This is a genomic window from Shinella sp. R2-11 (assembly GCF_055330205.1).
In genome coordinates this window covers 1-54,422 of sequence record NZ_JBVAPC010000004.1, presented here as the reverse complement: position 1 = coordinate 54,422, position 54,422 = coordinate 1, and the positions used below count along the sequence as shown (strand labels likewise).

Here is a 54,422-nt window from a genome sequence, read left to right as displayed (position 1 = left end):
GACCGGCCGCAGACCGGGCGCAAGGCAAGGGCGGGTGGCTCGCCCGCCGCCCGCGAGCGCGACAACCTTTCGGGTTCCGACCGGGAGCTTTTCGAGCTGTTGCGGGCCGAGCGCCTTGCCATCGCCAAGGACCTCGACGTGCCGCCCTATGTCGTCTTCCCGGATACGACGCTGATCGCGCTCGCGCGGGAACGGCCGGCCGATCTCGAGGAGCTTCTCGACATTCCCGGCATCGGCGTTTCCAAGCGCGACCGCTTCGGCGAGGCGTTCCTCGCCGTCATCGAGGAATTCGCGGGCTAGTTTTTGCGGGCCTCGCCGGAACGTTCGGTCCCCCGTCGTCCTTGTTGACGGATCAGGAGGACGTTCCGATGAAAGTCACGCAGTATCTCTGGTTCGAGAAGGACATGGAGGCGGCCATCGGCTTCTATGCCTCGCTCATTCCCGGCTCTTCCGTCCACTGGGTCACGCCTATCATGGCCGATACGCCGAGCGGGCCGGCCGGCAGCGTGAAGAGCGCGAGCTTCACGCTCGGCGACCAGCGCTACATGGCCATCGAGGCCGGGCCGCTCGATCCCTTCAACCACAGCTTCTCCATCGTGGTGGAGTGCGAGACGCAGGGCGACCTCGACCGGCTATGGAACGCGCTGCGGGAGGGCGGAGCGGTGGAGCAGTGCGGCTGGCTGAAGGACCGCTGGGGCCTTTCCTGGCAAATCGCGCCGACGCGGCTCGGCGAGCTGATGAGCGATCCCGATCCGGACAAGGTGCGCCGCGTCACTGCGGCGATGCTGAAGATGGTCAAGCTGGATATCGCGCCGCTGGAGGCGGCTGCGGCGGGGTAGGCGGGCGCTTGCCCCTCATCCCGCTGCCGCGACCTTCTCCCCGCAGGCGGGGAGAAGGGAGGGATGCCGAGGTTTCCCGGGTCCGCCGGCGTGAGAGGATCGGGAGGGCGTGGCTGCCTGATCCTTTCGGCATCGACCAGCGCACATCCATGCCCGCGGCAGGGCTGTCGCATATGGAATTCGGCATTGCCGCTTTTCCTTTCTCCCCAGCGGGGAGAAGGTGGCCCGAAGGGTCGGATGAGGGGGGCATTTCGAATAAAGCCGTTGATTTTTCCTGCCTTCGGCGTCCCCCTCATCCGCCTGCCGGCACCTTCTCCCCGCCGGGGAGAAGGGGGATGAAGAGACGGCTTCCCTTCAAAAATCGACAGCCCTTCCGCTTGCGGGGAGAATGAACTTGCTCCCAACCGGCAATGATTGAGGAAACCGGCGCGGCAAATCCCCTTCGCCCCGTTTACGGGGAGAAGGTGGCCGGCAGGCCGGATGAGGGGCTTTCGCCTACATCCGCACCGTCATCCCGCCATCCACCACCAGCACATGGCCGTTGACGAAGGAGGCGGCGTCGCTGGCGAGGAAGAGGGCGGCGCCGGCGATCTCGTCGGGGCGCGCCCAGCGCTGGACGGGGATGCGCTGGCGCACGAAGGGCGTCAGCTCGTCGTCGGCGGCCATCGCGGCATTGGTTTCCGTGGCGAACCAGCCGGGGGCGATGGCGTTGCTCGTGATGCCGAAGGGGCCGTATTCCACCGCCATGCCGCGCATCAGGCCGGTGAGGCCGTGCTTGGCGGCGGGATAGATGCCGTCGTTCGGCAGCGCGACATGGCCGTTGATCGAGGTGACCGAGATAAGGCGGCCATGGCCGTGCCGCTTCATGACCGCGGCCGCGTCGCGCGAAAGGCTGGCGGCGGCGGCAAGGTCGGTGAGGAGGAGCGCGTCGATGGCCGCATCCTCCATTTCGGAGAGCGGCCGGCGGTCGCGCGCGCCGACATTGTTGACCAGCACGTCCAGCCGCCCGTGCCGGCGCTCGATTTCGGCGAGCGTTTCGCGCTGGGCAGCGCGGTCGGCGATGTCGAAGGCGGCGGCGGAGGCGCTGCCGCCGGCGGCAACGATTGCTTCCGCAGCCTCGTCGAGCGTCGCGGCCGTCCGGCCCGTCAGCACGACATGCGCGCCGGCCTCGGCGAGGCCCCTGGCGATTTCGAAGCCGAGGCCGCGCCCGGCGCCGGTGACGAGGGCCACGCGGCCTTTCTGGGAAAACCTGTCCAATATCGTCATCGTCGCTTCCTTTCGTGGCGCCACCGGACAGAGGTGGGGCCTTCCTGTCAACCCCGGCAGGCGCGATGGCGGGGTTTGTCCTTTGCCGAAAAGGCGCTATGTCCGCGGCGGAAAGGATTTCGCCATGGCCCAGAACATCTACGACCAGCCCGCCTTCTTCGAGGGCTATTCCAGCCTTCCCCGCTCGGTCCACGGGCTTGCGGGCGCGGCGGAATGGGAATCGGTGCGCGCGCTGCTGCCCGATCTTGCGGGCCGGCGCGTCGTCGATCTCGGCTGCGGCTTCGGCTGGTTCGCGCGCCATGCCGCCGCGGAGGGGGCGAAAAGCGTGCTCGCCCTCGATCTTTCGGAAAACATGCTGGCGCGCGCGAAGGCGGAAACGCAATCGCCGGCCGTGCGCTACGAGATCGCCGATCTCGACCGGCTCGAATTGCCGGAGGGCGCCTTCGACTTCGCCTATTCCTCGCTCGCCTTCCATTATATCGCGGGTTTCGACCAGCTGGTGCGCACGATCCATGCGGCGCTGGTGCCGGGGTCGTCCTTCGTCTTCACCATCGAGCACCCGATCTATATGGCTCCTTCGCGGCCCGATTGGGCCGAGGTCGACGGCCGCACGGTCTGGCCGGTGGATTTCTATCTCGTCGAAGGTCCGCGCACGACGGACTGGCTCGCCAAGGGCGTCGTCAAGCATCACCGCACCCTCGGCACGACGCTGAATGCGCTCATCGCCGCGGGCTTCGTCATCCGCCATGTCGAGGAGTGGAAGCCGAGCGAGGCGCAGCTTGCCGCGCATCCCGAATGGCAGGTGGAGCTCAACCGCCCGATGTTCCTGCTGATTGCCTGCGAGCGGCCCTGAAAACAGGGCCGCGGCCCTTTACGCCGGCTGCGGCTGCGCTAGAACTATGCCGTGGAGCCATTCGCCGGCGCTACGATAACAAGACAAGCCGGCGCTTATCGGAAGGGAAGCCGAGCCCATGAAGCAACCGACCTTGCCGCTTGACGGAGCCTGCCGTTGCGGGCGGGTGAAGATCCGTATCAGCGCGCCGCCGCTCCTGACCATGGCCTGCCATTGCACCGGCTGCCAGCGCATGTCGGCCAGCGCCTATTCGCTGAGCGCGGCGATCCCCTTGGAGGGCTTTGCCGTCACGGCGGGCGAGCCTGTCGTCGCCGGCGCCAGCCGCGAGGCGGGGCATCACTTCTGCCCCGATTGCATGACCTGGATGTTCACGCGGCCGGCGGGGATGGATTTCTTCGTCAATGTCCGGCCGACCATGCTCGACGATACCGGCTGGTTCCGGCCCTTCATCGAGACCTATACCAGCGAGAAGCTCGCCTTCGCCGCGACCGGCGCCGTGCACAGCTACGAGAAATTCCCGCCGATGGAGGATTACGAGACGCTCGTCGCTGCCTATGCGGCGCGCGCGGCTTGAGCTGCCGCCCTTCGATCCGACCGTCCCTTCCAGCCGTGAGTGCGTGCCCATGACCTCCGCCTTCATCGCTCATCTGCAATCCGAAATCGCCGGCCTCAAGTCGGCCGGCCTCTACAAGTCCGAGCGCGTCATCACCTCCAAGCAGGCGGGCGAGATCACCGTGACCTCGGGCGAGCGCGTGCTGAACTTCTGCGCCAACAACTATCTCGGCCTTGCCGACAACGAGGAGCTGGCGGAGGCCGGCAAGAAGGCGCTCGACCGCTACGGCTACGGCATGGCCTCCGTGCGCTTCATCTGCGGCACGCAGGAGGAGCACAAGCAACTGGAGGCGCGCATCTCCGCCTTCCTCGGGCTGGAGGATACGATCCTCTATTCCTCCTGCTTCGATGCCAATGGCGGCCTCTTCGAGACGCTGCTTTCGGAGGAGGACGCCATCATCTCCGATGCGCTGAACCATGCCTCGATCATCGACGGCGTGCGGCTCTCCAAGGCGAAACGCTTCCGCTATGCCAACAACGACATGGCTGCACTGGAAGAAGAACTGAAGAAGGCGGAAGGCAGCCGCTTCAAGATGATCGCGACGGACGGCGTCTTCTCGATGGACGGCATCATCGCCAATCTTGAGGGCGTCTGCGACCTTGCGGAAAAATACGGCGCTATGGTCATGGTGGACGACAGCCATGCCGTCGGTTTCGTCGGCAGGCATGGGCGCGGCTCGGCGGAGCATTGCGGCGTGGAAGGCCGGGTCGATATCATCACCGGCACGCTCGGCAAGGCGCTCGGCGGGGCATCGGGGGGCTATACGTCGGGCAGGCGGGAAGTGGTCGAATGGCTGCGCCAGCGTTCGCGGCCCTATCTCTTCTCCAATACGCTCGCCCCGGTCATCGCGGCCGCCTCGCTGAAGGTCTTCGACCTCATCGACAATGGCGATGCGCTCAGGAAACGGCTCTATGCCAATGCCGATCTCTTCCGCGCCGAAATGACGAAGCTCGGCTTCACGCTTGCGGGCGAGGGGCATCCGATCATTCCCGTCATGCTGGGCGATGCGAGCCTTGCGCAGGAGATGGCGAGCCGCATGCTGGAAAAGGGCGTCTATGTCATCGGCTTCTCCTTCCCCGTCGTGCCGCGCGGGCAGGCGCGCATCCGCACCCAGATGTCGGCCGCGCACGGCGAGGCGGATGTTCGCAAGGCGATTGACGTCTTCGCTGAAGCCGGACGCGAACTGGGCGTCATTTGAAGAGTCTTCTGAATCCCTTGCGGAGATTTCGTCATGTCGAACATGATGCGTGCGCTGGTTAAAGCGAAACCTGAAGTCGGCCTCTGGATGGAGACCGTGCCGGTGCCGGAGGTCGGCCCGAACGACGTGCTGATCCGGGTCAGGAAGTCGGCCATCTGCGGCACGGACGTGCATATCTGGAACTGGGACCACTGGGCGCAGAAGACCATTCCGGTGCCGATGGTCGTCGGCCACGAATTCGTCGGTGAGATCGCCGAGATCGGCTCTTCCGTCACCAAGTACCATGTCGGCGAAAGGGTGTCGGGCGAGGGGCATATCGTCTGCGGCAAGTGCCGCAACTGCCGCGCCGGGCGCGGGCACCTCTGCCATTATACCAAGGGCGTCGGCGTCAACCGGCCGGGCTCCTTCGGCGAGTTCGTCTGCATCCCCGAGCACAATGTCGTCCCGATCCCGGACGACGTGCCGGACGAGGTCGCGGCGATCTTCGACCCGTTCGGCAATGCCGTGCACACGGCGCTCTCCTTCGATCTCGTCGGCGAGGACGTGCTCGTCACCGGCGCGGGGCCGATCGGCATCATGGGGGCGATGGTGGCCAAGCGCTCCGGCGCGCGCAAGGTCGTCATCACCGACATCAACCCCGTCCGTCTCGACCTTGCCCGCAAGGTCGGCATCGACCATGTGGTCGATGCCTCGAAGGAGGATCTCGCCACCGTCATGACGGAGATCGGCATGACGGAGGGCTTCGACGTCGGCCTCGAAATGTCCGGCGCGCCGCCGGCTTTCCGCTCGATGATCGACACGATGAACAATGGCGGCAAGATCGCCATCCTCGGCATCGCGCCGGACGGCTTCGGCATCGACTGGAACAAGGTGATCTTCAAGATGCTGACGCTGAAGGGCATCTACGGGCGCGAGATGTTCGAGACCTGGTACAAGATGATCGCCTTCGTGCAGGGCGGGCTCGACCTGTCGCCGATCATCACCCACCGCATCAAGATCGACGACTTCCGGGACGGCTTCGAGGCGATGCGCTCGGGCAATTCCGGAAAGGTCGTCATGGACTGGTATTGATGCATGCCGCGCAAAAGTGTGCAGCGGTTTTGCGGCAACGGCATGCGTCTGAACAAAAGGAGGACTGCGTATGAAGTACGAGGGAAGCTGCCACTGCGGCAATGTCGCCTTCGAGGTGGAGGGCGAGTTCACCTCCGCGCTCGACTGCAACTGTTCCATGTGCCGGCGGCGCGGCGGGCTGCTGGCCTTCGTGCCGCGCGAGAACCTGCGGCTGACGGTGCCGGAGGAGAACGTCTCGACCTACACGTTCAACCGTCATGTCATCCAGCATCATTTCTGCGCCAGTTGCGGCATCGCGCCCTATGGCGAGGGGAGCGATCCGAAGGGCAACAGGATGGCGGCGGTGAACCTGCGCTGCGTCCCCGCGGTCGATCTTGAAACATTGACGATCGACAAGGTGGACGGGCGCTCGTTCTGAGGCGGGTGATTCGGGTGGGAGGCGCCGGGCGCATGCCCTTGTCTTTCCGGGATTTGCCCCTACATGAGGCTCAATCGCCCGGATCCGCCGACTTTCACGTCCGCGAACCCGAATCGGAACCTTTTCCGGCTTTTTTGCCGGAAAAGCTTGACGTAACCGAAAATTCTGGGAATCACCATGGTTGGCTGAGAAGGAATGGGTACGGCGGATCGGGAAGTCATGTCAATTATGTTGCTCAGGCAACATTCCCACGATCCCGCGGGCCGGGACGTGGTTAATCGGGATTTAATTGTCAATCCGTTAGGTCAGGGACGCTGATTCGCGTTTGCGCATGCCGAAGGGTGATCGGCTGCGGAACCCCGACCGCTTGGAAACTGATGCTCAGGAAAGCGACGAAATAATATGGCGACAAAGGTCAAAGAGAACGAGGAAGTCGAAAACGAACGCGAAGGCGCATCCGACGGCCCTCTTCTCGATCTTTCCGATGATGCCGTCAAGAAGATGATCAAGGCCGCCAAGAAGCGCGGCTATGTCACGATGGATGAGCTGAACTCCGTCCTGCCGTCCGAGGAAGTCACCTCGGAGCAGATCGAGGACACGATGGCCATGCTTTCGGACATGGGCATCAACGTCATCGAGGACGAGGACGCCGAAGAGGCGGCCCAGGGCGAGGACGAAGGCGGCGACGACGAGAACGAGAGCGAAGGCGGGGAGCTTGCCTCTTCCGGCGGCACCGCGCTTGCGACCGCCAAGAAGAAGGAACCGACGGACCGCACGGACGACCCGGTGCGCATGTACCTGCGCGAGATGGGTTCCGTCGAGCTCCTGTCGCGCGAGGGCGAAATCGCCATCGCCAAGCGCATCGAAGCCGGCCGCGAGACGATGATCGCCGGCCTCTGTGAGAGCCCGCTGACGTTCCAGGCCATCATCATCTGGCGGGATGAACTCAACGAAGGCCAGACGCTGCTGCGCGAGATCATCGATCTCGAGACCACCTATTCCGGTCCCGAGGCGAAGGCTGCCCCGCAGTTCCAGAGCCCGGAAAAGATCGAGGCCGACCGCAAGGCGGCCGAGGAGAAGGAAAAGAACCGCAAGCCCCGCGCGGCCAACGACGACGACATCACCAATGTCGGCGGCGAGGGCCTGCCGCCGGAGGAAGAGGAAGAGGACGACGACGAGTCGAACCTCTCGCTCGCCGCGATGGAAGCGGAACTGCGCCCGCAGGTCATGGAGACGCTCGACACGATCGCCGAGACCTACAAGAAGCTGCGCAAGCTGCAGGACCAGCAGGTGGAAGCCCGCCTGCAGGCGACCGGCACGCTGTCGCCCGCCCAGGAGCGCCGCTACAAGGAGCTCAAGGACGAACTGATCACGGCCGTCAAGTCGCTATCGCTCAACCAGAACCGCGTCGACAGCCTCGTCGAGCAGCTTTACGACATCAACAAGCGCCTCGTGCAGAACGAGGGCCGCCTGTTGCGCCTTGCCGAGAGCTACGGCGTCAAGCGCGATTCGTTCCTGGAACAGTACAACGGCGCGGAGCTCGATCCGAACTGGATGAAGTCGATCGCCAACCTTGCGGCCCGCGGCTGGAAGGAATTCGCCAAGAGCGAGAACACGACGATCCGCGACATCCGCCAGGAGATCCAGAATCTGGCCACCGAGACCGGCATCTCCATCTCGGAATTCCGCCGCATCGTGCATATGGTGCAGAAGGGCGAGCGCGAGGCGCGCATCGCCAAGAAGGAGATGGTGGAAGCCAACCTCCGTCTCGTGATCTCGATTGCCAAGAAGTACACGAACCGCGGCCTGCAGTTCCTCGACCTCATCCAGGAAGGCAATATCGGCCTGATGAAGGCGGTCGACAAGTTCGAGTATCGCCGCGGCTACAAGTTCTCCACCTACGCGACGTGGTGGATCCGGCAGGCGATCACCCGCTCGATCGCCGACCAGGCCCGCACGATCCGCATTCCGGTGCACATGATCGAGACGATCAACAAGATCGTCCGCACCTCGCGCCAAATGCTGCACGAGATCGGCCGCGAGCCGACGCCGGAGGAACTGGCCGAAAAGCTCGCCATGCCGCTCGAGAAGGTCCGCAAGGTACTGAAGATCGCCAAGGAGCCGATCTCGCTGGAAACGCCGGTCGGTGACGAGGAAGACAGCCACCTCGGCGATTTCATCGAGGACAAGAACGCGCTGCTGCCGATCGACGCCGCCATCCAGGCGAACCTGCGCGAGACGACGACGCGCGTTCTCGCCTCGCTGACGCCGCGCGAGGAGCGCGTCCTGCGCATGCGCTTCGGCATCGGCATGAACACCGACCACACGCTGGAGGAAGTCGGCCAGCAGTTCTCGGTCACCCGCGAACGTATCCGCCAGATCGAGGCGAAGGCGCTACGCAAGCTCAAGCACCCGAGCCGCAGCCGCAAGCTGCGCTCATTCCTCGACAGCTGAGGCGGCGAAGAAACCGAAAAGCCCCGCGAAACCGAAAGGTCGCGGGGCTTTTTGTTTGTGGGGTGCGTCTGCCCCTCATCCGGCTGCCGCCACCTTCTCCCCGCAGGCGGGGAGAAGGGAAGGATGCCTGGGTTTCCTCAAACAAACATGGTCATGTGGCTGGAAAAGAGCGCCGCATATTCCTTCGCCCCGCTTGCGGGGAGAAGGTGGCGGCAGCCGGATGAGGGGCAATCGCCCCCGCCGAACTCACCACCCGCCGCAGCTCTGCAATTGCCGCGCATAATTGCCGGCCATGGTCGTCGCCCGCTTGGCGCCCGCCTTCGCCGTCGCGCTCCAGTTGCCGCGCTGGTAGCCGGTGTGGCCGTGGTAATAGGCGATGTAGAGCCGGTAGGTGTCGTTGAGGGCGATGCCGTTCCGGCGGTTGCTCTCCGTGTGATACCAGCCGATGAAGCGGATCGCGTCGCCGAAATCGGTGCGGCTTGCCGACCAGCGGCCCGTCTCGCGCTTGTAGCGCGCCCAGGTGCCGTCGAGCGCCTGCGAGAAGCCGAGCGCCGTCGACTGGCGCTTCCAGGGAATGAAGCCGAAGAGCTTGGTGCGCGGCGGGCGGGCGTTGTGCCGGAAGCCGGACTCCGCATAGACCGTCGCCATCAGCACGGGGACGGGAACGCCGTATTCGCGCTCCACGCTATAGGCGGCTTTCCGCCAGTTATCGAAGTAGCCGTCGCGCTGCTCGAAGATGGCGCAGGCATTCTGCGTCTGTCGGGGGACGGACGCACATCCGGCGAGCAGCAGGAGGACGACGATCAATACGCAACGCATCGTGGATCCTCAAAATTTCCGGATGTTTATAAATGGTAAATCTTAACAATCCGTTTTGATTCAATTGCAGCGCATCCCTCGGAAGGGTGCGTCCAAACCGCCCGGTAAAAGTGCAATTGCATTATTTTGTTGCGCTTTTTGCCCTGCCGGCCTAATCAATCCACAGCACGCCGGGCCTTCGCGCACGATTGTTCCGGAGCGTGAAAGTACCCCCGTCCTGCCATCGGACACGGCCTGCGCCGTCCGGGCGCAGGATGGCTTGCGACCGGGCCCCTGGCGGCCCCAGTTGAGGAGAGAACCATGAAGAAGCAGATTTTCGCCGGAGCCTTCCTTGCGGCCTCCGTCGCCTTTGCGCCGCTCGCCCATGCCGATATCGTCATCGGCCTCATCGCGCCGCTCACCGGCCCCGTTGCCGCCTATGGCGACCAGGTGAAGAACGGCGCGGAAGCGGCCGTCGACCAGATCAACAAGAATGGCGGCATCCTCGGCGAGAAGGTCGTGCTGAAGCTGACGGACGATGCGGGCGAGCCCAAGCAGGGCGTTTCGGCCGCCAACCAGATCGTCGGCGAAGGCATCCGTTTCGTCGTCGGCCCGGTCACCTCCGGCGTTGCCATCCCGGCTTCCGACGTGCTGGCCGAGAACGGCATCCTGATGGTCACCCCGACCGCGACCGCGCCGGACCTCACCGCCCGCGGCCTTACCAACGTTCTGCGCACCTGCGGCCGTGACGACCAGCAGGCCGAAGTCGCCGCCACCTACGTGCTGGCGAACATGAAGGACAAGAAGGTCGCCATCGTCCACGACAAGGGCGCCTACGGCAAGGGCCTGGCGGATGCCTTCAAGGCCGCGCTCAACAAGGGCGGCGTCAACGAGGTGCTCTACGATTCCATCACGCCCGGCGACAAGGACTTCAGCGCGCTGGTCACGCGCCTCAAGTCCGAGGGCGTCGAAGTCATCTACTTCGGCGGCTACCACCCGGAAGGCGGCCTGCTCGCCCGCCAGCTGAAGGACATGTCGGTCAGCGCCACGATCATCGGCGGCGAAGGCCTCTCCAACAGCGAATACTGGGCAATCGGCAACGACGCTTCGGCCGGCACGCTCTTCACCAACGCGTCCGACGCGCTGAAGAGCCCCGACTCGCAGGCGGCCGTCGCCGTGCTCAAGGAAAAGGGCGTCCCGCCGGAAGCCTTCACGCTCAATGCCTATGCCGCCGTCGAGGTTCTCAAGGCCGGCATCGAGAAGGCCGGCAGCGCGGAAGACCCGGCTGCCGTCGCCACGGCCCTGAAGTCCGGCGAAGCCATCCCGACCGCCATCGGCAAGCTGACCTATGGCGAGACCGGCGACCTGACCTCGCAGAGCTTCTCGCTCTTCAAGTGGGAAGACGGCAAGATCGTCGACGCCGAGTAAGGCTGTCGTCATTCGAATGCGGACGCCGGGGTTTTGCCCCGGCGTTTTCGTTTGTGGGGAGGGCTGCCCCTCATTCCGCTGCCGCGCCCTTCTCCCCGCAAGCGGGTAGAAGGGGAATGCCGGGCCGTTTTCCTGCAAATCGGACCGATGGGGCAAGAAGGCAACGGTCCTACATGTTCCTTCTCCCCGCTTGCGGGGAGAAGGTGCCGGCAGGCGGATGAGGGGCCGTCCCTTACCGCCCCGCCCGGAACTTCTCCTTCAGCCGCTCAATGTCCGCCGCGCTCCAGTTCGTCACGTCCGTCACCGCGATCCATGGGTCGATATAGTGCTCGCCCGCATAGACATGCCCGAGCCCCTTGGGCGTCGTCGTCGCCATCGCCATGTCGAGCGTCAGTTGCAGGAAGGTGACGACGGGATACCACTGGAAGTCCGGCGAGACGTCCGGCCCGCGCGGCACCGCCATCCAGGCGGGTTGCCGGTAGAAGGAATAGGGGTCGTAGAAGACGATCGGATCGCTGGCATATTGCAGGTAGACGATGCGCATCGGTCCCCAATGGTCGCCCGCCTCGGGCAGGGCGTTGCGCTGGCTGGTGAAGCGCACATAGGAGCCGTCGCGGAAGCGCGGCAGCCAGGCGGGCGTGCCGGGATTACGCTCGGCCGTCATCTTGCGCCAGATGCGGCTGGGGAAGGGCGGCCCGGCCCAGAGCGCGCCCTGGTAGGGATCGCCGATCACCTCGAAGAGTTCGGCCGACTGCTCGGAGGAGAGGGCGCCGAGGCTGAGGCCGTAGAGGTAGAGCTTCGGCCGATGCGCCTTCGGCAGGGCGGCCCAGTGCCCGTAGACGGCGCGGAAGAGGGCGCGCGCCGCCTCCGCCCCGTAATCGGGCTCGGCCAGCAGCGAGAGCCAGCTTGCGAGATAGGAATACTGGATGGCGACGCTGGCGATATCGCCGTGGTGCAGGTATTCGACCGTGTCGATGCCCTCGGGATCGACCCAGCCGGTGCCCGTCGGCATGACGATGAGCAGGGTAGATCGCTCGAAGCCGCCGACGCGGATCAGCTCGTCGAGCGCGATCTTCGCCCGCGCCTCCGCCGTTTCGGCGGCGTTGAGCCCAGCATAGACCCGCAGCGGCTCCATGGCCGGCTTGCCTGTGAAGGCGGCGATGTCGGCGGATGACGGCCCGCTCGCCACGAAGGCGCGGCCCATGCGGCCAAGCTCGTCCCAGCGCACCAGCGAGGCGGCGCTGCCCGATTTCATGGGATCGGTCGGCTCCGCCGTATCCGGCTCGATCACCTGGTCAAGATGCCGGAAGGAGGAATCGGCCGTGTGCAGCACGAAGCGCAGGAGAAGCCCGTCCGCCAGCGTCCAGAACAGCGTCGCGGCGAGCGCCGTGCCGATGACATAGGAAAGGCGGCGCGGGGCCGCGCGGCGCGAAGTCCTGGCAAAGAGCCGGACCAGGAAGGCGAAGAGCCGCCCGAGGCCGAACAGCACCAGGAAGACGAGGAGCGCGATGAGGCCGACATAGAAGGGATGGGCGGTCTCGATCGGCGGCAGGTGCATCAGCGTGCGGATGGAGTTCTGCCACTCCGCCGTGCGCCAGAGGAAGACGAGCACGACGATGCCGGAAAGACCGCCTGCCGCGATCATGATCCACCGCCGCAGGCGGTCCTTCGGCTCCGGCAGCTCCAGCCAGAACCAGAGCGCGGAGAAGAGCGCGCCGAGGCCATAGCCGCAGGCCATGGCGACGCCCGAAAGCATGCCCTGGGTGATGTAGGTGCGCGGCAGGAGGCTCGGCGTCAGCGAGGCGGCGAAAAAAAGCGTGCCCAGCACAAGGCCGGTGGCGGAGAGGGAAAGGACGACCCGCCAGAACCAATCCCGCACGACAATCTCCCTTCCGCTTCAAGGCCTTCGGGGTGCAAACCTCGCATGGCGGCCGGAGCGGCGCAAGCTGCCGCCGGCCGCCGGTGAAATATCCTGCCCCTTGTCGGATCGTGGAACTGACACACGTCCTTGTCATGTCCCAACAAGGAGGAAGCGGGCATGACCTATGTCGACGGGTTTCTGCTGGCGGTGCCGAAGGCCAATCTGGAGGCCTACAAGGCGATGGCGCGCACGGCAGGCGCGGTGTGGAAGGAGTATGGCGCGATAGACTATGTGGAATGCGTCGGGGACGACGTTCCCTATGGCGAGCTCACCTCGTTTCCCCGCGCCGTGCTGGCGAGTGACGACGAGGTCGTGATCTTTTCCTGGATCACCTATGAATCGCGCGCGCGCCGCGACGAGATCCTCGCCAAGGTCATGGCCGATGCCCGTTTGCAGGGCGACGACTGGAAGGACGTCTTCGACGGCAAGCGGATGATCTATGGTGGTTTCGAGGCTTTCATCGAGTTGTGAGCGGCGGGCGGTTGCGCTATCACGCGGGCTACCGGAAGAAAGGACTTGCCATGAAGGACCTCTATTACGCGATCGTCGGCACCACGACCGACACCAATGCCGGCCTTGTGCGCTTCATGGGCGTCATCCTCGCCTTCATCGTGATCGCCGGCACGGTGTTCTGGGCGATCGGCTGAGGCGGGCGGCGCCGTGGCGCAGGCCGTCATTTCGGTTTCGACCCGCGGGCAGGGGCTCTACGAGTTCACCCGCGAGGCCGAGGCCTTCGTGCGCAAGGCGGGCGTGGAAACGGGCCTGCTGACCGTCTTCGTTCGCCATACGTCCTGCTCGCTGCTCATCCAGGAAAATGCCGACCCGGACGTGCGGCGCGACCTCGACCGGTTCTTCCGCCGCCTCGTGCCGCCCTCCGACGATCCCGCCATGGGCTGGATCGTGCATACGCTGGAAGGGCCGGACGACATGCCCGCCCATATCAAGGCGGCGCTGACGCAGGTCTCCATCGGCATTCCGGTCATGGCCGGCCGGCTGGCGCTCGGTACCTGGCAGGGTCTCTATCTCTTCGAGCATCGCGACCGGCCGCACCGTCGGGAGATCGTGCTGCATCTCGGCTCTTGACGGAACCCGTTCGCGCGATGGAACGTTTCCCTGCGGCTGGAAAGAGGAGATATCCATGGCTGACAGGGAAAGCATCAGGGACGCGGTCGTTGAGGCGCTGAATGCCCGCGACTTCGCCGCGCTCGCCGGCAAGGTCGACGAGGACGTCGCCATTTCCGGCATCGGCGAGGGCAGCGACAACGGCCGCGAGGCGTTGCGGGCGCGGCTCGCCCGGCATTTCGAGGCCTTCGACGAGAGCTATGGCGATGCGCTGGCGATGAGCGACGCCTCCGGCAACACGATCGCCATCCGCCTGACGGCCCGCGGCAAGGCTGCCGGCGGGGCTGCCTATTCGAAGGAAAAGATCCTGCTTCTGGAAATGGAGGAGGGGCTCATCACGCGCTTCGCGCTCTTTTCCGCCGCGTGAAGTTGAACGCAGGCTGAACGACGGATTCGGTCTGCGTTCAGATCAGCCGCCATATGGTTTCCCCAATCGCCGGACAGAACAATCCGGTCGGAACGAACAGGAGATCCTTCCATGACGACCCTTCTCAAAAAGACGCTTCTTGCCGCGGTCCTTGGCCTCGGCGCCCTGACCGCCTCCGTTCCGGCCGCCTCCGCTGCGGGCCTGAGCGTCACGGTCGAGCCGGCCGGCTACCGCAACGGCTTCCTGCAGGTCCAGGACTATGACGGCGGCTGGGATCGCGAGGATTATCGCCGGGATCGCGGCGAGCGCTGGGATCGTGACCGCCGTCCTGATCGCCGCCATGGCGACATGGGCCGCCGCGGCCGTTGCTCGCCGGAACTGGCAATGGCCAAGGCGCGCGATTTCGGCCTGCGCCGCGCCCGCATCGTCGACATGTCGCCGCGCCGTGTCGTGGTCGAAGGCTTCCGCCACGGCGACTATCGCCGCATCGTCTTCGCGAACGACCGCGGTTGCCCGGCCATGTGGCGCTAAGGAGCAGTCGGGCTGCCGCCCGCAGGCTCGCGACGGAAACCGTCCATCTCGTCACCCCCGGCCGATGGACGGCCACCCTCCCGGTTCCGCCGGGAGGGTTTTTGCGTTTCGGGCGAAGGCGGAGCGGTTTCGGGCGATGTTCTGGTCCGCCTGAAAACAAAAAGGGCCGGTTTCCCGGCCCTTTCGCGTGTCTGCCTTTCGCTCGGCTTACTTGCCGAGCGCGAAGGTCACGTTGACCACGACGGAATAGCTGTTCTCTCCGGTCGCCATCGGCACGGAGCCGGCATAGTCCTTGGCGACGGCGCGCATCATGGGCATGGGCTCGGCGCGGTAGCTCGTTTCCGAGATTTCCAGCACGCGGCCGAGGTCGACGCCGGCGGCGGCCGTCAGTTCCTTCGCCTTGGCGATGGCGTTTTCGACGGCCTTCTTGCGCGCGGCGCTGACGGCGCTCTCGGGCTTGTCGTTGGTGAAGCGGATGCCGCCGCCCTGGTTGGCGCCGAGCGTCACCGCCTTGTCGAGGATCTCGCCGAGCTTGGAAAGGTCGCGCACGCGCAGCGTCAGCGTGTTGGTGACCTGGAAGCCGGTGAGGACCGGCGGCGGGTTCTCGCCCGTCGAGCTCTGCGTGTACTGGTACTGCGGGTTGATGGCAAAGCCCGAGGTCTGCAGGTCGCGCTCCTCGATGCCGGCTTCCTTCAGCGCGGCGAGGATTTCGGCCATGGCCTTGTTGTTGGCGTCGAGCGCCTCGCGGGCGGTCTTGGCATCCTTGACGACGCCAAGATCGATCAGCGCCATGTCGGGAGCCATTTCGGACGAGCCCTCGCCGGTGACGACTATGGTCGATTCGCGCGGTTTCGCGGCTTCCTCGGCCCGTGCTGCGGCCGGAACGGCGGCGGCCAGAGCGAGCGAGAGGGCGACGAGGCTGGCGCCGGTGCGGCGGCCCAAGCTTCCGTGGAACATGTGGGAATGTCTCCTGATGGTTGTGTCCCTTGCCGCGTTCTTCGCCCGTGATTGTGTGGAGAATACGGCAGCGCTTGTGAGAATGGCCGATTTCGTCTAGACGCTTTCCCACCGTCGGCTGCCATTGACCGACGGTCCCGGCCAGCCGGCCGGAACGGGCCTGTAGCTCAATGGTTAGAGCCGGCGGCTCATAACCGCTTGGTTGGGGGTTCGAGTCCCTCCGGGCCCACCATTTTCCTTCTTTATCCGTTGCTTGAATGCGGGTTTGCCCGCAAGGTTGCTTCTTGCGCAATCCGACATGCCGCGTCGCTGTTTCGATTGCTTTCTGTTGAACAATCATAATAAGGTTATTCAACAAAGTTGAAGCGGGCGTCCAGGCGGTGCCTGCCGAGGAGGAGGATGTCATGAAGCCCAGTCCGATTACGGCGGCTCCTGTGGATGCGGCGGCGCGCAAGGCGGTGAGGCCGGTGGTGTGTTATCCGGTGGAGAGCCTGCCGCGGCCGGATCTTTCGGCCTATCGCGCGCTGCGCGACGACCTGGAGCTGGTCGAGACCATCGTCGTGCCGCCGCGCGAGGCGGCGACGTGGTCGGTGCCAGCGGGGCATTTCTGCCGTATCGTCTGCAGCGAGGGGCCGCAGGTTGGCGACCTCAACCTCTTCAATGCCAACGACCTGAAGGAACGGCTCTATACCGGCAAGACGCGGGCGCTGAACGGCACTCATGTCGGGCTCGGCGACCAGCTCTTCTCCAACTTCCCCTATCTGCGCCCCATCGCCACCATCACCCACGACACGCTGGACTGGTACGGCTTCGACGAATTCGGCGGCGCGGTGCATGACGTGATCGGCACGCGCTGCGATCCCTATACGCACAACCTGCTCAGCCACGGCGGCCAGTATCATCATTGCTGCCATTCCAACCTGACGCGCGCCTTCGCGCAGAAGACCGGCATGGCGCCGCGCGAGGCGGAAGGCTACGTGCACGACGTGCTGAACGTCTTCATGTGCACCGGCTTCACGCGCGACACCGGGCAGTATTTCATGAAGGCGAGCCCGGTGCGTCCGGGCGACTATCTGGAATTCTTCGCGGAGATCGATCTTCTCGGCTGCATGTCGGCCTGCCCGGGCGGGGATTGCTCGTCGGAGCATTCCTCCGATACGGCGGCCTGCCATCCGATGGTGGTCGAGGTCTACAAGGCAAAGGGCCTGCCGAAGGGCTGGGCGCCGCCGCCGGTCAACGGCTACGACGGCACCCACGGGCTTTAACGGTTGTCCCGCGGCCGGCGGACGGTGCGGATCGTGCCGCTTCGCCCGCCGCCGCAGAAGAAGCGGTCCGCCCCGTCGGATTCAAGGCCGGAAACGCCCGTGCCGGCGGGCATGACGATCGTGTCGAGCACGGCGCCGGTTTCGGGATCGATATGGCGAAGGTCGCTTTCGTCTCCCTCCCAGGTGCCGTGCCAGAGTTCCCCGTCCATCCAGGTGACGCCCGTCACCATGCGGTTGCTCCGGATGACGCGGATGACCGCGCCGGTTTCCGGATCGATCTGGTGGATCTGCCGGCTGCGATATTCGCCGACCCACAGCGAGCCCTCCGCCCAGGTGAGGCCGGAATCGCCGCCGTTGCCGGGCGCGGGAATGGTGGCGAGCACCTTGCCGCTTTCGGGGTCGATCCTGTGGATCCGGTCCTCGGAGATCTGGAAGAGGTGGCGGCCGTCATAGGCTGTGCCGGCATGGGCGGCCATGTCGATGGTACGCAGCACCCTGCCGTCTTCGGGATCGACGGCCTTGACGCCTCCATCGGAGGCGAACCAGAGGTTCGTGCCGTCATAGGTCACGCCATGGACCTGTTCCACGCCGGAAAAGGGGCCGTATTCGCGGATGATCTCTGCTTCGCTCCTGGTCATCGTCGTCTCCTCCGGATCGTTGGTCGACCGATCCTAATCGCCCGGCAGGGGACCGGGGAGTAACAAGAGTGTCGAGAAAGCGCCCGGCGTCGGCATCAGCCAGCGCCGGGCGCGGCCGCGCCCGATCGGTTGCACCCTGCCGGCGGCGGAAAGCGCCTCTAGCGCCCGCTGCACCGTGCGGGCGCTGGCGCCGAGCGCGATGGCGAGCGCCGAACTCGACCACGCCTCGCCATCGGCGAAAAGCGCCAGCATGTCGGCATGCGGCTCGTCCAGCGGCGGAGCGAGCACGGCGACCGCGCGATTCTCATGCGGGGCGAGCACGAAGCCGGCCGATGTCGCGTTGATCGCCGCCAAAGGGGCGAGTTCGGCGCGCAGCCGGCCCATTTCCACGCGCAGGCGGGCGCGGTGGGATTCATCGGCATGCCGGGCGCGGAAGGCGTGCAGCAGCAGGGCCTCCCGGCTCGCATCCCGCGGAAAGGCTTCCGCCAGCGTGCGCAGCAGGGAAAAGAGGATGGGCCGCGTGGCGAGCGGGACGATCCTTTCGCCGCAGCGGGCCACATGCCGGCAGGCATCGACGACGAGGGTACCGGTCTTGAAGAGGGCTTCCACGTCCTCCGGCAGCAGCGGCCGCTGCACCCCTCCGGCGATGAGGCGGGCGGCGGGGCTTTGCAGCACCGCGGCCGCGTCCTCGATCTCGCGGATCAGGGCGGGGATACCGGCCTGCCGGGCGGCCTCGGCGGCGCGGGTGAACGCCTCTCGGGCCTCCCGGGTGTGCAGCCGGCGGATGGCTATGCCGGCGGCGGCCAGCTCGTGCGTGGCGCGCAGCGGCGGGGGCAGGGCGGCGGCATCCCGCTTCGCCAGCAGGGCGGCGGCTTCGTCGAGCCGGCCGATCAGCAGCAGGCGGCGGATGGCGAGGGTTTCGGCATGGGCGGCGTTGAGGCGTTCGCCATGGGCATGAAGCGTCGCGCCGGCGGCGGCAAGCGCCTTGACCGGCCAGGCGAGGTCGCGTGCAGCGAGGGCGACTTCCGCCTCGGCGACGATGCAGCGCGCCCGCGCCACCGTCTCGCGCGGGCCGAAGGCGCGGGCGGCGCTCTTCAACAGGGCCTTCGCCCGGTCGAGGTCGCCGAGCTGGGCCATGGCGATGCCGCGGAGCGCCAGCGCCGGGGCGTCGTCGCGCAGCGCCACGCGATCGAGCGCGCCGAGCGGATCGCCCCCGGCCAGTGCCCGCGCGGCGGCAATGATCATCGAGTCCATGCGATTCCCGTCACATTTGTCACTCCCGCTGCGGGGCTGCCGGCGCCTAGTCTTGCCGTGTCGATCCGGAGGAAAGGCGTTTTGCCGGCCGGGTTCAAGCCCATCCGGCGGAAAATGCCGCCGCAAGGCACCTTGCGGACGGGCGCCTTCGGCATCATCGTGGAATTCTTCGCGCGCGATGTCGGGAAGGCCCCTCGGCCGGCGTCTTTCATCCGGGTGGACGAAACGATGCGGCGCGGCCATGGCCCGCCGGTCGGTCCAGAAGGAGATGACCATGATCCATACGCATTATCGCTGGGTGATCGTCGCGGCGGGCGGCCTGCTCGGCTGCATCGCCATCGGCGCCATGTTCTCGCTGCCCGTCTTCCTGCTGCCGATCTCGAAGGATACCGGCTGGTCGGTGACGGGCATTTCCACCGCCATGACCATCGGCTTCCTCGCCATGGCCTTCGCCAGCATGTTCTGGGGCGGGCTTTCCGACCGCTGGGGGCCGCGGCCCGTGGTGCTGACGGGCTCGGTGCTGCTGGCGGCAAGCCTCGCGGCGGCGAGCGTCGCCGCCTCGCTCGTCGCCTTCCAGTTCACCTTCGGGCTGGTGGTGGGGGTGGCGGCGGCCGCCGTCTTCGCGCCGATGATGGCCTGCGTCACCGGCTGGTTCGACACGCATCGCAGCTTTGCCGTCTCGCTGGTCTCGGCGGGCATGGGCATGGCGCCCATGACCATGTCGCCCTTCGCGGCCTGGCTCGTTTCCATGCATAGCTGGCGCACCTCCATGCAGATCATCGCTCTGGTCGTCGCCGTGGTGATGATCCCCGTCTCGCTTCTGATCCGTCGGCCGCCGGCGCTGGAGGCTGGGGCCGCGACGCCTGCCGCCGACGCGCCGCAGGAGGGCATGACGACGGGCGAGGTGCTGCGCTCGCCGCAATTCATCATCCTGTGCCTGACGAATTTCTTCTGCTGCGCCACCCATTCCGGGCCGATCTTCCATACGGTGAGCTATGCCATCACCTGCGGCATCCCGATGATCGCGGCCGTCACGATCTACAGCGTCGAGGGGCTGGCCGGCATGGGCGGCCGCGTCGTCTTCGGCCTTCTCGGCGACCGGTTCGGCGCCAAGCATGTCCTCGTTGCGGGACTGTTCGCGCAGGCCTTCGGGGCGCTCGGCTATGTCTTCACCGGTGGGCTTTTCTCGTTCTACCTCGTCGCCGGCCTCTTCGGCTTCATCTATGCGGGCGTCATGCCGCTCTATGCGGTGATCGCGCGCGAGAACTTCCCGCTGCGCCTGATGGGAACGGTGATCGGCGGCACGGCCATGGCCGGCAGCCTCGGCATGGCGCTGGGGCCGGTCGCGGGCGGGATGATCTACGACACCTTCGCCAGCTACACCTGGCTCTATGTCGGCTCCTGGGGCATCGGCCTCGGCGCCTTCCTGATCGCGATGACGTTCCGGCCAGCGGTGAAGGCGCGCGAGGCGCTGGCGGCGGCGTGAGCCGGAATGCAGGAACCCGCCGCAGATGCGGCGGGTTCGATGGGGAAAGGTTTCTCACAAAGCTGCGTGCCTAGGCGGCTCCAGCCGGATCGCCGATCGGCATGAGGGCGGGGTTGGTCGCCTGCTCGCGCCGGATCCTGCTTTCCTCGTCTTCCGGCTCGTCGTCCGCGGTCTTGCCGGCATCGCGCAGCTTTTCGCGCGAGGGGTCGGCATTCGTCTCGCCGGCGGCGTCGCGGTCGCGATCCGGATCGTCCTTGGCGGGCATGTAGCCGCGGGGGCGGGTGGCTTCGGGGCCTTCCCAGCGGGGCGACTGGTCCGTCGTGCCGGGCGGGCCGGGTTGCGGTTTGTCGATCGTCATGATCGCCTCCTTCAGAAGTTCAGGAACTGCGCGGGGTTCCGGCGGGCGCGCATGAGAAGGTCGAGCTCCCTTTTTGAGGGGCCGAACTTGTCGAAGAGACGCTGGGCCTCCTCCCGCGTCAGCTCATAGGCCGCGCGGAACGATTCCACCGTATAGCGTTCCCCCGACAGCCTTCGATGGTCGGGAAAGAGCTTGGATTGGTCGGGCATCTGCAATCACGCCTAATCGTCATTGACGGTGAGGGAACCGGCAACGGCGGCGATTGTTCCGTGGCGGAAATGGAAAGGTTGGGGAGGATCGGTTCCATGGGCCGACGCCTCTTCCGGGTGCGCGCAAACAGAGACGGGGCCGGAGCATTCGCGCTTCCGACCCCGCTTCCGGGAGAAATCCGAGATGGGCATCATGGCCGCGCAACCGCATCCGGCGGGCCGTTGGCCGCAAAAGATGTCCGACGCAGATTGTATGCGTCGATACCCGATAAATCGTATTTTTCAGCAGCCTTTTTGGCCGCTGGCAAGTCGTTTGCGACCGAAATCCTAACGGAAACGGCGCTGATACGTGGTTGATGCCGATCATACATGGCTTCATGACCATTGTACATCGGCAATTTAGCCCGATTGTCGACATGGTTTGGCGTGAAGTGTTGATGATATTATTTTTACATTGTACACAATAATTGCGGTCTGAAGGATCGCGATGAGGTGGCGGCTGCTGGAGGGCGGTTCGCTACCGCATCCAACAACACCCATGGGAGGGGAAGCATGAAGCAGGCACTTCTTTCGATCTGCGCCGCCGCGCTCGGGCTCGCGATGGCCGGCCAGGCCTCGGCCGCCGGCACGCTGGAAACCGTCAAGGCGCGCGGCAAGCTCATCTGCGGCGTCTCGCTGACGGTGCCGGGTTTCGCCGCGCCCGACGACAAGGGCCGCATGCAGGGCTTCGACGTCGATATCTGCCGCTCGATCGCCGCGGCCGTCTTCGGTGACGGCGAGAAGGTCGAGTTCGTTCCGACCAACATCAACACGCGCTTCCAGGCTTTGCAGTCCGGCGAGATCGACGTGCTCTCGCGCCAGACGACGCACACCTTCTCGCGCGACGCCTCGCTCGGCCTCGATTTCGGCCCGACGGTCTTCTATGACGGCCAGGGCCTGATGGTGCCCAAGTCGCTCGGCGTCACCAGCGCCAAGGAACTGACGGAAGCGGCGATCTGCACGCTGCCGGGCACCACGACCGCGCAGAACATTTCCGACTTCTTCGCCGCCATCAAGGGCAAGTTCGAGCTCGTCGTGTTCGAAAGCCCGGACGAGAACCGCGCCGCCTTCTATTCCGGCCGCTGCGAGGCGATCACCTCGGACCGTTCGGACCTCGCCTCGATCCGCGCCGTCGCCAACAATCCGGACGACTATATCGTCCTGCCGGAAACGATCTCCAAGGAGCCGCTCGCGCCGGCCTTCCGCCAGAACGATTCCAACTGGGGCGACATCGTCTCCTGGTCCGTCTGGATGCTGATGGCCGCCGAGGAGAAGGGCATCACCCAGGCGAATGTCGACGAGAAGCTGAAGAGCGAGGACCCGGACGTGCAGCGCATGCTGGGCGCGACGGAAGAGCTCGGCAAGATGCTCGGCCTCGACGACAAGTGGGGCTACAACATCATCAAGAGTGTCGGCAATTACGGCGAGATCTTCGAGCGCAACGTGGGCGAGGGCACCAGGCTCGGCCTGACGCGCGGCCCGAACGCGCAGTGGACCGCCGGCGGCCTGATCTATTCCCCGCCGATCCGCTGATCGCTTCTCGAAGCGATCTTCCAGGGCGCACGCATGGCGGTGCGTGCGCCCCCTCTTTCCCGATATGGGCGGCGAGGTTTCATGGCTTTCCTGCATGACATGCGCTTTCGCGCCTATTTTTATCAGGTCGTCGCGATCGGCTTCGTGGCTCTTGTCGGCTGGACCCTGTTTTCCACCGCGAGCGGCAACCTCGCCAAGCAGAACATCGCGACGGGCTTCGACTTCCTGACGCGGCCGGCCGGCTTCGTCATCACCGAGGCGGCCATCGCCTTCGAGCCCACCGATACGGTCGGCCGGGCGATCCTCGTCGGCATCGCCAATACGGTGAAGGTCTCGGTGCTCGCGGCCATTTTCGGCACCATTCTCGGCCTTGCCGTCGGCATCGCGCGCATGTCGCGCAATCCGCTTCTGGCGCGCCTGGCGCTCGTCTATGTCGAGCTGCTGCGCAACGTGCCGCTGCTGCTCTACCTCTTCCTCTGGTATTCGCTGATCATCCTCATCCTGCCGCCGGTCAAGCAGGCGCTGAACCTCCTGCCGGGCGTCTATCTTTCCAATAGCGGCCTCGTCGTGCCGGCGGCCTTCGTGGAAAGCGGCGGCCTTGCGCTTCTCGCCTGCCTCGTCGGCGGCGCGGCGGCGGCGCTCGTCGTCCGCAGGGTGGCGACGAAGAAGCGGGTCGCCACCGGCCGGTCGAACCATGGCGGCCTCCTCGCGCTCGCCGCGCTTGTCGGCCCCGCGCTCCTGCTGTGGCTTGCGGGCGGCGTCGCCCTCGACTGGGATTTCCCGACCGTCGGCAAGTTCCGCCTGACGGGGGGGCTGCATGTGCGGCCGGAATTCGTGGCGCTGCTCTTCGGCCTTGCGCTCAGCGTCTCGGCCAATGTCGCCGAGATCGTGCGTGCCGGCATCCAGGCCGTCGACAAGGGGCAGTGGGAGGCGGCGGCCGCGCTCGGCCTTGTGCGCGGCAGGACCATGCGGCTCGTGGTGCTGCCGCAGGCGCTGCGCATCATCATCCCGCCGCTCACCAACACCTATCTCACCGTGTTCAAGAACAGCTCGCTGGCCATCGCCATCGGCTTTCCGGATCTCGTCACGGTCTCCAATATCGTGATGAACCAGACCGGCCAGGCGATGGAGACGATCGCGATCTTCATGGGCGTCTATCTGGCGCTGTCGATCGCCATCTCGCTTCTGATGAACTGGCACAATGCGCATGTCGCGCTGAAGGAGCGCTGAGATGGCCGACGTTGAAGCCCTTGTCCTCGCTCCGCCGCAGCCGGCGCCTGTCGCCGCGCGCCTTGGGAAATTCTCCGCCTATTTCGGCACGCCCGGCAACACGCTGGTCAGCCTTCTTTCCATCGCCGCCATCCTCTTCGTCATCAAGCTCGCCTTCGGCTGGCTGGTGCTCGACGCAGCCTTCTCCGGCGACGGGCAGACCTGCAAGGCGGTCAGCGGCGCCTGCTGGCCGTTCGTTACGCAGAAGCTGCGCTACATGCTGTTCGGCTTCTACCCTTACGAGGAGCAGTGGCGGCCGATGACGGCGCTGCTGCTGCTCTTTGCGGCCTTCGGCTTTTCCATGATGCCGCGCTTCTGGAGCCGGGGATTGCTCCTCGCCTGGATCGTCGTCGTCCTGCCGGTGCTCTATTTCCTGATGGCCGGCGGCGTCTTCGGCCTGACGCCGGTGCCGACGACGAGCTGGGGCGGCCTGCCGCTCTCCTTCACGCTCTCCTTCGTCGGGCTGACGCTCGCCATGCCGCTCGGCATCGTGCTGGCGCTGGCGCGCGCCTCGAAGCTGCCGGCGATCCGGGTGCTGGCCGTCGGCTTCATCGAGATCGTGCGCGGCGTGCCGCTGATCAGCATCCTCTTCATGGCGACGGTCATGCTGCCGCTCTTCATGCCGGATGGCGTGACCATCGACAAGCTGGTGCGCGCGCAGGTGGCGATCATCCTCTTCGCTTCCGCCTATATCGCCGAGATCGTGCGCGGCGGGTTGCAGGACGTGCCGGCCGGCCAGCACGAGGCGGGTTCCTCGCTTGGCCTGCATTACTGGCAGGTCATGCGCAAGATCGTGCTACCGCAGGCGCTGAAGAAGGTCATTCCGCCGATGGTCGGCCTCTTCATCGGCTTCTTCCAGGACACGACGCTCGTCACCATCGTCGGCCTCGTCGATTTCCTCGACACCGTCCGCTCCGCCATCCGCGATCCGGAATGGCAGGGCATCGCGGTGCTGGAAGGCTATCTCGTCGCCGCCGCCGTCTACTTCACCTTCAGCGCCGTGATGGGCGCCTATAGCCGCTTCCTCGAAAAGCATTTCAGGACGACCCATGCCTAGCGCCGTCACCGTCATCCGCAACGCCCGCACCGTCGTCGCCCACGATGCGGCGGCGGGCGGCCACGCCTATCTCGAAAACGCCGACGTCGCCTTCGACGAGACTGGCTTCCTCCATGTCGGCGGGCGCTACGAGGGGCCGTTCGGGCAGGAAATCCCCGGCCGCGACCGCATGGTGCTGCCCGGCCTCGTCAACGTGCATTGCCATTCCGGCGAGGAACCGATCTCCAAAAGCCTCTTCGAGGACCAGGGGACGGCCGCCCTCTGGGGGCAGGCGATGTATGAATATTCGACGCTGATCGAGATCAGCGACGACGCGGTGAAGGCGGCGCTCACCGTCATGCTCGGCGACCTCCTGCGCAGCGGCGTCACCACCTTCGTCGACATTGCCGGCCCGCACGATTGCTGGCTGCCGACGCTGGCGGAAAGCGGCGCGCGCGCCTATGTCGCCCCCGGCTTCCGCGAGGCGGCGTGGCATGTGGAGTGCAGCCACCGCCTCGATTTCCGCTGGGACGCGGCGCGGGGGCGTGAGGCCTTCGCGCGGGCGCTGGAGACGGTCGATGCGGCCGAGGCGCATCCCTCCGGCCGGCTCGGCGGCATCGTTGCCCCGGCGCAGGTCGAGACCTGCTCGCCCGAATTGCTGCAAGAGGCGGCGGAGGCGGCGCGCGGCCGCAAGGTGCCGATCACCATCCATGCCGCCCAGACCATGGCCGAACACGAGGAGCTTCTGCGCCGCCACGGCCTCACCGCCGTGCAATATCTCGAAAGCCTCGGGCTTCTCGGCCCGGACCTCATCCTCGGCCATTGCATCTTCGTCGACAGCCACGGCTGGACGCGCCAGCGCACGGCGGACGACCTCGGGCGCCTTGCCGCCAGCGGCACGAGCGTCGCCCATTGCCCCGTCACCTTCGCGCGCAGCGGCATGGTGCTGCAATCGGTCGGCCGCTATCGCCGCAGCGGCGTAAATGTCGCGCTCGGCACCGACAGCTATCCCTTCAACATGCTGGAGGAGATGCGCACGGCGCTGATCAACGCCCGCATCGCCGCCGGCTCGGTCTTCGACGTCTCGTCCGCCGATATCCTCGACGTCGCGACGCTGGCCGGGGCGAAGGCCCTCGGCCGCAGCGATATCGGCCGCATCGAAAAGGGCGCGAAGGCGGATTTCTCACTCGTCGATCTGAACCATCCCGGCATGCAGCCGGTCCATGATCCGCTGCGCAATCTCCTCCATTGCGCCGCCGAGCGCGCCGTCGCCGCTGTCTATGTCGACGGGGCCTGCGTCATGCAGAACGACCGGCCGACGCGGGTCGACTACGACGGGGCGCTCGCGGAATTGCAGGCGGTGCAGGATTTCGCGGTGCGCCGCCTCCAGGTAAACGATCCGCGCGGCCGGCCGCTCGCCGCGCTCGCGCCGCTCTCGCTGCCGGTGCTGCGGCATCCGTGATGCTGCGGATCGCCAAGGCGAGCGGGAAGCCATATGATGCCCCTCCCGATCCCTGAGCCGGCTTCAATCCGCATGCCTCGACGCCTGACCTTTCTCCGTTCCCCGGCCGCCCTTATCGGCGGTTGGCTGCTGGTCGTCGCGGCCTTCGGCGTCTATTCGGCCGAAAGCCATCGGCGAGCGCTGGAGCAGGAGGTCTCGGAAAGCGGCCGCGCCCTGCAACGGACGATCTCGCAGCGCGTCGCCCAGCACGATGCGCATCTGACGAGCCTCAGTGCCCTCGGCCTAGCGCAGGCGCAGCCGTCGGAGGATTTCGACCTCGTGGCGGGATCGATCCTGCGCTTCTATCCGCGCATCGTCGCCATCGATCTCGTGCGCCTTTCGGCGGGCGGGGAGGCGAGCGTGGTGAGTTCGGCGCGGTCGGCCGGCGGCTCCACCGCCGATCCGGCAGTGGTCTCGAAGGCTGTCGAAGGTCTGGCGGCCGGCAAGGCGATCTATGGGCCGGACGGCCGGCCCGGCCATTACCGGCTGATGAAGCGGATGAACAAAGCCATGGCCGTCAGCCTCGACATCGACGGGGCGAAGCTCGTCGAGGGCGAGGAGCTGCCGCGCTGGGCGGTGCTGACGCTTTCGACGGCGCAGGGGCCGCTGCTGGAGACGGGGGCGAAGCCGCCCGCCGCCGCGCCCTTCTCCCGAACCGTCGCCTTCGAGGCGCCGATCGTCAGCGACACCCAGCCGCTGCGGCTTTCCCTGCAAAGGAACGTCACGCCGGCGCAGCTCGTGCCGCCGCTGCCCTTCGCGCTCTTTGCGGCCCTGTCGCTCGCCGGGCTCGCGCTGGTGCGCTCGCTCCTGCGGCACCGGCAGGAGGCGGCGCTGGCGCGCGAGGCGGCGGACGCGGCCTCCCGGCGCGAGGCGCTGCGCCAGCACGAGACGAAGCTTGCCCATGCGCTGCGCATCAACAGCATGGGCGAGATGGCCTCGGGCATCGCCCACGAGCTGACCCAGCCGCTGACGGCGCTGCTCAGCCAGAGCCAGGCCGGCCGGCGCATCGCGGCGGCGAACGGTCTTTCGGATTCGCCCATCGACACCGTGCTCGCCGCCAATGTGCAGCAAGCCAAACGCGCGGCGGATATCCTCGTCCGGCTGCGCGCCTATGTCGGCAGGAGCGCGGTGGAGGCCGGGGTGCACGACCTTGCCCGCCACGTCGCCGATATCGTCGCGCTCTCGCGCATCGACCTCGACCGGCGCGGCATTACCCTTGCCGTCGACCTTCCCGATGCGCCCGCGCCGGCGCGGGTCGATCCGGTGGAGATCGAGCAGGTCATCCACAACCTCATCCGCAATGCCGCCGACGCGGTGGAACAGGCGGGCAGGGCCGACGGCAGGGTCGCCGTGGTGCTGGCGCCGGAGGGTGCGGGCCATGCCATCACCGTCCGCGACAACGGCGCCGGCATTGCGCCCGAGATCCTGCCGCGCCTGTTCGAGCCGTTCTTTTCCAGCAAGCCGGACGGCATGGGGCTCGGCCTCAGCCTCTGCGAGAGCATCGTCGAGCGCTTCGACGGCAGCATTTCCGCGGAAAACGGCGCGGAGGGCGGGGCGGTCTTCACCGTGCGCCTGCCGGGCGCGCGCGGCATGCGGGAACGGGAGGAAGCCGCGGAATGACGATGGCGCCGGTCTATCTGGTCGATGACGACGAGGGGGTGCGCAGCGCCCTTTCGCTGCTGCTCGGCACCTATGGCATCCGCATCGAGACCTTCGGCGACCCGACCGCCTTCCTGGCGCGGGCGCCAAAACTCAAGCCCGGTGTGCTTTTGCTCGACCTGCGCATGCCCGCCATCACCGGCTTGCAACTGCACGAGAAGCTCGCGGCCATCGGCTGCGACTGGCCGACCATCATCTGCACCGGCCATGGCGACGTGCATGCCTGCCGGCGCGCCTTCAAGGCTGGCGTGGTGGATTTCCTCACCAAGCCGATCGACGAGCAGGTGCTGGTCGAGGCGCTGCAACAGGCCTCAGCCGCGCTCGACACCCGCGCCGAGCGGGCGGAAGCTGCAAAGCTGGTGGCGCTGCTGACCGAGCGCGAGCGCGAGGTGCTCGACATGGTGGGGCGCGGCTGGTCGACGCGCGAGATCGCCGAAAGCCTTGAGCTCTCGCCGCGCACGGTCGATACGCACCGCGCGAACATCGCCCAGAAGCTCGGCACGACCTCGGTCGCCGAATTCGCGCGCTTCGCGATGATCGGGCAGACTCCGTAGTCCTACGGACCCCGCTCCGTCCGTCCACCGATACCGCAAGACGCGGAAATCTCCGAAAAGAGGGCCGTCGCCGCCGATGAGACCGGGCGGCCCCAGATGGAGACAGACATGAAGACATTCTTTGCCACCGCCTTCGCCGCTCTCGCCCTTGCCGGCGCCGCCAATGCCGACGTGCTCACCGAGCGCAACATGCCGCTCGACATCGCCGTCGAAGCCGCCGACGCCGCCGTGAAGGCCTGCGCCGCCAAGAAGTTCAACGTCTCGGTCGCCGTCGTCGACCGCGCCGGCATCACCCGCGCCGTCCTGCGCGCGGACCGCGCCGGCCCGCATACCGTCGACAGCGCGATCCGCAAGGCCTTCACCGCCGCTTCCATGCGCACGCCGACCCAGACGATCGCCGAGAATGTCGGCAAGAACCCGGCGGCCGCGCAGCTCGTTTCCATCGAGGGCTTCCTCGTCCTCGCCGGCGGCGTTCCGGTCAAGGCCGGTGAGGAAACCATCGGCGCCATCGGCGTCGGCGGTGCACCGAGCGGCGATATCGACGACGAATGCGCCCGCGCCGGCATCGAGGCCGTCAGCGCCAGGCTGAAGTAGGGATTGCGCGTTCTGAGATCGACCCCGGCACCGGAAGGCGCCGGGGTCTTTCTGTTTGAAGCGCCTCCAACTCCTCCTCCGTCATGGTCGGGTTTGACCCGACCATCCACGCCCCGGGTGCGGATGGATCTTCGGTTCAGGCCCGAGGATGACGGAGGAGGGTGTATTGCCGGGGTTTGTCCTTTGCCGGGAAGGGCATAGACTGGCCGGGCTCATCAGGGAGAATGCCGCATGCGCCCAAGGATTCCCGCTCTCGCTGTCTGCCTGCTCCTTGCCGCGACCTCGCAGTCCGCTGCGAGGGACGGCGCCTATGTCGCCTGCGACAACGGCCTGCGCTGCTTCAAGGCGCCATGCCCTTCCACGACGGTGCGCGATCTTGCGACCGGCAAGCTGTGGAAGGGGACGTCTCCGGATATCGGCAGGCTTTCGGAGGCTGACCAGCGGCGCATCCGCGAGACGGATGCGCTCTACTATGGCCGCCTCGTGCTGCGCGGCCATATCGTGCGGCAGGCAAAGGGCCCTTCCGCGCTTGTCGTGACCGGCGTCGCGCGGAAGGCGAAGCCGGCGGAGCGCCGGCACTGCCCGAAGGGGTAGGGGCGGCCTGAAAACGGCGCTTTTCCGCGCTTCCGGTCGATGGGCCTAATCGCGGTCCGGCGCGCCGAGCGGGAAGAATTTCCGATAGGGCCTTCCTTCATCGACCGCGCGGGCGAAGGCGGGGCGTTCGAGCAGCCGCCGGCGATAGGCATGCACGTTGCGGAAACCCGGATCGATGGCGTGGGTCCAGTCGGCGTAGAAGAGGAAGGGGCCGGCGCCGCAATCGGCGAGCGTGAAGGCCTCGCCCGCGGCCCATTTGCGGCCCTCCATGTGCCGGTCGAGCCAGGCATAGGCGCGCTCCAGCATCCGCCGCGCCTCCTCGACGCCGTAGGGGTCGCGCTCCGCTTCGGAGCGCATGGCGTTGAAGACGATCTTCTGCTGCGGCGTCGAGATGTAATTGTCGAAGAAGCGGTCGAGCATGCGTACCTCGATCGCCGCGTCCGGATCGTCCGGGATGAGCTTCACCGGGCCCGGATAGTGCAGTCCCAGATATTCGATGACGATGGTCGCTTCGACGATCGTGCGCTCGCCGTCGACGAGGATGGGGAACCGCTTGATCGGCCAGCGCGCCTCAAAATCGGCAAGCGTTTCCGGCTGGGTATGGTCGAGCATGCGATACTCGAAATCCGTGCCGTTTTCATAAAGCGCCGTCAGCGCCTTCTGGCAGTAGCTCGAAAAGGGATGAGCATAGAGAACCGGCTTCATGGCAACCTCCCGTTTGCCACGCCTTTGTCGCAAATCTGCTTGCAAAATGCAATCGGATTTTAAGGCCAGTCAGTCCTCCCACCCCGCATCGTTCCCGACCGTCACTCGCTCCGCCAGGCGAAGGCCCGGTGCAGGTCCTCGCTGTGCGAGCGTGCGAACTGGGTCTGGGCGAGCGGGATGGCCAGGACCAGGAAGACCAGGGCGCCGACGAACAGCGCGCCGGGATAGGGCAGTCTCGGTTTCAAGCATCACCTCGCATTCCGGTGCCGTTTTATCCCGCGCGAAGCTGACAGCGGGCTGAACGCGTCCGGAAGCGTTCAGGCGGCTGTCAGCTTCGCGGAGCAGGGGGGGCGAACGGCGGGCCGTGCGCGACCTCGCCCGATTTGACGTGAAAGGACCATTCATGCGCGAAGGAACCGGCCGCCCCTCCCTCTGGCGGCCCGAACTTGGCAGCGTTACCGTCAGCCTCCTGACGGCGCTTTATCTTCTGGCACTCACGAACTGGAGCTTCTGGTCGAAGGGCTGGCTCTATCTGGAAGGGCGGCCGACCACCTTCGCGTCGATCGCCCTCGGCGTCGCCTGCCTCTATGTCGCGCTCTGCGTCGCCGTTTCGCTGAAATATGTGATGAAGCCGCTCTTCATCGCGCTCATCCTCGCAAGCGCCGCGGGGGCCTGGTTCATGGACCGCTTCGGCGTCGTCATCGACATCGAGATGATCCGCAACGCGGCCGAGACGAACAGTGCGGAAGCCGGCCATCTGATCACGCCCGGCTTCGTCATCCACATGCTGGCCTATGGCGTGCTGCCCTCGCTCCTTCTCGTCTGGGTGAAGGTCCGCCACCGCGCCTTCTTCGGCAAGGTGCGGGGCAACCTTGCCGTCATCGTGCCGGCGCTGGTCGTCGCGCTCGTCGCCGGGCTCTCCCACGCCCGCGTCTATGCCGCCGCCGTCCGGGCGCATCACGACTGGTTCGAATCGCTCAATCCCTTCGTGCCGGTGGTCACAGCGGTCCAGTTCGTCATCGGCCAGTCCGGCGACGTGAACGTGGTGGCCGCGCCGCTCGGCGAGGATGCGCATGTGAGCGATGCGCCGGTCGGCCAGCGCAAGCCGCGCTTGATGATCGTCGTTGCCGGCGAGACCGCGCGCGCCGACAATTTCTCGCTCGGCGGCTACGGGCGCGACACCAATCCGGAACTGGCGAAGAAGGACATCCTCTACTTCCCCGACACGACGAGCTGCGGCACGGCGACCGCCGTCTCGCTGCCCTGCATGTTCTCCGTCTATACCCGCTCCGAATATACGCACCGCAAGGGGCTCGCGACGCAGAGCCTGCTCTGGGTGCTCTCCCATGCCGGCATCCACGTCGAATGGTGGGACAACAATACCGGCGACAAGGGGATCGCCAGGCTTCTGAAGGTGCACTCGCTGATCGACAGCGGCAACCCGGCCTATTGCTCGGGCGGCGAATGCCAGGACCAGGTGCTGATCGACGCGCTGGACGGCTGGATCGGCTCGGTGAACAGGGATACCGTGCTGGTGCTGCACCAGATCGGCAGCCATGGCCCGGCCTATTACCAGCGCTATCCGGAAGCGTTCCGCCGCTTCCAGCCGGAATGCCGCAGCGCCGAATTCTCCGACTGTACCAAGGAGGAGATCGTCAACGCCTATGACAACACGATCGCCTATACCGACCATATCCTTGCAAGCGTGATCGACCGGCTGCAGAAGCAGGAGGACCGCCTCGACGTCTCCATGCTCTACATGTCCGACCATGGCGAATCGCTCGGCGAGCTCGGCCTCTACCTGCATGGCGCGCCCTACATGATCGCGCCCAGCCAGCAGACCCACGTGCCCTTCGTGCTGTGGCTCGGCAAGGGGGAGAAGGCGGCCTATTCGGCGGCGTGCCTGGAAGGCAAGACCCAGGAGCCGCAATCGCACGACAACCTCTTCCATACCGTGCTCGGCATGATGCGGGTGGAAACGCAGGTGCGCGATCCGTCCCTCGACATCGTCTCCGGCTGCCGCGAGGGCGCGACATCCTGAACGGCGGGCATGGCAAGACGGCTCCCGCCCATGTATCGTCCGGATTCGGAAGGCGGCGGCGGTGAATGCGCCGCCGCGATGCGGAGAGCCGGGCGCTTGAGAGTTCTGCTGATCGAGGACGATGCCGTTCTGGGCGAGGCGGTGCGGGACTATGTGGCCGGGCTCGGCCATGCCGTGGACTGGATGCAGACGCTGGACGACGGCCGCACGGCGACGGACACCATCGACTACGACCTCATCCTGCTCGACCTGCGCCTTCCCGACGGCAGCGGGATTTCGCTGCTGACGGACCTGCGTCGCGCCGGCGCCGTCACGCCCGTCATCATCCTGACCGCGCATGACCAGATCTCCGACCGCATCGAGGGGCTGAACAGCGGGGCGGACGACTATCTCGTCAAGCCCTTCAATCTCGGCGAGCTCAACGCGCGCATGCTGGCCGTCGCCCGGCGCTATGCGGGCACGGCCGTTCCGGTGGTGGAGGCGGGGCCGCTGACGATCCAGCTCGCCGACCGCCGGGTGCTGCGCGCGGGCGAGCCGGTCGATCTTTCCAGCCGGGAATGGGCGGTGCTGGCCCGGCTTGCCGCCCGGCCGGACGCCATCGTCTCCAAGGGGCAGATCGAGGAGGCGCTCTACGCCTTCGGCTCGGAAATCGAGAGCAACACGGTGGAGGTCTATGTGAGCCGGCTGCGCAAGAAGCTCGGAAAGGGCTGCGTGGAAACCCTGCGCGGCATCGGCTACAGGCTCGGCCGATGAGAGGGATGCGAAGCCTTGCCGGCCAGCTCATGCTGTGGATCACGGCGACGATCACGCTGCTCTGGCTCGTCGCCGTCGGCTTCGGCGCCTTCGTCATGCATGACGAGTTCGGCGAGATCTTCGACAGCGCCCTGCAGGAGACGGCCGAGCGCCTCGTGCCGCTGGTGGTCGACGACCTGAAGCACCGCGACGAGCCGGACGTGCCGCAGCGCATCGAGGCGACGCGCGGCCCCTCCGAGGAGGAATACCTCACCTACCAGGTGCGCGACGAGACGGGCAGGGTGCTGCTGCATTCGCACACCGCGCCCGCCCAGCCTTTCGGCGCGCCGCTCAAGGTCGGCTTCTGGGAAGGGCGCAAGGGGCGCATCTACACGGCCGCCACGCTGGACGAGACGATCTTCGTGCAGGTGCAGGATTCGGCGAAGGAGCGGCGGGAGGCGACGCGGGAGGGCTCGCTCGCCCTGCTCCTGCCGGTGCTGCTCATCGTGCCCGTCACCATCACCGCCGTCTGGTTCATCGTGCGCCGCGTGCTGGCGCCGGTCGAGACGCTGCGCGCGGCGATCGGCGAGAAGGACGGCGGCAACCTCGCCGCCATCGAGGCGGGGGGCCTGCCGCAGGAGCTGCGGCCGATCCTCCGCTCGGTCAACCTGCTGCTTGCGCGCCTGCGCGCGGTTCTGGCGGCCGAGCGCGAATTCACCTCCAACAGCGCCCACGAGCTGCGAACGCCGCTCGCCGGCGCGCTGGCGCAGACGCAGCTTCTTCTGTCTGAACTGAAGGGTGCGCCGGATCGCGCGCGCGCCCAGCAGATCGAGGCCTCGCTGCAGAAGCTGACCAAGCTCACGGAAAAGCTGCTGCAGCTCGCCCGCGCCGAGGCGGGCATCGGCATGACGGAAAACACTTTCGACGTCGCTGCCGTCGTCGGCGTCGTCGTCACCGATTTCCAGCGCGCCTCGGCCGATGCCGGGCGCATCCGCCTCACCAGCGACCTTGCCGCGCCAGCCCTCCAAGAGGGCGCGGCCGACGCCTTCGCCATCGTGCTGCGCAACCTCGTCGAAAACGCGCTCCTGCATGGGCGGGCCGATGCGCCGGTGGACATCCACATAACCGGGGCGGGCAATGTGCGCATCCGCAACGGTGCCCCGCGCATGAGCGATGAGGAGCTTGCCGCCGTGCGCAAGCGCTTCGCCCGCGGCAGGACCCTTGCGGCCGGTTCCGGCCTCGGCCTGTCCATCGCCGAGCGGCTCCTCGGGCAGATGCAGGCGAGCCTCGTCCTGACCTCGCCCATCCCCGGCATGCCTGACGGTTTCGAGGCCGAGATCGTGTTTCCCGCACGGGGCTGAGGGGTGCGGCAGCAGGCCTGACCCATTTCCGGACAGCCCGGTTTTCCAGTGTTTCCCGCTTGCAACAGTCGGCATGGTTCCGGCTGCTTTTTTGTATTAGAATGTGAGAAAGTTGTGGCTTTCTGCCCAATATTGTGGTTTTATGTGGTCATAATCAGAAATTGGTGGGGAACATGGGTCGCAAACCGGAGGAATATGCGCGGCTGCTGGCCAGCGCACTCTGCAAGTTGCATGCAGCAGAATCCCGCGGCGGGTCGCCGCTTCTTTCAGAAAACAGCATTCGCGTTATCAGCCAGACCATCGCCGCGGCGATGGACGAGGCGCGTAACATCCACATCCGTGAAGAGCTGGCGGCGATGAGCGAGCGCCGCGAATGTGTCCTGCTTCACTCCTGATCGTAAGCTTATGGCGCGGGTTTGTACTGCGTATTGCGCCAATGACATGTCATGATCATGGAGCTGCCGCCCGGAGCCGCGTATTCTGGTTCCGGGCGGTTACCCATGTCTTGAGGTGACTTTCCCGATGCGGGGCGATAGGTCCTCATGAGGTCTATGGCATCGATTCTGGAGGAGGAACCCGACATGACGCAATGGGGCAGGACCGGCGAGGGCAGGATCGCACTGGTGACGGGCGGCGGAACGGGCATCGGGCTCGCGATCGCGCGCGCCCTCAGCGCCGAAGGCTATGCCGTGGTCATCACCGGGCGGCGGCTTGCCGTGCTGGAGGCGGCGGCGGGGGAGATCGCGGCGGCGACGGGCAATCCCGTGCGGGGCATCGCCTGCGACGTCGGCGATCCCTTGCAGGTGGCGGCCGTCTTTGCCGAGGTGAAGCAGGAATTCGGCCGGCTCGACCTTCTCGTCAACAATGCCGGCTCCAATGTCTCGCCGGCGCTGCTGGAGGACATTCCCTTCGAGGAATGGTCGGGCGTGCTCGCCGCGAACCTCACCGGCGCCTTCCTGTGCACCCAGCAGGCCTTCCGCATCATGAAGGACCAGACCCCTCGCGGCGGGCGCATCATCAACAACGGCTCGATCTCCGCGACGGCGCCGCGCCCGAACTCCGCCCCCTATACCGCGACGAAGCACGCCATCACCGGCCTTACCAAGTCGACCGCGCTCGACGGGCGCAAATACGACATCGCCTGCGGCCAGATCGATATCGGCAACGCGGCGACCGACATGACCTCCCGCATGAATGCCGGCGTGCTGCAGGCCAACGGCGAAATCGCCTCCGAGCCGACCATGTCGGTCGGTCATGTCGCCGATGCGGTCATCTACATGGCCAGCCTGCCGCTCGATGCCAACGTGCTGACCATGACGGTGATGGCGACCAACATGCCGTTCGTCGGGCGGGGGTAGGGCCCGTATCGGTCCGGGCCTGGCGGTGACGCGCGTCTCAGGATTACTGCGACAGGATTTTTGAAATCCAGGGGTGAGCGGTGCAGTCCGTGAGCTCGCGATAGAGAATGCCCTCCCATCCGAAGGCGTTGGCCGCCCGCACGACCGCCTCCGAGTCATCGAAGAAGAGGGGTGGCTCCTCCTGGGGGCCGAGGATTTCCGCTGCGCGCTCGAAGAAGGCGCGCGCGGGCTTCAGCGCGCCGAACCGGGCCGCGTGAAACATGTCGTCGAACAGGTTCTCGAAGCCGTGCCTGTTCCAGAGATGGAACGCGCGCAGATGCTCCTGATTGGTCGCGACATAGAGGCGGGCCCGCCCCGTCCGCCGAAGGCGGCGGACGACATCCAGCAATTGCCGGTTCAGGTGACTGTCGCGATCCAGCCAGTAGCTGGCGACGACGAAGGGCGAGCCGTGAAAGCCCAGTTGCGGAAGGACTTCTTCAAGAGCCGAAAGCAGCGCCTTGCGGCCCGTCAGGACCTCTTTCTCGAAGACCTGCTTGATGAAGAGATCGCGGAATGCCGCCGGATCGATGCCGAGATCGGCAAGCAGGTGTTCGTCCCATCGGCGGCGACGCTCCGTCTGCCCCGTGTAGCCATGGACGAGGACGCCATCCACATCGAAGAGCACCGACCTCAAGACAAGCCCCTTTCAGCTTGATGGACTAACGCCGCGGCTCGCCGCCCGCGGCGTAGACCGTCTTCTGCTGGAACTTGAAGACATGGCCGCAGCGGCAGCGGATCATGTGCTTGTCGGGATATTTCGAGGGCCGTTCGGTGAGGAAGCCGCGCGGCAGGGAATCGACGGTGAAATCCGGATGCGCGCGGGTCGGCATGTCGTCCTCGGAGACTTCCGCATAGCCGGCATTGCCGCACATGGCGCATTCCAGTTTGCGCGAATAGCGGTCGCGGGCGGCCATGGGGAGCTCCTTCGTCGGATTAGGGTTCGCCGTTAATAGGCATCGGCCCGGCCGGTTTCAAGGATTCATGCGGCAAGCAAGGCCTGAAGGGCGGCGATGATGCGGCGGTGCTGGTGGGCGTGGCGGGTGCGCACGTTGACGGCGGCATAGACGGCCTGCGCGATGGGCTCGGCGCCTTCCACCCTGCGGGCCGCGCCGCTTGAGAGCAGCCGCTGCGCATCCGCCGCCGTCACGAAGGCCGAGCCGCCGAGCGTCTGCATCAGCGCGAGGATGGCAGTCGTCTCGCCGCTGGCGATGGGCGCGGTCGAGAGCGAGGGATAGGCCTGCCGGTGCAGCCGGTCGAAGGCGGGCGAATAGACGGCCTGGATATAGTCTTCCGCCTTGACGTCCTCGATGCGGCTCACCCGATTGCTCACCATCTCGTAGCGTACCTCGCCGATGCGCTCGTAATGGAGATCCGGCAGGTAATGGGGCGTGAAGAGGACGGCGAGGTCGAGGTCGCCGGCGCCGAGGTCGCGGTTCATCTGGCTGGAATAGTCCACTTCCAGATAGATCGAGGTCGCCGGGAGCTCCGTCCGCACCGCCGCCAGCCAGTCGCCGGCATAGCGGGCGGCAAGGTCGTGCTGGAGGCCGATGCGCATGGAGCGCTCGTAGGCGCCTGCCGTCTCCACCGCCCGCGCCGCCTCGTGCCACTGGTGCTGGAGGGCCTTGGCGTGATCGAGGAAGCGCAGGCCCGCGGCGGTCGGCTGGGTGCCGCCCTTGTTGCGCGCGAAGAGCTTTCGGGCGAACATCGCCTCCAGCGCATTGATGCGGTGTGTGACCGTCGATTGCGTGATGTTCAGCCGCTCCGCCGTGCGGTTGAAATTGCGCGTTTCCATCAGGTCGAGGAATGTCTCAATCAGGACAATTTGCATGAAAGCGCCGTATTTTCTCAATGTTTGACGATAGTCTAATCGGCATCCTCGATTAATAAAGCGAAATCCGCCGCTTGCCGCCCGGCGCTTTGGTTGCCAAAAATCCCGGGCGAAGAAGGGGAGCAAGAATGTCCGCACTGCCAAGCCATGCCCGGGTCGTCATCATCGGCGGAGGCGCTGTCGGCGCATCCGCCCTCTATCATCTGGCCAAGGCCGGATGGACGGATTGCGTGCTGCTGGAGAAGAACGAGCTGACCGCCGGCTCGACATGGCACGCCGCCGGCAATGTGCCGACCTTCTCCTCCTCCTGGTCGATCATGAACATGCAGCGCTATTCCGCCTCGCTCTACCGCGAGCTGGGCGCGCTGGTCGATTATCCCATGAACTACCACGTCACCGGCTCCATCCGCCTCGGCCATTCGAAGGAGCGGTTGCAGGAATTCAAGCGCGTCGTCGGCATGGGCCGCTACCAGGGCATGGACCTCGACATCCTGTCGCCCGACGAGATGCGCGGCAGATATCCTTTCCTCGAGACCCACGACCTCACCGGCGCGCTCTACGATCCCTATGACGGCGATATCGACCCCGCCCAGCTGACGCAGGCCTTGGCAAAAGGCGCGCGCGACATGGGCGCGAAGATCTTCCGCTTCTGTCCCGCCACCGGCGCGCGGCGCGAGGGCGAGGAATGGGTGATCTCCACGCCGCAGGGCGAAATCCGCTGCGAGAAGGTCGTCAATGCGGCCGGCTATTATGCCCGCGAGGTGGGAAAATGGTTCGGCCGTGAGGTGCCGATGATGGTGATGAGCCATCAGTACATCCTCTTCGAGGAAATCCCGGAGCTTGCCGCATGGTCGAAAGAGGCCGGGCACAAGCTGCCGCTGCTGCGTGACGTCGACAGCTCCTACTATCTCCGTCAGGAAAAGACGGGCATGAATCTCGGCCCCTACGAGCGGAACTGCAAGGCGCATTGGGTGACGCCGGACGATCCGATGCCGGACGATTTCTCCTTCCAGCTCTTCCCCGACGATCTCGACCGTCTCGAATGGTATCTCAACGACGCCGTCGAGCGCGTGCCGATCCTCGGCACGGCGGGCCTGTCGCGCATGATCAACGGCCCCATCCCCTATGCGCCCGACGGCAACCCGCTGATCGGCCCGATGCCGGGCGTACCGAACGCCTTCGAGGCCTGCGTCTTCACCTTCGGCATCTGCCAGGCGGGCGGGGCCGGCAAGGTGCTGGCGGAATGGGTGACGGAAGGCGAGACGGAATGGGACATGTGGTCCTGCGACCCGCGCCGCTTTACGCGCTTTGCCGCCGACAAGGACTATTGCATCGCCAAAGGCATGGAAATCTACGGCCACGAATATGCGATGCACTTCCCCAAGCATGCATGGCCGGCGGGCCGGGACAGGAAGCTGTCGCCGATCCACGACCGCGTCAAGGCGCTTGGGGGCCAGTTCAAGCCCTACAACGGCTGGGAACGCGCCAACTGGTACGCCAAACCCGGCGACGACCTCTCGGAAGAGGCGACGCAGACCTGGAACCGCGAGGGACCGTGGCGTCCGCGCATCGAGGAGGAATGCCGCGCCGTCACCGAGGCCGCCGGCATCCTCGACCTCCCCGGCTTCTCGCGCTTCCGCGTGAAGGGGGAGGGCGCGACGGCATGGCTCTCCTCGCTCGTCACCGGCAAGGTGCCGAAGCCCGGCCGCATTGGCCTCGCCTATTTCGCCGACGACAAGGGCCGCATCGTCACGGAAATGTCCGTCATGATGCTGGAGGAGGACTTCTTCTTCCTCATCACCGCCGCGACTGCCCAATGGCACGATTTCGAATGGCTGGCGAAGCATCTGCCTGACGATGCCGCCTTCACCATCGATGACGTGACGGACAGTTTCTCCTGCCAGATACTCTCCGGTCCCAACTCCCGCGCCATCCTCGCCGAAGTATCCGACGCCGACCTTGCCAAGGGCTGGCTGACGCATCAGCCCGCGCAAATCGCCGGCCGCTGGTGCCAGCTCGTGCGCGTCTCTTTCGCCGGCGAACTCGGCTGGGAAATCCATACGAAGATCGAGGACACCGCCGCCATCTTCGACGCCCTGTGGGCGGCGGGGCAGAAGCATGGCCTCAAGCCCTTCGGCATGGAGGCGCTCGACAGCCTGCGCATCGAGAAGGGTTATCGCGCGTGGAAGGGTGACCTTTCGACCGACTACACGATCCTGCAAGGCGGCCTCGACCGTTTCGTCGACTGGACGAAGCCCGACTTCAAGGGCAAGCCGGCGCTGGAGCGCGAGAGGCAGCAGGGCGTCACCAAGCGTTTCGTGCTGCTGACGGTGGAGGCCGGCGACTGCGATGCGCCCTACATGTCGACGCTCTGGCACGGCGGCAAGGTCGTCGGCGAGACGACCTCGGGCAACTGGGGTTATCGCGTCGGAAAATCCATCGCGCTCGGCATGCTGCGCGCCGACCTCGCCGTGCCGGGCACGGAAATCGAGGTGGAAATCTACGGCGACCGCTTCAAGGCGATCGTCCAGCCGGACGGCCCGCTCTTCGATCCCAACAATGAAAGACTGCGCGCATGAGCAAGCCCATCCCTTCGAAGGCGAGAGCCGTCATCATCGGCGGCGGCGTCTCCGGCTGTTCGGTCGCCTATCACCTCGCCAAGCTCGGCTGGACGGATGTGGTGCTGCTGGAGCGCAAGCAGCTCACGTCGGGCACGACATGGCACGCCGCCGGCCTCATCGGCCAGCTCCGCGCCTCGCAGAACATGACGCGCCTCGCCAAATATTCCGCCGACCTCTATGTCAAGCTGGAGGCCGAAACCGGCATCGGCACCGGCATGCGCCAGTGCGGATCGATGACCGTGGCGCTGACCGAGGAGCGCAGGCAAGAGATTTTCCGGCAGGCCTCGCTCGCCCGCGCCTTCGACATCGACGTGCGCGAGATCAGCGTGGACGAGGTGAAGGGGCTCTACCCGCATCTCAACACGGCGGATGTGAAGGCCGCCGTGCACCTGCCGCTCGACGGCCAGTGCGACCCGGCCAATATCGCCATGGCCTTGGCGAAGGGCGCGCGGCAGAACGGGGCGACGGTCATCGAGGGCGTCAAGGTGACCTCGGTTCTGACGAAGGACGGGCGCGTGACGGGCGTCGCCTGCGAGCAGAACGGCGAGACCTTCACCATCGAGACGGAGAATGTCGTCAACGCCGCCGGCATGTGGGGGCGCACGCTCGCCGACATGTCGGGCGTCACGCTGCCGCTGCATGCCTGCGAACATTTCTACATCGTCACCGAGCCGATACCGAATCTTGCGCGCCTGCCGGTGCTGCGCGTGCCGGACGAATGCACCTATTACAAGGAGGACGCCGGCAAGATGCTGATCGGCGCCTTCGAGCTGAAGGCCAAGCCGTGGGGCATGGACGGCATCAGCGAAGACTTCTGCTTCGACCAGTTGCCGGAGGATTTCGACCATTTCCAGCCGATCCTCGAAAACGCCATCAACCGCATGCCGATGCTGGAGACCGCCGGCATCCACACCTTCTTCAACGGCCCGGAGAGCTTTACGCCCGACGACCGCTACTATCTCGGCGAAGCCCCGGAGCTGAAGGGCTACTGGGTCGCCGCCGGCTACAATTCCATCGGCATCGTCTCCTCCGGCGGTGCGGGCATGGCGCTCGCCCAGTGGATGAACGACGGCGAGCCGCCCTTCGACCTCTGGGAAGTCGATATCCGCCGCGCCCAGCCGTTCCAGAAGAACCGCGCCTATCTCAAGGACCGCGTCTCCGAAACGCTCGGCCTGCTCTATGCCGACCATTTCCCCTATCGCCAGATGGCGACGGCGCGCGGCGTGCGTCGCTCACCGCTGCACGAGCACCTGAAGGCGCGCGGCGCGGTGTTCGGCGAGGTCGCCGGCTGGGAGCGCGCCAACTGGTTCGCGAAGGAAGGGCAGGAGCGGGAATACCGCTATTCGTGGAAGCGGCAGAACTGGTTCGAGAATCAGAAGGAAGAGCACCTTGCCGTCCGCAACGGCGTCGGCCTCTTCGACATGACCTCCTTCGGCAAGATCCGCGTGGAAGGCCGCGATGCGCTCGCCTTCCTCCAAAAACTCTGCGCAAACCAGATGGACGTCGCCCCCGGCAGGATCGTCTATACGCAGATGCTCAACGCGCGCGGCGGCATCGAGAGCGACCTGACGGTGACGCGCCTTTCGGAAACCGCCTTCTTCCTCGTCGTGCCCGGTGCGACGCTCCAGCGCGACCTCGCCTGGCTGCGCCGGCATCTTGCGGACGAGTTCGTCGTCATCACCGATGTGACGGCGGCCGAAAGCGTACTCTGCGTCATGGGGCCGAAGGCGCGCGACCTCATGCAGAAGGTCAGCCCCAACGATTTCTCCAACGCCCACCACCCCTTCGCCACGGCGCGCGAGATCGAGATCGGCATGGGCCTCGCCCGCGCCCACCGCGTCACCTATGTCGGCGAACTCGGCTGGGAGCTTTACGTCTCCACCGACCAGGCCGCCCATGTCTTCGAGGCGCTGGAGGAAGCCGGGGCCGATGTGGGGCTGAAACTCTGCGGCCTGCACACGCTTGATAGCTGCCGCATCGAAAAAGCTTACCGCCATTTTGGCCACGACATCACCGACGAGGATCATGTGCTGGAAGCCGGCCTCGGCTTTGCCGTGCGCACGAAGAAGGGCGAGTTCATCGGCCGCGATGCGGTGCTGCGCAAACAGGAGGAGGGGCTGAAGCGCCGCATGGTGCAGTTCCGCCTCACCGATCCCGAGCCGCTGCTCTTCCACAACGAGGCGCTGGTACGTGACGGCAGGATCGTCTCGACCATCACCTCGGGCAACTACGGCCATGCCCTTGGCGGGGCCATCGGCATGGGCTACGTTCCCTCGGCAGGCGAGAGCGAGGCGGATATCCTCGCCTCGCATTACGAGATCGAGATCGCCGGCGTCCGGGTAAAGGCGGAAGCCTCGCTCGTGCCGATGTACGATCCGAAAGCCGAGAGGGTGCGCGCCTGATGAACCTTGCCGAACGCCATCAGCGGTTCCACGACCTGCACCAGTCGGGCTGCTTCGTCATCCCGAATCCGTGGGACATGGGCTCCGCCCGCATGATGGCGGCGGCCGGGGCCGTCGCGCTCGCCACCACCTCCGCCGGCTTCGCCTTCACGCTCGGCCGGCCCGACATGGGCCGGGTGACGCGCGAAGAATCGCTGAAGCACGCCGAGGATATCGTGCGTGCCACGCCGCTGCCCGTCTCCGGCGATTTCGAGAACGGCTTTGCCGATGCGCCCGACGATGTCGCCGAGACCATTCGCCTTGCCGCCGAAGTCGGCCTTTCCGGCTGCTCCATCGAAGATACGCGGATGGTGGACGGCAACCCGGCCTATGCGTTCGACCTTGCCGTCGAGCGCATCCGCGCCGCAGCCGATGCCGCCCGCTCGCTCGGCCGGCCCTTCATCCTGTGCGCCCGCGCCGACGGCGTGATGAACGGCGTCTACGATCTTGACGAAGCCATCCGCCGCATCCAGGCCTTCGAGAAAGCGGGGGCGGACCTGCTCTATGTCCCGGTGCCGCCGGGCGTCGAGGAGCTGAAGCGGGTGCTCGCCTCCGTCTCGAAGCCCGTCAATGCGCTTGCCGCCGGGTCGCTGCGCCAGCTCACGGTGCCGCAATTCGCCGACCTCGGCGTGCGCCGCATCTCGCTCGGCTCGACGATCGCCCGCGTCACCCACGCCGCCATCGCCGAGCAGATGGACGCGATCGTCAGGGACGGCAGCTTCGCGAAACTCTCCGCCGCGGCCTCGGGCGATGCCATCAACCGGATGCTCATGGCCGGCGCCGGTGAGGCGGATTGATCCTTTTCCCTGCAATGCCTGGAGCATTTCCAGCAAAAGTGCGAAGCGGTTTTGCGTCCGGAAATGCGGGACAACAAAGAGCTGGGGCGTTTTCGCGATTCGGAGAAAAGCGGAAGCGCTCTAGCGGGTGGCCGCGCGCACGTCCCTGACGCCGAAGTCGAATTCCGGCGTCGTGACGGGGGTGAGGTCGAGGCCGGGGAAGACGGCGAAAGTGCTGAAGGTCTGGCTTTCGCCCGGCAGCACGCGCAGCACGATCAGCGCGCTGTCGCGCCCCGCCTCGCGGCAGGTGCCGTTCGGGCAATCGGAGAGCACCATGTCGAGCCGGAAGGATTGCAGCGGTGCCGCGCCCTTGTTCGTGAGGCGGCCGGTGACGCGGTAGCTCGTCTTGGTCTGGCCGACATTCGCCTGCATTTCGGAGAGGGAAACGTCGTCGGCGGTAAGCGCCGCTGCCGTGCTGCCGGGTGTGGCGGCGTCGCCCGATGGCGCGCGCTCGTCGACGAACCAGACGAGAAGCGCGCCGGCAAGGCCGATGGCGACCACGATGGTCAGAACGGGTTCGACCCAGCTTTGGAAGCGCCGAAAACGCAATGCGAGATAGAGAATGGCCGCCGCCGCGACCGCGAATGCCCAGATCATCCCCGTCCTCCTGGGACTGGTATAGCCTGCGCGGCGGGCGGCAGGAAGGGTATCCGAGTTCAAATCGCGTTGAACGGTCTCAGACCACGGCGCTGCCGGCCATCAGGGCAAGAACCAGGAAAATCAGGAAGATGACGAGGGCGATCACGAAGAGGACCTTCGCGATGGTGGCCGTCGCGGCCGAAACGCCGGAAAAGCCGAGGAAGCCGGCGATCAGCGAGATGACGAGGAAAATCAAAGCCCATTTCAGCATGGCGAAGCCTCCAGACAAACCGGAGGAAAGACGCGCGGCGGGCGGAAAAGTTCCCTCGATGCGGGCAAGCCCCTTCGCCCGGCGGGGCGGAAGGGGCGTAGCGCTTGGCCTCAGCCGTGGCTGATCATGACGTGGCGGACGGCGGTGTAGTCCTCCAGCGCGTAGATCGACATGTCCTTGCCGTAGCCCGACTGCTTGACGCCGCCATGCGGCATCTCGTTGGTCAGCATGAAGTGGGTGTTGATCCAGGTGCAGCCGTATTGCAGGCGGGAGGCCGCCTTCATGGCCTTGCCGATATCCTTCGTCCAGACGGAGGAGGCGAGACCGTAGTCGCTGTCGTTCGCCCAGCCGATCACTTGGTCGGCATCGGAGAAGCGGGTGACGGAGACGACCGGGCCGAAGACCTCGCGGCGCACGATCTCGTCGTCCTGCGTCGCGCCGGCCACCACCGTCGGCTGGAAGAAGTAGCCCTCGTCGCTGCCGGGGCGGCCGCCCGCGGTGATCTCGATATGCTTCACTTCGGCGGCGCGCTCGACGAAGCTCGCCACCCGGTCGCGCTGGCGTTTGGAGATCAGCGGGCCGATCTCGTTCTGGGTGTCGTCCGGGTCGTTGTACCTGATGGTCGAGACGGCGGCGGAGAGGTCGGCGACCAGCTTCTCGTAGATGCCGTCCTCAGCATAGATGCGGCAGGCGGCGGTGCAGTCCTGGCCGGCATTGTAGTAGCCGAAGGCGCGGACGCCGGAGACGACGGCTTCGAGGTCGGCATCGTCGAAGACGACGACGGGGGCCTTGCCGCCGAGTTCCAGATGGGTGCGCTTGACGGTCTTGGCGGCGGCGGCGAGCACCTTCTTGCCGGTGGCGACGTCGCCGGTAATCGAGACCATGTTGATCTTCGGATGGTTGATCAGCGCGTTGCCGACCGTCTCGCCGCGGCCGAGCACGATGTTGACGACGCCTTCCGGCAGGATGTCGGCCAGCAGCTTCGCCATCTTCAGCGCCGTCAGCGGCGTCTGCTCGGAGGGCTTGAAGACGATTGTGTTGCCGCCGGCAAGGGCGGGCGCCAGCTTCCAGGCCATCATCATCAGCGGATAGTTCCACGGCGCGATGGAGCCGACGATGCCGACCGGGTCGCGGCGCACCATGGAGGTGAAGCCGGGCAGGTATTCGGCGGCGACGGGGGCGTGCAGCGAGCGGATCGCGCCGGCGAAGAAGCGCCAGCAATCGACGATGGCGGGCAGCTCGTCGTTGCGGGCGGCGTTGATCGGCTTGCCGCAGTTGAGCGATTCGAGGGCGGCGAAGGCGTCGGCATCCTTCTCGATGGCGTCGGCGATACGCAGGAGATAGGCGGAGCGTTCGCCGGGCGTGGTCGTCGCCCAGGAGACGAAGGCCTTTTCGGCGGCGTCGACGGCGGCGTCGATCTGGGCGTGGGAGGCTTCCGGCAGGTCGACGATCTTCGCCCCGGTCTTCGGGTTCAGGATGTGCTCTTCCGCCTCGGTGCCGGTCTCGAAGCGCGAGCCGATCAGCATCTGGGTGTCCATGACGTTCTCCCTTGTCTTAAGGTTACTTGCCGCTGCCGGCGACCTGGTCGCCGTCGCGGGTGAGGTAGTAGGCGCCGAGGATCGGCAGGAAGGTGACGAGCACGACCACCATGGCGACGACGTTCGTCACCGGCCGCTGGCGGGGGCGCACGAGTTCCTCCAGCATCCAGATCGGCAGGGTGGATTGCTGGCCGGCGGTGAAGGTGGTGACGATCACCTCGTCGAAGGACAGCGCGAAGGCGAGCATGCCGCCGGCGAGCAGCGCCGTGCCGATATTCGGCAGGATGACGTAGCGGAACGTCTGGAAGCTGTCGGCGCCGAGGTCCATCGAGGCTTCGACCAGCGAGCCGGAGATGCGGCGGAAGCGGGCGACGGCATTGTTGTAGACGACCACGACGCAGAAGGTCGCGTGGCCGAGCACGATGGTCCAGAAGGAGAAGGGCATCTCCACGAAGGAGAAGGCCGAGCGCAGCGCGATGCCGGTGATGATGCCGGGCAGCGCTATGGGCAGGATCACCAGCAGCGAGATCGTCTCGCGGCCGAAGAAGCGCGTGCGGGAGACGGCGGCGGCGCAGAGCGTGCCGAGCACCAGCGCGACCGTCGTCGAGATCGACGCGACGCGGACGGAAAGCCCCATCGCCTCCCAGACGTCCGGCCTATTCCAGGCAACGGAAAGCCATTTGAGCGTATAGCCCGGCGGCGGGAACTGGTAGCTCTTCTCTTCCGTGGTGAAGGCGTAGAGGAAGATGAGCAGGATCGGCAGGTGCAGGAAGGCAAGGCCGGCGCCGGCGGCGATCTTCAGCCCGAGCGGGGCGGAGGTGTTCTTGTCAGAGCGCATCGAAGGCTCCCTGTCGCTTGGCCATCCAGAGATAGAGGCCCATGATGACGATCGGCACGACAGAGAAGGCGGCGGCGAGCGGGATGTTGCCGGCCGTGCCTTGCTGGGCATAGACCGCCTGGCCGATGAACAGCCGCGACGAGCCGATGATCTGCGGGATGATGTAGTCGCCGAGCGTCAGCGAGAAGGTGAAGATGGAGCCCGCGATGATGCCGGGCAGGGCGAGGGGAAAGAGCACGTAGCGGAAGGTCTGCGCCGGCTGACCGCCGAGGTCGGCGGACGCCTCGATCAGGTTGCCCGGCACGCGCTCCAGCGCGGCCTGGATCGGCAGGATCATGAAGGGCATCCACACATAGATGAAGACGATGAAGGTGCCGGTATAGCTGATCGAGAGCGACGAGCCGCCGACGACCGGGAGTGACAGCCAGGCATCCAGCAGCCACGAGAGATGCAGCTTGGCGAAGAGCCAGGTGAGGATGCCTTCCTTGGCGAGGATCAGCTTCCACGCATAGATCTTGACGAGGTAGCTCGACCACAGCGGCAGCATGACGCCGAGATAGAAGATGACCTTCCATTTACCCTTCGCATAGCGCGCCGCGTAATAGGCGATGGGGAAGGCGATGATCGCGGAGGCGAGTGTCACCAGCGCGGCCATGAGAACGGTGCGCAGGATGATGTCGAAGTTCGACGGGATGAGGAGCTGCCGGTAGGTGGCGAGCGTGAACTCGTAGTTGATCAGCCCGGAAAAGTCGTCGATCGAGAAGAAGCTCTGCAAAAGCAGCGCGAAGAGCGAGCCGAGATAGATGACGCCGAGCCAGAGGAGCGGCGGCGTCAGCATGAGCAGCAGCAGGATCTTCGGATTGCGCCAGAAGAAATCCGAGAGCCGCCCGGAAGCGCCCTGCCGGCGCGCGAGGATGGAGGTGTCGGTGACGGCGCTCATTGGGCACCGTCCATGGTATGCAGGTCCCCGGGCAGGAAGGAGAGGGTGACGGTCTCGCCCTCCGCCGGAACGGTTATGGAGGCTGGCAGCATGGCGGCGACGCGCGCGCCGTTCGCCTCCACGGTGACGCGGTTCGCCGCGCCGAGGAAGCTTGCCGCCGTGACGCGGCCGGTGAATTGCTTGCGGCCGGGAGCCTCGCCGAGCGCGATGTCCTCCGGGCGCAGGCTGGCATAGTGCCTGCCGTAGCCGAGGCTCTCCACGAAGTCCGGCGGCAGCACGTTGGAGGAGCCGACGAAATCGGCGACGAAGCGGGTCTGCGGCCGCTTGTAGACCTCTTCCGGCGTGCCGAGCTGCTGGATCCTGCCGTCGCTGAAGACGGCGATGCGGTCGGCCATGGAGAGCGCCTCGCCCTGGTCGTGCGTGACGAAGACGAAGGTGATGCCGAGGGATTTCTGGAGCGATTTCAGCTCTTCCTGCATCTGCTCGCGCAGCTTGAGGTCGAGCGCGCCGAGCGGTTCGTCGAGGAGCAGCACGCGGGGGCGGTTGACGAGGGCGCGGGCGAGCGCCACGCGCTGGCGCTGGCCGCCGGAAAGCTGGCCGGGCCGGCGCGTGCCGTAGCCGGGCAATTTCACCATGGCGAGCGCCTCTTCCGCCGCCTTCAGGCGCTCGGCCTTGCCGACGCCCTTGACCATCAGGCCGTAGGCGACGTTCTCGAGGATCGAGAGATGCGGGAAGAGGGCATAGTCCTGGAACACCGTGTTGACGTTGCGCCGGTAGGGCGGCACGCCCTCGGCCGTCTCGCCGAAGATCTCGATATGGCCGGCGGTCGGCTGCTCGAAGCCGGCCATCAGGCGCAGGCAGGTCGTCTTGCCGGAGCCGGACGGGCCGAGCATGGCGAAGAACTCGCCCTCGGCAATGGCGAGATCCACGCTGTCGACGGCGCGCACGGCGCCGAAGTGGCGGGACACTTGCTGGAACAGGACGGCGGTCATGGGGGCTCCCGGTGGTTTTGGGGCGATGGGCGGGGGCGTCCATCGCGGGACGTTTCATAGGTGGGAAGAGGGTGCAACAATCCAATCTCCCCCCTTGTGGGGGAGATGCCCGGCAGGACAGAGGGGGGTATCACGCCCCGCTCGGGTCAGATGTTGTCGCTTCGCGGCCCCCCTCTGTCACCTTCGGCGACATCTCCCCCACAAGGGGGGAGATCAGGAGGAGTATGCCGCGCCGTTTTCCTATCGTCCGCCGATCACGCCGATATAATCGGAGACCCAGCGATGATACGGCACGCATTCGCCCTGGCTTTCGCACTTGGTGACGGGCGTGCGCCAGAAGGCGATCTTGTCGAAGTTGTCGTAGCCGTTGGTCGAGCAACCCTCGTCGGTCAGGAGCGCATTGCCCTTGCAGGCGGCCGGAACCGAGGGAACGGCGCCGAACCAGGCGGCCGCGTCACCCTGCACCTTGGCGGACAGCGAATGCTCCATCCACATATAGGCGCAGTTCGGATGCTGGCTTTCGGCATGCAGCATGGTCGTGTCCGACCAGCCCGTCACGCCCTCTTCCGGGAAGGTCGAGGCGATCGGCTGGTTCTCCGCCTTCATCAGGTTGACCTGGAAGGGCCACGAACCGGAGGCGACGACGCCCTCGTTCTTGAAGTCGTCGATCTGGATCATGGCATCGTGCCAGTAGCGGCCGACGAGCGTGCGCTGGACGCGCAGGAGGTCGAGCGCGGCCTTGTACTGGTCCTCGTTGAGTTCGTAGGGGTTCTTGATGCCGAGCTCCGGCTTGTGCGCCATCAGGTACTGGGCGGCATCCGCGATGTGGATCGGGCCGTCATAGGCCTGCACGCGGCCCTTGTTGGACTTGCCGTCCGGCAGCGTCATTTCCTCGAAGACGACGTTCCAGCTCTTCGGCGCCTCGCCCTTGAAGGCCTCGGTGTTGTACATCAGCACGTTGGGGCCCCAGAGATAGGGCGTGCCGTAATGAACGCCGTTCACGGTGTGCCAGGGCGCGTTCTGCAGGCGCTCGTCGATGGTCTTCCAGCTCGGGATGAGGTCGGTGTTGATCGGCTGGACGCGCTTGCCCGCGACGAGGCGGAGCGAGGCGTCGCCCGAGGCGGTGACGAGGTCGAAGCCGCCCTCGTTCATCAGCGCGACCATCTCGTCCGAGGTCGCGGCGGTCTTGACTGTCACCTTGCAGCTCGTCTTCTTCTCGAAATCGGTGACCCAGTCGTAGGCCTTGTCCGTCTCGCCGCGCTCGATATAGCCGGCCCAGGCGACGATGGAGACTTCCCCTTCTCCGGCGCCAAGCTCCTTCAGCGGCTCCTGGGCGATGGCGGCGGTGGCGAAGGCGAGCGAAAGGGTAAGCGCGGTGCAGGAATGCAGAAGTCGCTTCATGACAGTCTCCCGGTTTGATCCGCTTCGAGCGGTATTGTTCCCGGAAGGAAAGGTGCCGCGATTTCGCCGCTTTCGCAAATTCATTAATCAGAATGACGGTATCGGAAATTCCGAAACCACTGAGGTTGCAAGTCGAGGAGAGGCGCGTGGATCCTCGGGTCAAGCCCGAGGATGACGCAAGGAAGGAGGCCGGCGGGTATGAGTAGCGCCCTCAATGCCGCATCGTTCAATGGGAGGGGCGGTCATCACCTCCCCTCCGTCATCCTCGGGCTTGACCCGAGGATCCAAAACCTCACGACGAGCAAGATCCGGTGCAGGACAGCATGCGGAACACCACGGCTTACGGGAAACCTCAGCGTCCGCGCCCGCTCCGCAGCGCCTCGGCCAGCCCTACGAAATCGCGCGCCGCCTGCGGCAGGCCGGAGCCCTTGCGCCAGACCATGCCGATCTGCACCACCGGCAGCGCGCCGGAGACGTCGCGGCTTTCGATGCGGTCGCCTTCCAGCGACCAGGGGCGGTAGACGAGGTCCGGCAGCAGCGCGATGCCCGCGCCTGTCGCCACGAGGCTGCGCACCGCCTCCACCGAGCGGGTACGGAAGGCGACATGCGGGCGCGCGCCGAGCGCGCTCAGGAGCTTGCCAGTGTTCTCCTCGATTTCGTCCACCGTCAGCATGATCAGCGGCTCCTTCGCGATGTCGCTGACGGAGATGATGTCGGCCGAGACCAGCGGGTGGCCGATGGGCAGCCACAGCCTGTAGGGCGAGGTTTCGATGATCTCCGCCTGCAGCGCCATGCGGTCGCGCAGGTTGGAGATGACCATGACGGCGACGTCCAGTTCCCCGCCGACGAGCAGGTGCTCCAGATAGGAGCCGTTGTCCTCGATGGCGCTGACATCGATGCCGGGAAAGGCGCGGCGGTAGCGCGAGAGGAGGTCGGACAGCACATAGCCGGCGACCAGCGAGGTGACGCCGAGATTGAGCTGGCCCTTTTCCGGCGCGCGGCTGTCGGAGAAGGAGCGGCGCGCATCCGAGACATTGGAGAGAATCTTCGTCGCGTGGCGCAGGAACTGGTGGCCGTTATGCGTCGTCGTCAATCCGCGCGGATGGCGCTCGAAGAGTTCGACGCCGAGGTCCGATTCGAGTTCCTTGATCGCCTCGGTGATGGAGGATTGCGAGATGGAGAGGTTCTGCGCCGCGCGCGTCACGGAGCCCTGTTCCGCGACGGCGACGAAATACTGCAATTGCCGGAAGGTAAAAGCCATGGCGGCACTTAATAGGACGGGTGGCGGGGAGGCAAGGCGGATGGCTGCGGACAGGGCAACGCCAAGAGTTCCCCACCCGCCGTTTCCGCGATAAGCTCGTGCCGATGACAGGCCGGGAGGAGAGGACATGCCGCCGTTCGAGATGATGCTTGCCTTTTTCGTGACGACGGCGGTCTTCGCCTATATGCCCGGCCCGGCGATGCTCTATGCGGCGGCGCAGACCATCGCGCGCGGTCGCCGCTCCGGCCTGATGGCGAGCCTCGGCATCCATCTTGGCGGCTATGCGCATGTGGTTGCCGCCGCAGCGGGCCTCACGGCGCTCTTCCATGCCGTGCCCACGCTCTATCTGGCGGTCAAGCTGCTCGGCGCGCTCTATCTCGTCTGGCTCGGGGTCCGCATGTTCCGCGCCAGGGCCGAGCCGATGGGCGATCTCGCCGCCGCGCTCCCGGCGGAGCTTGCGCGCCGGAACGGCTGGCGCGCCTTCGTCGAAAGCGTTTCCGTCGAGGTGCTGAATCCCAAGACGGCGATCTTCTTCCTCGCCTTCCTGCCGCAATTCGTCGATCCGGCGGCGGCCCTGCCGGTCTGGGCGCAGCTTCTCGTGCTCGGCACCGTCGTCAATCTCATGTTCACCTCGGCCGATATCGTCTGCGTGTTCCTGGCCGGCGTCGTCGCCACGCGCCTCAAGGGCTCGGCGCGGATGCAGAAGACCATGCAGCGCATCGGCGGCACGATCCTCGTCGGCCTCGGCCTGAACCTTGCCTTCCAGAAGACCTGAGCGCCATGACCGACCGTCCCATGCCGACCGAGGCGGGCATTCTCGCCTTCCATAAGCGTTGCGAGGATTTCTATCCCGCGGACGCCGTCGATGCCGACATCACGCAGCAGCGCGCCTGGTACGATGCGCTCTGCGCCGCCTTCGACGCGCCTACGCCGGAGGGCATGGTCAAGCGCGACGGGCTGGTGGCGGGGCGCATTCCCGTGCGCCGCTATCGCCCGGCGGAGGCGACGAGCGAGACGCGGCTCTTCTACATCCATGGCGGCGGCTTCGTCGTCGGCTCGCTGGAGAGCCACGATGCCATCTGCGCCGAGCTTTCCGAAGCGGCCGGGGCGGAGCTCGTTTCTGTCGATTATCGCCTTTCGCCGGAACATGTCTGGCCCGCCGCCTTCGACGATTGCTGGGCGGTGCTGGTCGAGCTTCTGCTGGAGGGCCACCCGGTCGTCGTGATCGGCGACAGCGCCGGCGGCAACCTTGCGGCCGGGATCGTCCTCAAGGCGCGCGACGAGGGACTGAGGGGCATTGCGGGGCAGGCGCTGGTCTATCCCGGCCTCGGCGGCGACCTCGTTTCCGGCTCCTATGTCGAGATGGCCGAGGCGCCGGGGCTTTCGACCGCCGACGTTGCCTATTATCGTGAGGTCTACAGGGCGCCGGAGGATGCGGTGCACGCCTTTCCGCTGCGGGCGGAAAACCTCGCCGGCCTGCCGCCGGCCTTCATCACCGGGGCCCATTTCGATCCGCTGCGCGACGATGCCCGCGCCTATGCCGCGCGGCTGATCCTTGCCGGCATATCGGTGGAATATCGCGAGGAAAGGCAGATGATCCACGCCTGGCTGCGCGCCCGCTTCATGAGCGAGGGCGCGAGGGCCGGCTTCGCCGCGCTCTGCGATGCCGTGCGGCGGATGGCCAATCCATGAGCGGTATCACCGATCTCGACGAGCTGCTGGCGACCATGGAGCCGTCGCTGGTCGCGGGCCGTTTCGTCTTTGCCAGCGTGCCGGCGTCGGATATCGCGGCCCATCTTATGCGCGGCCCCATCGGCCTTTTCCGGGAAGAGGAGGGCATCACGCTGATCCTGCCCGCTGATGCCGCCGAAGGGCTCGCCGCCAGCCCGCCGATGCGGATGATCACGCTGACCGTGCATTCCTCGCTGGAGGCGGTGGGGCTGACGGCGGCCTTCGCCACGGCGCTGACGAAAGCGGGCATCAGCGCCAATGTGGTTGCCGCCTACCATCACGACCATATATTCGTGCCGGAGCGGGACGCCGAACGGGCGCTCGAAACGCTGCGAGCGCTGTCCCGCGCGGCGCGCGAAAAGGGAGACGCATGATGACATTCCAGCATTTTTCGGCCGCGATCCTGGCCCTCGGCATTGCGGCCGCGCCGTCCATCTCCCTGGCCGGCGATGCCCCGGCGCCGATCCCCTCCTGCGCCATGTCCGGCTCGAAGAGCGTCTTCATCGGCGGCGCGCCGGCGCTGCGCCTTTCCGACGTCATCAACTGCCCGCCGGAACTCTACGAGATCGTGCCGAGCGTGATGATCGAGGGACAGCCCATGGTGAAGTTCCGCACCGGCGTCGGCGAGAAGGGCAATTGCACGGCGCGGGGCGAGGAGACGGTAAGTGTCGAGGGCGAATCGGCAAGCCGGCTCGGGGATGTGAGCTGCACGCAGAATTGAGCGGTGGCCGCGTGCCCTGCGTTGATCATTGTGCTTGAGGCGTTGCCCCTCACCCTAACCCTCTCCCCGCAAGCGGGGAGAGGGGACGTGCCTCAGGCAACGGTGAAGGTTTGGGAAACCGGTGCGGCATATCTCCTTCTCCCCGCAGCCAAGGAGAAGGTGGCCGGCAGGCCGGATGAGGGGCACGCCAGCGTCGCTCTACCCACTGGCGTCATCCTCGGCCTTGTGCCGAGGATCTGCTAACGTATTGAAGAATAGAAACGTTGCAGATGCTCGGGACAGGCCCGAGCATGACGAAGGAGAGGTTTTCGGGTTTGTCAGCAGTCTCGGGGGGGGGGGGGGAAGAAAACCTCCCCCCCCCCC

General features: G+C 66.2%; 56 protein-coding genes, 1 tRNA gene and 1 pseudogene (1 of these 58 running past the window's edge). 37 read left to right on the top strand and 21 right to left on the bottom strand.

Annotated features, from left to right (window positions below; all coding sequences use genetic code 11):
* Positions 1 to 300, top strand: partial view of a DNA helicase RecQ gene (recQ, locus tag ACZ1A1_RS12120; protein WP_463620411.1) — the end only. Its footprint begins 1,563 nt before the window's first position; the window shows 300 of its 1,863 coding nt (coding positions 1,564-1,863); the start codon falls outside the window, past its left edge; its stop codon occupies positions 298 to 300.
* Between the two features lie 68 nt (positions 301 to 368).
* Positions 369 to 839, top strand: a complete 471-nt coding sequence (locus ACZ1A1_RS12115) for a VOC family protein (protein ID WP_463620155.1) — start codon at positions 369 to 371, stop codon at positions 837 to 839.
* A gap of 495 nt (positions 840 to 1,334) precedes the next feature.
* Here ACZ1A1_RS12115 and ACZ1A1_RS12110 read toward each other — a convergent pair whose 3' ends face one another.
* Positions 1,335 to 2,105, bottom strand: a complete 771-nt coding sequence (locus tag ACZ1A1_RS12110; protein ID WP_463620154.1) for an SDR family oxidoreductase — start codon at positions 2,103 to 2,105, stop codon at positions 1,335 to 1,337.
* 124 nt (positions 2,106 to 2,229) lie between these two features.
* On the opposite strand from ACZ1A1_RS12110, the gene ACZ1A1_RS12105 reads away from it, so the two are divergent.
* The 6 genes from ACZ1A1_RS12105 to rpoD all read left to right on the top strand — a co-directional run bounded on the left by ACZ1A1_RS12105 (position 2,230) and on the right by rpoD (position 8,712).
* Positions 2,230 to 2,958 (top strand): class I SAM-dependent methyltransferase, encoded by a 729-nt coding sequence (locus ACZ1A1_RS12105; protein WP_463620153.1) that lies wholly within the window; start codon positions 2,230 to 2,232, stop codon positions 2,956 to 2,958.
* Positions 2,959 to 3,076: 118 nt separating this feature from the next.
* A complete protein-coding gene (locus ACZ1A1_RS12100) occupies positions 3,077 to 3,532 on the top strand; it encodes a GFA family protein (protein WP_463620152.1) in 456 nt (151 codons plus the stop codon).
* 49 nt (positions 3,533 to 3,581) lie between these two features.
* Positions 3,582 to 4,769 (top strand): glycine C-acetyltransferase, encoded by a 1,188-nt coding sequence (locus ACZ1A1_RS12095; protein WP_463620151.1) that lies wholly within the window; start codon positions 3,582 to 3,584, stop codon positions 4,767 to 4,769.
* A gap of 33 nt (positions 4,770 to 4,802) precedes the next feature.
* On the top strand, positions 4,803 to 5,840 hold the full coding sequence (gene tdh, locus ACZ1A1_RS12090) for an L-threonine 3-dehydrogenase (RefSeq protein ID WP_203319474.1): 1,038 nt from the start codon (positions 4,803 to 4,805) through the stop codon (positions 5,838 to 5,840).
* A 70-nt stretch (positions 5,841 to 5,910) separates the two neighbouring features.
* Positions 5,911 to 6,258: a GFA family protein gene (locus ACZ1A1_RS12085; RefSeq protein ID WP_463620150.1), complete on the top strand. Its 348-nt coding sequence runs from the start codon at positions 5,911 to 5,913 to the stop codon at positions 6,256 to 6,258.
* 402 nt (positions 6,259 to 6,660) lie between these two features.
* Positions 6,661 to 8,712: an RNA polymerase sigma factor RpoD gene (rpoD, locus tag ACZ1A1_RS12080; RefSeq protein WP_203319472.1), complete on the top strand. Its 2,052-nt coding sequence runs from the start codon at positions 6,661 to 6,663 to the stop codon at positions 8,710 to 8,712.
* A 246-nt stretch (positions 8,713 to 8,958) separates the two neighbouring features.
* Here rpoD and ACZ1A1_RS12075 read toward each other — a convergent pair whose 3' ends face one another.
* Complete coding sequence (locus ACZ1A1_RS12075; RefSeq protein WP_463620149.1) at positions 8,959 to 9,531, bottom strand: transglycosylase SLT domain-containing protein; 573 nt, start codon at positions 9,529 to 9,531, stop codon at positions 8,959 to 8,961.
* A 300-nt stretch (positions 9,532 to 9,831) separates the two neighbouring features.
* Between ACZ1A1_RS12075 and ACZ1A1_RS12070 the strand changes: the two genes are divergently transcribed.
* Entirely contained in the window at positions 9,832 to 10,938 is a 1,107-nt protein-coding gene (locus ACZ1A1_RS12070; RefSeq protein WP_463620148.1) for an ABC transporter substrate-binding protein, read from the top strand.
* Between the two features lie 232 nt (positions 10,939 to 11,170).
* Here ACZ1A1_RS12070 and ACZ1A1_RS12065 read toward each other — a convergent pair whose 3' ends face one another.
* Entirely contained in the window at positions 11,171 to 12,817 is a 1,647-nt protein-coding gene (locus tag ACZ1A1_RS12065) for an alpha/beta hydrolase (RefSeq protein ID WP_463620147.1), read from the bottom strand.
* A gap of 159 nt (positions 12,818 to 12,976) precedes the next feature.
* Between ACZ1A1_RS12065 and ACZ1A1_RS12060 the strand changes: the two genes are divergently transcribed.
* The 5 genes from ACZ1A1_RS12060 (at position 12,977) to ACZ1A1_RS12040 (ending at position 14,879) form a co-directional block, all read left to right on the top strand.
* On the top strand, positions 12,977 to 13,330 hold the full coding sequence (locus tag ACZ1A1_RS12060; protein WP_463620146.1) for a DUF1428 domain-containing protein: 354 nt from the start codon (positions 12,977 to 12,979) through the stop codon (positions 13,328 to 13,330).
* Between the two features lie 50 nt (positions 13,331 to 13,380).
* Positions 13,381 to 13,506, top strand: a complete 126-nt coding sequence (locus tag ACZ1A1_RS12055; RefSeq protein WP_281048102.1) for a hypothetical protein — start codon at positions 13,381 to 13,383, stop codon at positions 13,504 to 13,506.
* Between the two features lie 13 nt (positions 13,507 to 13,519).
* Entirely contained in the window at positions 13,520 to 13,942 is a 423-nt protein-coding gene (locus ACZ1A1_RS12050) for a secondary thiamine-phosphate synthase enzyme YjbQ (protein ID WP_463620145.1), read from the top strand.
* 55 nt (positions 13,943 to 13,997) lie between these two features.
* Positions 13,998 to 14,348, top strand: coding sequence for a nuclear transport factor 2 family protein (locus tag ACZ1A1_RS12045; RefSeq protein WP_463620144.1), 351 nt, complete (start codon positions 13,998 to 14,000; stop codon positions 14,346 to 14,348).
* 111 nt (positions 14,349 to 14,459) lie between these two features.
* Positions 14,460 to 14,879, top strand: a complete 420-nt coding sequence (locus ACZ1A1_RS12040) for a hypothetical protein (RefSeq protein WP_463620143.1) — start codon at positions 14,460 to 14,462, stop codon at positions 14,877 to 14,879.
* Between the two features lie 207 nt (positions 14,880 to 15,086).
* Here ACZ1A1_RS12040 and ACZ1A1_RS12035 read toward each other — a convergent pair whose 3' ends face one another.
* Positions 15,087 to 15,836 (bottom strand): SIMPL domain-containing protein, encoded by a 750-nt coding sequence (locus tag ACZ1A1_RS12035; protein WP_313192662.1) that lies wholly within the window; start codon positions 15,834 to 15,836, stop codon positions 15,087 to 15,089.
* 156 nt (positions 15,837 to 15,992) lie between these two features.
* Here ACZ1A1_RS12035 and ACZ1A1_RS12030 point away from each other — a divergent pair.
* A tRNA-Ile gene (locus ACZ1A1_RS12030) sits at positions 15,993 to 16,068 on the top strand.
* Between the two features lie 172 nt (positions 16,069 to 16,240).
* Positions 16,241 to 17,101, top strand: a complete 861-nt coding sequence (locus tag ACZ1A1_RS12025; protein ID WP_463620142.1) for an urea carboxylase-associated family protein — start codon at positions 16,241 to 16,243, stop codon at positions 17,099 to 17,101.
* Here the strand turns inward: ACZ1A1_RS12025 and ACZ1A1_RS12020 are convergent.
* Entirely contained in the window at positions 17,098 to 17,739 is a 642-nt protein-coding gene (locus ACZ1A1_RS12020; RefSeq protein WP_463620141.1) for a Vgb family protein, read from the bottom strand. The two genes, ACZ1A1_RS12025 and ACZ1A1_RS12020, sit on opposite strands and share 4 nt — an antisense overlap.
* A gap of 33 nt (positions 17,740 to 17,772) precedes the next feature.
* Positions 17,773 to 18,993 (bottom strand): helix-turn-helix domain-containing protein, encoded by a 1,221-nt coding sequence (locus ACZ1A1_RS12015; protein ID WP_463620140.1) that lies wholly within the window; start codon positions 18,991 to 18,993, stop codon positions 17,773 to 17,775.
* 274 nt (positions 18,994 to 19,267) lie between these two features.
* Here ACZ1A1_RS12015 and ACZ1A1_RS12010 point away from each other — a divergent pair, with 274 nt between their 5' ends.
* Positions 19,268 to 20,479 carry an MFS transporter gene (locus tag ACZ1A1_RS12010; RefSeq protein WP_463620139.1) on the top strand — a complete coding sequence of 404 codons (1,212 nt, stop codon included), beginning with the start codon at positions 19,268 to 19,270 and terminating at the stop codon, positions 20,477 to 20,479.
* Positions 20,480 to 20,648: 169 nt separating this feature from the next.
* Here the strand turns inward: ACZ1A1_RS12010 and ACZ1A1_RS12005 are convergent.
* A pseudogene (locus ACZ1A1_RS12005) lies at positions 20,649 to 20,837 on the bottom strand (hypothetical protein); the annotation flags it as partial.
* Positions 20,838 to 20,848: 11 nt separating this feature from the next.
* Positions 20,849 to 21,046 carry a hypothetical protein gene (locus ACZ1A1_RS12000; RefSeq protein ID WP_119257101.1) on the bottom strand — a complete coding sequence of 66 codons (198 nt, stop codon included), beginning with the start codon at positions 21,044 to 21,046 and terminating at the stop codon, positions 20,849 to 20,851.
* 552 nt (positions 21,047 to 21,598) lie between these two features.
* Between ACZ1A1_RS12000 and ACZ1A1_RS11995 the strand changes: the two genes are divergently transcribed.
* The 8 genes from ACZ1A1_RS11995 to ACZ1A1_RS11960 all read left to right on the top strand — a co-directional run bounded on the left by ACZ1A1_RS11995 (position 21,599) and on the right by ACZ1A1_RS11960 (position 29,825).
* Positions 21,599 to 22,618, top strand: a complete 1,020-nt coding sequence (locus ACZ1A1_RS11995) for an amino acid ABC transporter substrate-binding protein (RefSeq protein ID WP_313192667.1) — start codon at positions 21,599 to 21,601, stop codon at positions 22,616 to 22,618.
* 81 nt (positions 22,619 to 22,699) lie between these two features.
* Positions 22,700 to 23,848 carry an amino acid ABC transporter permease gene (locus ACZ1A1_RS11990; protein WP_463620138.1) on the top strand — a complete coding sequence of 383 codons (1,149 nt, stop codon included), beginning with the start codon at positions 22,700 to 22,702 and terminating at the stop codon, positions 23,846 to 23,848.
* Between the two features lies 1 nt (position 23,849).
* Positions 23,850 to 24,944 carry an amino acid ABC transporter permease gene (locus tag ACZ1A1_RS11985; protein WP_463620137.1) on the top strand — a complete coding sequence of 365 codons (1,095 nt, stop codon included), beginning with the start codon at positions 23,850 to 23,852 and terminating at the stop codon, positions 24,942 to 24,944.
* Complete coding sequence (locus ACZ1A1_RS11980; RefSeq protein ID WP_463620136.1) at positions 24,937 to 26,385, top strand: amidohydrolase family protein; 1,449 nt, start codon at positions 24,937 to 24,939, stop codon at positions 26,383 to 26,385. The genes ACZ1A1_RS11985 and ACZ1A1_RS11980 overlap by 8 nt, the downstream gene beginning before the upstream one ends.
* A 72-nt stretch (positions 26,386 to 26,457) precedes the next feature.
* The gene (locus ACZ1A1_RS11975) at positions 26,458 to 28,044 is read left to right on the top strand and encodes a sensor histidine kinase (RefSeq protein ID WP_463620135.1); all 1,587 of its coding nucleotides are present in this window, start codon (positions 26,458 to 26,460) and stop codon (positions 28,042 to 28,044) included.
* Complete coding sequence (locus tag ACZ1A1_RS11970) at positions 28,041 to 28,637, top strand: response regulator transcription factor (RefSeq protein ID WP_463620134.1); 597 nt, start codon at positions 28,041 to 28,043, stop codon at positions 28,635 to 28,637. The genes ACZ1A1_RS11975 and ACZ1A1_RS11970 overlap by 4 nt, the downstream gene beginning before the upstream one ends.
* A 108-nt stretch (positions 28,638 to 28,745) precedes the next feature.
* Positions 28,746 to 29,231 carry a GlcG/HbpS family heme-binding protein gene (locus ACZ1A1_RS11965; protein WP_463620133.1) on the top strand — a complete coding sequence of 162 codons (486 nt, stop codon included), beginning with the start codon at positions 28,746 to 28,748 and terminating at the stop codon, positions 29,229 to 29,231.
* A 231-nt stretch (positions 29,232 to 29,462) separates the two neighbouring features.
* On the top strand, positions 29,463 to 29,825 hold the full coding sequence (locus tag ACZ1A1_RS11960) for a hypothetical protein (RefSeq protein ID WP_463620132.1): 363 nt from the start codon (positions 29,463 to 29,465) through the stop codon (positions 29,823 to 29,825).
* Between the two features lie 45 nt (positions 29,826 to 29,870).
* Here ACZ1A1_RS11960 and ACZ1A1_RS11955 read toward each other — a convergent pair whose 3' ends face one another.
* Positions 29,871 to 30,530, bottom strand: coding sequence for a glutathione S-transferase family protein (locus ACZ1A1_RS11955; protein ID WP_463620131.1), 660 nt, complete (start codon positions 30,528 to 30,530; stop codon positions 29,871 to 29,873).
* A 101-nt stretch (positions 30,531 to 30,631) separates the two neighbouring features.
* The gene (locus ACZ1A1_RS11950) at positions 30,632 to 30,775 is read right to left on the bottom strand and encodes a hypothetical protein (RefSeq protein WP_313192677.1); all 144 of its coding nucleotides are present in this window, start codon (positions 30,773 to 30,775) and stop codon (positions 30,632 to 30,634) included.
* A gap of 158 nt (positions 30,776 to 30,933) precedes the next feature.
* Here ACZ1A1_RS11950 and ACZ1A1_RS11945 point away from each other — a divergent pair, with 158 nt between their 5' ends.
* From ACZ1A1_RS11945 to ACZ1A1_RS11925, 5 genes are all read left to right on the top strand, one after another.
* Entirely contained in the window at positions 30,934 to 32,571 is a 1,638-nt protein-coding gene (locus ACZ1A1_RS11945; RefSeq protein WP_463620130.1) for a phosphoethanolamine transferase, read from the top strand.
* A 96-nt stretch (positions 32,572 to 32,667) separates the two neighbouring features.
* Complete coding sequence (locus ACZ1A1_RS11940) at positions 32,668 to 33,324, top strand: response regulator transcription factor (RefSeq protein WP_463620129.1); 657 nt, start codon at positions 32,668 to 32,670, stop codon at positions 33,322 to 33,324.
* Complete coding sequence (locus ACZ1A1_RS11935) at positions 33,321 to 34,664, top strand: sensor histidine kinase (RefSeq protein WP_463620128.1); 1,344 nt, start codon at positions 33,321 to 33,323, stop codon at positions 34,662 to 34,664. Before ACZ1A1_RS11940 ends, ACZ1A1_RS11935 begins: the two co-directional genes overlap by 4 nt.
* A gap of 173 nt (positions 34,665 to 34,837) precedes the next feature.
* Positions 34,838 to 35,059 (top strand): hypothetical protein, encoded by a 222-nt coding sequence (locus ACZ1A1_RS11930; RefSeq protein ID WP_313192681.1) that lies wholly within the window; start codon positions 34,838 to 34,840, stop codon positions 35,057 to 35,059.
* Between the two features lie 186 nt (positions 35,060 to 35,245).
* The gene (locus tag ACZ1A1_RS11925; RefSeq protein ID WP_463620410.1) at positions 35,246 to 36,022 is read left to right on the top strand and encodes an SDR family oxidoreductase; all 777 of its coding nucleotides are present in this window, start codon (positions 35,246 to 35,248) and stop codon (positions 36,020 to 36,022) included.
* A 43-nt stretch (positions 36,023 to 36,065) separates the two neighbouring features.
* On the opposite strand, the gene ACZ1A1_RS11920 is transcribed toward ACZ1A1_RS11925, so the two are convergent.
* The 3 genes from ACZ1A1_RS11920 to ACZ1A1_RS11910 all read right to left on the bottom strand — a co-directional run bounded on the left by ACZ1A1_RS11920 (position 36,066) and on the right by ACZ1A1_RS11910 (position 37,889).
* Positions 36,066 to 36,686, bottom strand: coding sequence for an HAD family hydrolase (locus tag ACZ1A1_RS11920; protein WP_463620409.1), 621 nt, complete (start codon positions 36,684 to 36,686; stop codon positions 36,066 to 36,068).
* 34 nt (positions 36,687 to 36,720) lie between these two features.
* Positions 36,721 to 36,975, bottom strand: a complete 255-nt coding sequence (locus ACZ1A1_RS11915; RefSeq protein WP_119257115.1) for a hypothetical protein — start codon at positions 36,973 to 36,975, stop codon at positions 36,721 to 36,723.
* Positions 36,976 to 37,040: 65 nt separating this feature from the next.
* Positions 37,041 to 37,889, bottom strand: coding sequence for a LysR family transcriptional regulator (locus ACZ1A1_RS11910; RefSeq protein ID WP_463620127.1), 849 nt, complete (start codon positions 37,887 to 37,889; stop codon positions 37,041 to 37,043).
* A gap of 128 nt (positions 37,890 to 38,017) precedes the next feature.
* Here ACZ1A1_RS11910 and ACZ1A1_RS11905 point away from each other — a divergent pair, with 128 nt between their 5' ends.
* From ACZ1A1_RS11905 to ACZ1A1_RS11895, 3 genes are read left to right on the top strand one after another with little or no spacing between them, the layout of a single operon-like run.
* Complete coding sequence (locus tag ACZ1A1_RS11905) at positions 38,018 to 40,468, top strand: GcvT family protein (protein WP_463620126.1); 2,451 nt, start codon at positions 38,018 to 38,020, stop codon at positions 40,466 to 40,468.
* Positions 40,465 to 42,912, top strand: a complete 2,448-nt coding sequence (locus tag ACZ1A1_RS11900) for a GcvT family protein (RefSeq protein ID WP_463620125.1) — start codon at positions 40,465 to 40,467, stop codon at positions 42,910 to 42,912. The genes ACZ1A1_RS11905 and ACZ1A1_RS11900 overlap by 4 nt, the downstream gene beginning before the upstream one ends.
* Entirely contained in the window at positions 42,912 to 43,748 is an 837-nt protein-coding gene (locus ACZ1A1_RS11895; protein WP_463620124.1) for an isocitrate lyase/PEP mutase family protein, read from the top strand. Before ACZ1A1_RS11900 ends, ACZ1A1_RS11895 begins: the two co-directional genes overlap by 1 nt.
* A 120-nt stretch (positions 43,749 to 43,868) precedes the next feature.
* Here ACZ1A1_RS11895 and ACZ1A1_RS11890 read toward each other — a convergent pair whose 3' ends face one another.
* The 8 genes from ACZ1A1_RS11890 to ACZ1A1_RS11855 form a co-directional block, all read right to left on the bottom strand.
* Positions 43,869 to 44,384, bottom strand: a complete 516-nt coding sequence (locus ACZ1A1_RS11890) for a hypothetical protein (RefSeq protein ID WP_463620123.1) — start codon at positions 44,382 to 44,384, stop codon at positions 43,869 to 43,871.
* A gap of 79 nt (positions 44,385 to 44,463) precedes the next feature.
* Positions 44,464 to 44,637 carry a DUF1328 domain-containing protein gene (locus tag ACZ1A1_RS11885; RefSeq protein WP_119257121.1) on the bottom strand — a complete coding sequence of 58 codons (174 nt, stop codon included), beginning with the start codon at positions 44,635 to 44,637 and terminating at the stop codon, positions 44,464 to 44,466.
* A gap of 110 nt (positions 44,638 to 44,747) precedes the next feature.
* The gene (locus tag ACZ1A1_RS11880) at positions 44,748 to 46,175 is read right to left on the bottom strand and encodes a gamma-aminobutyraldehyde dehydrogenase (RefSeq protein ID WP_463620122.1); all 1,428 of its coding nucleotides are present in this window, start codon (positions 46,173 to 46,175) and stop codon (positions 44,748 to 44,750) included.
* Positions 46,176 to 46,197: 22 nt separating this feature from the next.
* Complete coding sequence (locus ACZ1A1_RS11875; protein ID WP_463620121.1) at positions 46,198 to 47,013, bottom strand: ABC transporter permease; 816 nt, start codon at positions 47,011 to 47,013, stop codon at positions 46,198 to 46,200.
* A complete protein-coding gene (locus ACZ1A1_RS11870) occupies positions 47,003 to 47,953 on the bottom strand; it encodes an ABC transporter permease (protein WP_313192689.1) in 951 nt (316 codons plus the stop codon). Before ACZ1A1_RS11870 ends, ACZ1A1_RS11875 begins: the two co-directional genes overlap by 11 nt.
* Positions 47,950 to 48,945, bottom strand: coding sequence for an ABC transporter ATP-binding protein (locus ACZ1A1_RS11865; RefSeq protein WP_463620120.1), 996 nt, complete (start codon positions 48,943 to 48,945; stop codon positions 47,950 to 47,952). Before ACZ1A1_RS11865 ends, ACZ1A1_RS11870 begins: the two co-directional genes overlap by 4 nt.
* 240 nt (positions 48,946 to 49,185) lie before the next feature.
* Positions 49,186 to 50,346: an ABC transporter substrate-binding protein gene (locus tag ACZ1A1_RS11860; protein WP_463620119.1), complete on the bottom strand. Its 1,161-nt coding sequence runs from the start codon at positions 50,344 to 50,346 to the stop codon at positions 49,186 to 49,188.
* A gap of 352 nt (positions 50,347 to 50,698) precedes the next feature.
* The gene (locus ACZ1A1_RS11855) at positions 50,699 to 51,607 is read right to left on the bottom strand and encodes a LysR family transcriptional regulator (RefSeq protein ID WP_415213435.1); all 909 of its coding nucleotides are present in this window, start codon (positions 51,605 to 51,607) and stop codon (positions 50,699 to 50,701) included.
* Positions 51,608 to 51,734: 127 nt separating this feature from the next.
* Here ACZ1A1_RS11855 and ACZ1A1_RS11850 point away from each other — a divergent pair, with 127 nt between their 5' ends.
* From ACZ1A1_RS11850 to ACZ1A1_RS11835, 4 genes are read left to right on the top strand one after another with little or no spacing between them, the layout of a single operon-like run.
* Positions 51,735 to 52,382 (top strand): LysE family translocator, encoded by a 648-nt coding sequence (locus ACZ1A1_RS11850; RefSeq protein WP_313192693.1) that lies wholly within the window; start codon positions 51,735 to 51,737, stop codon positions 52,380 to 52,382.
* A gap of 5 nt (positions 52,383 to 52,387) precedes the next feature.
* Positions 52,388 to 53,299: an alpha/beta hydrolase gene (locus tag ACZ1A1_RS11845; RefSeq protein ID WP_463620118.1), complete on the top strand. Its 912-nt coding sequence runs from the start codon at positions 52,388 to 52,390 to the stop codon at positions 53,297 to 53,299.
* A complete protein-coding gene (locus tag ACZ1A1_RS11840) occupies positions 53,296 to 53,712 on the top strand; it encodes an ACT domain-containing protein (RefSeq protein ID WP_463620117.1) in 417 nt (138 codons plus the stop codon). Before ACZ1A1_RS11845 ends, ACZ1A1_RS11840 begins: the two co-directional genes overlap by 4 nt.
* Positions 53,709 to 54,059 (top strand): PAAR domain-containing protein, encoded by a 351-nt coding sequence (locus ACZ1A1_RS11835; RefSeq protein WP_463620116.1) that lies wholly within the window; start codon positions 53,709 to 53,711, stop codon positions 54,057 to 54,059. The genes ACZ1A1_RS11840 and ACZ1A1_RS11835 overlap by 4 nt, the downstream gene beginning before the upstream one ends.
* The last annotated feature ends 363 nt before the right edge of the window (positions 54,060 to 54,422 follow it).

Coding starts and splice junctions, on each gene's coding strand:
- tdh (WP_203319474.1), top strand. CDS start 4,803: ATGTCGAACATGATGCGTGCGCTGGTTAAAGCGAAACCTGAAGTCGGC.
- ACZ1A1_RS12020 (WP_463620141.1), bottom strand. CDS start 17,739: ATGACCAGGAGCGAAGCAGAGATCATCCGCGAATACGGCCCCTTTTCC.
- ACZ1A1_RS12100 (WP_463620152.1), top strand. CDS start 3,077: ATGAAGCAACCGACCTTGCCGCTTGACGGAGCCTGCCGTTGCGGGCGG.
- ACZ1A1_RS11930 (WP_313192681.1), top strand. CDS start 34,838: ATGGGTCGCAAACCGGAGGAATATGCGCGGCTGCTGGCCAGCGCACTC.
- ACZ1A1_RS11985 (WP_463620137.1), top strand. CDS start 23,850: ATGGCCGACGTTGAAGCCCTTGTCCTCGCTCCGCCGCAGCCGGCGCCT.
- ACZ1A1_RS11935 (WP_463620128.1), top strand. CDS start 33,321: ATGAGAGGGATGCGAAGCCTTGCCGGCCAGCTCATGCTGTGGATCACG.
- ACZ1A1_RS11965 (WP_463620133.1), top strand. CDS start 28,746: ATGAAGACATTCTTTGCCACCGCCTTCGCCGCTCTCGCCCTTGCCGGC.
- ACZ1A1_RS12025 (WP_463620142.1), top strand. CDS start 16,241: ATGAAGCCCAGTCCGATTACGGCGGCTCCTGTGGATGCGGCGGCGCGC.
- ACZ1A1_RS11975 (WP_463620135.1), top strand. CDS start 26,458: ATGCCTCGACGCCTGACCTTTCTCCGTTCCCCGGCCGCCCTTATCGGC.
- ACZ1A1_RS11925 (WP_463620410.1), top strand. CDS start 35,246: ATGACGCAATGGGGCAGGACCGGCGAGGGCAGGATCGCACTGGTGACG.
- ACZ1A1_RS11945 (WP_463620130.1), top strand. CDS start 30,934: ATGCGCGAAGGAACCGGCCGCCCCTCCCTCTGGCGGCCCGAACTTGGC.
- rpoD (WP_203319472.1), top strand. CDS start 6,661: ATGGCGACAAAGGTCAAAGAGAACGAGGAAGTCGAAAACGAACGCGAA.
- ACZ1A1_RS11915 (WP_119257115.1), bottom strand. CDS start 36,975: ATGGCCGCCCGCGACCGCTATTCGCGCAAACTGGAATGCGCCATGTGC.
- ACZ1A1_RS11910 (WP_463620127.1), bottom strand. CDS start 37,889: ATGCAAATTGTCCTGATTGAGACATTCCTCGACCTGATGGAAACGCGC.
- ACZ1A1_RS11890 (WP_463620123.1), bottom strand. CDS start 44,384: ATGATCTGGGCATTCGCGGTCGCGGCGGCGGCCATTCTCTATCTCGCA.
- ACZ1A1_RS11960 (WP_463620132.1), top strand. CDS start 29,463: ATGCGCCCAAGGATTCCCGCTCTCGCTGTCTGCCTGCTCCTTGCCGCG.
- ACZ1A1_RS11850 (WP_313192693.1), top strand. CDS start 51,735: ATGCCGCCGTTCGAGATGATGCTTGCCTTTTTCGTGACGACGGCGGTC.
- ACZ1A1_RS12095 (WP_463620151.1), top strand. CDS start 3,582: ATGACCTCCGCCTTCATCGCTCATCTGCAATCCGAAATCGCCGGCCTC.
- ACZ1A1_RS12000 (WP_119257101.1), bottom strand. CDS start 21,046: ATGCCCGACCAATCCAAGCTCTTTCCCGACCATCGAAGGCTGTCGGGG.
- ACZ1A1_RS11840 (WP_463620117.1), top strand. CDS start 53,296: ATGAGCGGTATCACCGATCTCGACGAGCTGCTGGCGACCATGGAGCCG.
- ACZ1A1_RS11905 (WP_463620126.1), top strand. CDS start 38,018: ATGTCCGCACTGCCAAGCCATGCCCGGGTCGTCATCATCGGCGGAGGC.
- ACZ1A1_RS11835 (WP_463620116.1), top strand. CDS start 53,709: ATGATGACATTCCAGCATTTTTCGGCCGCGATCCTGGCCCTCGGCATT.
- ACZ1A1_RS11885 (WP_119257121.1), bottom strand. CDS start 44,637: ATGCTGAAATGGGCTTTGATTTTCCTCGTCATCTCGCTGATCGCCGGC.
- ACZ1A1_RS11855 (WP_415213435.1), bottom strand. CDS start 51,607: ATGGCTTTTACCTTCCGGCAATTGCAGTATTTCGTCGCCGTCGCGGAA.
- ACZ1A1_RS11860 (WP_463620119.1), bottom strand. CDS start 50,346: ATGAAGCGACTTCTGCATTCCTGCACCGCGCTTACCCTTTCGCTCGCC.
- ACZ1A1_RS12010 (WP_463620139.1), top strand. CDS start 19,268: ATGATCCATACGCATTATCGCTGGGTGATCGTCGCGGCGGGCGGCCTG.
- ACZ1A1_RS12070 (WP_463620148.1), top strand. CDS start 9,832: ATGAAGAAGCAGATTTTCGCCGGAGCCTTCCTTGCGGCCTCCGTCGCC.
- ACZ1A1_RS11880 (WP_463620122.1), bottom strand. CDS start 46,175: ATGGACACCCAGATGCTGATCGGCTCGCGCTTCGAGACCGGCACCGAG.
- ACZ1A1_RS12115 (WP_463620155.1), top strand. CDS start 369: ATGAAAGTCACGCAGTATCTCTGGTTCGAGAAGGACATGGAGGCGGCC.
- ACZ1A1_RS11895 (WP_463620124.1), top strand. CDS start 42,912: ATGAACCTTGCCGAACGCCATCAGCGGTTCCACGACCTGCACCAGTCG.
- ACZ1A1_RS12045 (WP_463620144.1), top strand. CDS start 13,998: ATGGCTGACAGGGAAAGCATCAGGGACGCGGTCGTTGAGGCGCTGAAT.
- ACZ1A1_RS12035 (WP_313192662.1), bottom strand. CDS start 15,836: ATGTTCCACGGAAGCTTGGGCCGCCGCACCGGCGCCAGCCTCGTCGCC.
- ACZ1A1_RS12040 (WP_463620143.1), top strand. CDS start 14,460: ATGACGACCCTTCTCAAAAAGACGCTTCTTGCCGCGGTCCTTGGCCTC.
- ACZ1A1_RS12105 (WP_463620153.1), top strand. CDS start 2,230: ATGGCCCAGAACATCTACGACCAGCCCGCCTTCTTCGAGGGCTATTCC.
- ACZ1A1_RS11875 (WP_463620121.1), bottom strand. CDS start 47,013: ATGCGCTCTGACAAGAACACCTCCGCCCCGCTCGGGCTGAAGATCGCC.
- ACZ1A1_RS11865 (WP_463620120.1), bottom strand. CDS start 48,945: ATGACCGCCGTCCTGTTCCAGCAAGTGTCCCGCCACTTCGGCGCCGTG.
- ACZ1A1_RS12015 (WP_463620140.1), bottom strand. CDS start 18,993: ATGGACTCGATGATCATTGCCGCCGCGCGGGCACTGGCCGGGGGCGAT.
- ACZ1A1_RS11870 (WP_313192689.1), bottom strand. CDS start 47,953: ATGAGCGCCGTCACCGACACCTCCATCCTCGCGCGCCGGCAGGGCGCT.
- ACZ1A1_RS11980 (WP_463620136.1), top strand. CDS start 24,937: ATGCCTAGCGCCGTCACCGTCATCCGCAACGCCCGCACCGTCGTCGCC.
- ACZ1A1_RS11995 (WP_313192667.1), top strand. CDS start 21,599: ATGAAGCAGGCACTTCTTTCGATCTGCGCCGCCGCGCTCGGGCTCGCG.
- ACZ1A1_RS12055 (WP_281048102.1), top strand. CDS start 13,381: ATGAAGGACCTCTATTACGCGATCGTCGGCACCACGACCGACACCAAT.
- ACZ1A1_RS11970 (WP_463620134.1), top strand. CDS start 28,041: ATGACGATGGCGCCGGTCTATCTGGTCGATGACGACGAGGGGGTGCGC.
- ACZ1A1_RS12110 (WP_463620154.1), bottom strand. CDS start 2,105: ATGACGATATTGGACAGGTTTTCCCAGAAAGGCCGCGTGGCCCTCGTC.
- ACZ1A1_RS11955 (WP_463620131.1), bottom strand. CDS start 30,530: ATGAAGCCGGTTCTCTATGCTCATCCCTTTTCGAGCTACTGCCAGAAG.
- ACZ1A1_RS12085 (WP_463620150.1), top strand. CDS start 5,911: ATGAAGTACGAGGGAAGCTGCCACTGCGGCAATGTCGCCTTCGAGGTG.
- ACZ1A1_RS11990 (WP_463620138.1), top strand. CDS start 22,700: ATGGCTTTCCTGCATGACATGCGCTTTCGCGCCTATTTTTATCAGGTC.
- ACZ1A1_RS11900 (WP_463620125.1), top strand. CDS start 40,465: ATGAGCAAGCCCATCCCTTCGAAGGCGAGAGCCGTCATCATCGGCGGC.
- ACZ1A1_RS11845 (WP_463620118.1), top strand. CDS start 52,388: ATGACCGACCGTCCCATGCCGACCGAGGCGGGCATTCTCGCCTTCCAT.
- ACZ1A1_RS12060 (WP_463620146.1), top strand. CDS start 12,977: ATGACCTATGTCGACGGGTTTCTGCTGGCGGTGCCGAAGGCCAATCTG.
- ACZ1A1_RS12075 (WP_463620149.1), bottom strand. CDS start 9,531: ATGCGTTGCGTATTGATCGTCGTCCTCCTGCTGCTCGCCGGATGTGCG.